Origin of the sequence: Pseudomonas sp. IT-P2, assembly GCF_949767575.1 — a bacterium.
Lineage (GTDB): Bacteria > Pseudomonadota > Gammaproteobacteria > Pseudomonadales > Pseudomonadaceae > Aquipseudomonas > Aquipseudomonas pharyngis.
The window spans coordinates 168,487-224,921 of the sequence record NZ_CATKQA010000002.1 but is presented as its reverse complement, the minus strand read 5'-3'; the positions used below and the strand labels follow the sequence as shown (position 1 = coordinate 224,921).

The following is a 56,435-nucleotide window of genomic DNA, read 5'->3' as shown; positions in this document are numbered from 1 at the left end:
TTTGAATTCAATCACTTGCGCTAGAAGCAACTCAAGTTGCTCGCTAGCGGGAGGCGAATAATACAGGATCAAAACAGGTGGTCAACCCCCGTGTGAAAATTCTTTTCCATACTCAACAGGCCAGGTCGCGTTTGCGAAAACTACCCCCCGTACCGGCTATATAAGGTAGCAATCATCCAATCACCCCCGCATAGATCGCTCGATCAACATTTCCCCCGGATAGAATCACACCGACCGTTTTCCCCTCCCGCCTTTCATGCTCCTGCATCAAGGCCGCCAACGCGGACGCGCCCGCCCCTTCAGCAAGGTTATGGGTATCGGTGTAATACACGCGCATGGCCTCGGCGATTTCATCTTCGCTTACCGAGACGATCCGCGCTGCCCCCTTCCTATAAATGTCGAACGCCTCGGCAACAGGCCTGCGCACGGCAAGGCCGTCGGCAAAAGTGTTGGCCGACGCGGTTTCACAGATCGTTTTCGCTTCGAAAGACAGTTTGGCGGCCATTGCTTCCGTCGACACCACCCCTACTACCTCGGTACTCAGGCCCAACACATCCCGGGCAGCAATCACACCGCAGATTCCCGAACCACAGCCGATGGGTACATAGACGGTGTCCAGCTCTGGCGCTGCACTGAACAGCTCAAGCGCATACGTCGCAACGCCCTTGACCAGTTCGGCATGAAATGGCGGCACCAGGTACAAGTCATGTTCCTGCGCCAGGCGAGCAGCCTCTTCGCGAGCTTCATCGAAGTCACGCCCGTACTCGACCACCTCACCGCCGAACCCGCGCATGGCGTTGTTCTTTTCCTGCGAGTTGCCCTGTGGCACAACGATCAATGCCCTCAGCCCCACGGCACTGGCTGCCAGTGCAAGACTTTGGCCATGATTGCCACGCGTCGCAGAAACGATGCCTTTGACGCTCGGGTGCTCACGGCGCAGCCAGTTCATGAAGGTAATGCCGCCGCGCACCTTGAAGGCACCGGTCGGCGTGTGGTTTTCGTGCTTGACCCAAACGGTGCATCCCAATCGCTCGGCCAGCAGAGGCCAGCGATACTGGGCGGTAGCTGGCATCACCTGGTAAACCTGGCGGGCAGCGTGTTCGAGGTCATCGCGCGTGATTGTATGCATGAGCGTCTCCTTGGCTTTGCCCCAGTCTAGGCACGCAGGCGTCGCGTCGGCTTTCAAAAAACGAACCTGACTTTTATGCCATCCCTTCACTACTATGGCGCTCATGAGTCATCGAAACCGTCAGCACATCACACCCCTTGCGGAACCGGTCCGTCGCATCGAGGCAGGTTCGTGGACGATCGAATTGCTGCCCGGCGCAGCCTACTCGGCACGCTACGTGGCGACCCAGTCAGCGATTGGCTTTGCCTTCGACAGCCAACGCGGCCTGCATGCCATCGGTACTGACCGGGTACGTCCCTTCGACGCGATGCCCAATGGCCTGGCGTTTGTCCCGGTCGGCTGTGATGTGTTGTCCGAGTCCCCCGTGGGCGGTGAATACCTGCGGGTCATCCGCACCAAAGGGGGTGTGTTGGCCGGAGATCGGCCATTCAACAACCGCATCGACCCGCAGGCCATTCTTCTTGCCCAGCGAATGCGCAGCGCGCTGTTGCAGCCCAAATGGGACGATGACTTGGAAACCTGGGCGCTTGCGCTGGCTGAGCGCGCCGCAGTTCAGGACGTGCCAGTGCACCGCGGCTCGATCACCGACAGCCGAATGCGAAGGCTGGATGAGTTCATTGACGCAGGTCTCAATGGCCCGCTCGATGTACTGTCGATGGCACACCTGCTCGAATTGTCCGAAGGCTATTTCACTCGCGCCTTCAAACAAGCCACGGGCAAAAGCCCCCATAGCTATTTGATCGACCGGCGCCTGGCCAGGGCTCGGGCGATGATATGCGACGGGAAAACGGCCTTGTCGCAGGTCGCCCTGGCCTGTGGATTCAATTCCCAGGCGCACCTGGCAAGCGCCTTCAAACAACGACTTGGCGTGAGTCCGGCACAATTACGCAAAAGTACTTGCCACAGCGCCAGCACCGGTAAAAAACATCCGTCGTGATCGCTGTCTTCTGATCCGAAAAATCACGCCCACAACCCTTCGGGTCGTGTTCTGCAATGCCGATTGCACGTCGTTCATGCAGGCTGCACGACCTCCCTCAGCCCTGCTATCGCACAACCCCTGATCCAGACGCCTTTGGCCGAGACGCGCGACTGGCATGGCAAATGCGTTGTTCTTCGGGAATCCACGGCGCCGAGAGACATCGGACTGTGTTCTAACCCTGAATAGCAGAGGCAACCAACATGAACGCGATCGACCTTCTGAAAGCCGACCACGAGAAAGTCAAAGGGATTCTGAGCCAACTCAGCGAATCGACGGACCGGGCCCTGAAAAAACGTGTCGAGCTACTGGGCAAACTGGAAATGGAGATCTCGATCCACACCCGACTCGAAGAGGAAATCCTTTATCCGGCCTTCAAGGAAGCCGGCACCAAGGAACAGGACATCATGTACTTCGAAGCCAAGGAAGAGCACCGCACCGTGGATTCGCTGGTACTGCCAGACCTCAAACTGACTGATCCGGGTACGCCCGAGTTCGCTGGCCGGGTCAAAGTGGTCAAGGAGCTTCTGGAGCATCACATCGAAGAGGAAGAAACCGAGATGTTTCCGCAGGCAAAAAAACTCCTCGGCAAAGCGAAGCTCGATGAACTGGGCGAACAAATGGAAGCAATGAAAGCCAGCTACAAAAAGGAAATGATGGCCGGCAACGTGGCGGCGTGATGCTCCCGAAACCCAGAAAGCCCGGCATCTGCCGGGCTTTTCTTTGGGTTGATATCACGCTCGAGTCCCGCGAATTTTCATCCGCCCGCCGGTGGCATTCAAACGCCGTTGTGTGGTGTGCTGTTCGTCATGAGCCCGCTGTTCCCATTCGGGCTCACAACATTCCGGCCATTAACCGATGAGGTCCGTTTCATGAGCAATACGTCTTACGTGCCACCCAAGGTCTGGAAACACAGCGCGCCTTCCGGCGGCCAATTCGCCAATATCAATCGCCCGATTGCCGGGCCGACGCATGAAAAAACGCTGCCGTTCGGCAAGCACCCGCTGCAGCTCTACTCGCTGGCCACGCCCAATGGTGTGAAGGTGACCATTCTGCTCGAGGAATTACTGGCGCTTGGCTGCACCGACGCTGAATACGATGCCTGGCTGATCCGCATCAACGAAGGAGACCAGTTCTCCAGCGGTTTTGTCGAGATCAACCCCAACTCGAAAATTCCGGCTCTATTGGACCGCAGCGTGGAGCCGGCCATTCGCGTGTTCGAATCTGGCTCGATCCTGTTGTATCTGGCGGAGAAATTCGGCGCCTTCCTGCCCTCCGATCCGGCGGGTCGCACCGAAACCCTGAACTGGCTGTTCTGGCAAATGGGTGCTGCGCCGTATCTGGGCGGTGGCTTCGGGCATTTCTATGCGTATGCGCCGGAAAAACTCGAATACCCGATCAATCGATTCACCATGGAAGCCAAGCGTCAGCTGGATGTACTCGATCGCCGCCTGAGCGAAAGCCCTTACCTTGCCGGCAACGACTACACCATCGCCGACATCGCGGTCTGGCCGTGGTACGGACAACTGGTGCGCAACAATGTGTACTCCGCCGCCGAGTTTCTGAGCGCCCATGAATACACCCACGTGCAGCGCTGGGCGCAAGAGATTGCCGAACGACCTGCGGTTATTCGCGGCCAGCGCGTCAACCGGACGTGGGGCGATGAAGCGAGCCAGGTTCCGGAGCGACATCAGGCGAGCGATCTGGATTGACATTGGCCTTATCCGATACAGCGCCTGTAGCCTCCGGCATCAGGCGTTGTGTCTGATAAATCGCTCCCACCGCCCCACGGACCGCTACGCTTTATTTCCAGGTGTCAGCGGCCCAGCGATGAAAGTGCGACACCCGACCTCGAACAACAACGGAGGGTCGTCCACCCGCATGAACATTCTCTACGACGAACAGGTCGACGGCGCCTTGCCCGACGTCGACAAAGTCGCGCTTCTGCAAGCCCTGCAGCACCAATGGCCAGACCTGGACGTGCTGCATCAGCGCGAGGAACTGAAACCGTACGAGTGCGATGGCCTCTCGGCCTACCGCACCACGCCGCTGCTGGTGGTACTGCCACGGCATATCGATGAAGTTCAGGGCGTGTTGCAGATCTGCCATGAACGACGGGTGCCGGTGGTGGCCAGGGGCGCGGGGACCGGTTTGTCCGGCGGTGCTTTGCCGCTGGAAAAAGGCGTGCTGCTGGTGATGGCGCGCTTCAACAACATCCTGCAGATCGACCCAAAGGCCCGCACTGCACGGGTTCAACCCGGTGTGCGCAACCTGGCGATTTCCCAGGCCGCCGCGCCGTTCGGGCTGTATTACGCACCTGACCCTTCCTCGCAAATCGCCTGCTCAATCGGCGGCAACGTGGCGGAGAACGCCGGTGGTGTGCATTGCCTCAAGTACGGCTTGACCGTGCACAACCTGCTCAAGGTCGAGATCCTCACCGTCGATGGCGAACGCCTGACGCTGGGGGCGGACGCACTGGATTCCCCCGGTTTCGACCTGTTGGCGCTGTTCACCGGTTCCGAAGGCCTGCTCGGGGTCATCACCGAAGTCACGGTCAAACTTTTACCCAAACCGCAGACGGCCAAAGTGCTGCTGGCGGCGTTCGACTCCGTGGAAAAGGCTGGCCGCGCCGTGGCGGATATCATCGCGGCCGGCATCATTCCCGGTGGCCTGGAAATGATGGACAACCTGGCGATCCGCGCTGCCGAAGACTTCATCCACGCCGGTTATCCGGTGGATGCCGAGGCCATTCTGCTTTGTGAACTCGATGGCGTTGAAGCGGATGTCCACGATGATTGCGCGCGGGTCCGGCAAGTGCTCGAACACGCCGGCGCCACCGAACTGCGCCAGGCCCGAGACGAGGCCGAGCGCGTGCGATTCTGGGCCGGGCGCAAGAATGCCTTCCCTGCCGTGGGCCGGTTGTCGCCGGACTATTACTGCATGGACGGCACCATCCCGCGCCGCGAGTTGCCTGGCGTACTGCATGCGATTGCACAGCTTTCAGCCGAATACGGCCTGCGAGTCGCCAACGTATTCCATGCCGGCGACGGCAACATGCATCCACTGATTCTGTTCGACGCCAACCAGCCCGGCGAGCTGGAGCGTGCTGAAACGCTGGGTGGCAAGATCCTCGAACTGTGCGTCAAGGTCGGCGGCAGCATCACCGGAGAACACGGCGTGGGCCGGGAAAAAATCAACCAGATGTGCGCGCAGTTCAACAGCGATGAGCTGAACCTGTTCCACGCCGTCAAAGCCGCGTTCGATCCCGGCGGCCTGCTCAACCCCGGCAAAAACATTCCAACCCTGCACCGCTGCGCCGAATTCGGCGCCCTGCACGTACACCACGGGCAACTGCCCTTCCCCGAACTGGAGCGGTTCTGATGGGCGACGCGATGGATTTCGATGACAGCGCCGCGCTGCTCGAACAGGTCAACCGGGCACTGGAAAACGCTACCCCGCTGCGCATCCAGGGCGCCAATAGCAAGGCGTTTCTCGGGCGCATCGTCGGTGGCGAGATTCTCGACACTCGCGCCCATCGCGGCATCGTCAGCTACGACCCGACCGAACTGGTGATCACCGCACGCTGCGGCACTCCACTAGTGGAACTGCTGGCCGTGCTGGACGCTTCGCAACAGATGCTGGCGTGCGAACCACCCGCCTTCGCCGACGATGCCACGGTCGGCGGCATGGTCGCCACGGGCCTGTCCGGGCCGCGTAGGCCCTGGTCGGGATCGGTGCGCGATTTCGTGCTGGGCACGCGAATCATCACCGGTCATGGCAAACACCTGCGCTTCGGCGGCGAAGTCATGAAGAACGTCGCCGGTTATGACCTGTCGCGCCTGATGGCCGGCAGTTACGGATCGCTTGGGGTGATCACCGAAGTCTCGCTCAAGGTGCTGCCCAAACCGCGAGCGTGCCTGAGCCTCAGTCTGGAAATGCCCAGCGAACAGGCGTTGCTGCGTCTGGCCGAATGGGGCCAGCAACCGTTGCCGATCAGCGCCGCGTGTCACGATGGCCGGCAACTGCATTTGCGTCTTGAGGGTGGCGAAGGTTCGGTGGCGGCCGCCCATGATCGCCTGGGTGGCGAGCTGATCGACAGTTCGTTCTGGGCCGATCTCAACGAACAACACCTGGGCTTCTTCGACGAAGACCAACCGCTCTGGCGCCTGTCCGTGCCGCTGAACACGCCGCCGCTGAACCTGCCCGGCGAGCAGTGGCTTGACTGGGGAGGCGCGCAACGCTGGCTCAAATCGACGGCCGAAGCTGCGATCATTCGCAAAGTCGTCGGTGACGTCGGCGGGCATGCGACCTGCTACAACCACGGCCTGATCGACGAACCGTTCCATCCTCTGGCGCCCCCCCTGCTGCACTATCACCGCCAACTCAAACGACAACTCGACCCCCGGGGCATTTTCAATCCCGGGCGTCTGTACGCGGAGCTTTGAGCCATGCAGACCACCCTCAGCCCGCAAGCCCGGCAACTGCCCCGCGCCGAAGAGGCCGAAAGCATCCTGCGCACGTGCGTTCATTGCGGATTCTGCAACGCGACCTGCCCGACTTATCAATTGCTCGGCGATGAACTGGACGGCCCGCGCGGACGCATTTACTTGATCAAGCAAGTGCTTGAGGGCAACGAAGTCACGGCGAAAACCCAGCAACATCTGGATCGCTGCCTGTCATGCCGCAACTGTGAAACCACCTGCCCTTCCGGCGTGGACTATCACAACCTGCTCGACATCGGCCGGGCGGTGGTGGACGCCGCCGTCCCGCGTCCGCTCGGGCAGCGCCTGTTACGTGAAGGGCTGCGAAATATCGTGCCCAATCCACGGTTGTTCAAAGGGTTGATCAACGGCGGTCAGATGTTGCGCAGATGGTTGCCCGACGCCTTGCAAGACAAGCTGCCACACAACGCGGTAATGCCTGCATCAGTTCCCGGCATCCGCCATGCCCGGCAAGTGCTGATGCTGGAGGGTTGCGTGCAACCGGGCCTGTCACCCAACACCAATGCCGCAGCGGCGCGGGTGCTGGATCGTCTGGGCATCAGCGTGATTCCTGCCCGCGAGGCTGGCTGTTGCGGCGCGGTGGATTATCACCTTGACGCCCAGGCCACCGGCCTTGAGCGCGCCCGCCACAACATTGATGCGTGGTGGCCGGCCATCGAACGGGGTGCCGAGGCGATCGTGCAGACGGCCAGCGGTTGTGGGGCGTTCATCAAGGATTACGGGCATTTGCTTCGCGCCGATCCGGCTTATGCCGAAAAGGCCAAAGCCGTCAGCGCGCTGGCAAAAGATCTGGTTGAGGTGCTGCGCGAAGAGCCGCTCGAATCCTTAGGCATCCACGCCAATCAACGTGTGGCTTTCCATTGCCCCTGCACCTTGCAGCACGCGCAGAAACTTGGCGGTGTGGTGGAGTCGGTGCTGGTCCGACTGGGCTTCGACCTGACTGCGGTCCCCGACGCTCATCTGTGCTGCGGCTCGGCAGGTACTTACTCGATCACCCAACCGGCGCTGGCCAGGTCACTGCGCGACAACAAACTCGCTGCGCTGGAGAGTGGTCATCCCGAGATCATCGCCACCGCCAACATCGGCTGTCAGGCACACCTCGATGGCGCCGGCCGCACGCCCGTCAGGCACTGGATCGAACTGGTGGACGCGCATTGCCGCTGAATGTCCGGAGTGCCTGCTACCCTTCAAGCGGTGGCGCAGACAAGTCTTCGTGACGGATAAAGATGTGGCCTGCATCGCGCACCAACTGCCGCCACTCGGAAGCGTTGATAAGTCCCTGCTCCAGCATCTCGTCGGCCCCCTTGAGCAACTCATCATATTGATCCTGTGGGTCGAGCTGCTCCCGGGACTGTGTTGCCAGATTGCGCCAGGCCGACAGGGACTCTTTTTTGCGTTGATCAAACATATCGAATGCCTCGCGAAGATGACATCGGGTAGAGCCGGTTCGGTTCTGCGTCGTTCGATACATGCGACGAGTGGAAGGCAATGCGGTTGCGGCACTCAATGTTCGTTATGAGCTAATAACCCCTTCATTAAACGGTCGCTCAAACGTTGTACTAGGATAGGATCCAAATTTCCCGATTTGAGGTCGCCGGCCAAGGATATCCGCCGGAGACTCGGGAAAGCGCAATTCCCCCATTGCTACTCATGGATGAAACACATGAACTCACACCTGTTCCCTCACATCGGCAAAGTCATCGCCAGCACCGGCAGCCGGCATTTTCCGCGGATGCTGCACGACCTGATCCTCACCCAACTGGCCGTGGATGCCACACACATCCGGCAGATGCGCGTGGAGCCGGTCGCACGTACGCAACCGCGCACCGAGCCGGAATGCCCCAAAGAGGCAACCCTGACGGCCGAGACGGTGTATTCCGAACTGAGCACCGATCCCGGCAACAGTGACGTGCCCGCCCCCGAACCCTCCACGGTCACCGATGCTTCGCAGTTGCACCTGACCCGGCGCAAGGACGGTTACCGTTATGTGATTTCCGTGTACCGCTGCGGACCGTCGAAGCGCTTCTCCGCGCGCGAGCGCAGTCTGTTGCAGGACATCTCCCCGGTGTTGCTGCCGATGGTGGAAAAGCACATCCACGCGCTGCAACCGGCGAGTGCGGATCCCGAGGCGCAAGCCGCAGCGACCGAAGCATCGCTGCAAGGACTGGAAACCCTGCGCCTGCGTTTTTGCGAACGCGTGCAGCAACTGGGCCTGAGCCTGTCCAACCGTGAACTGGAAGTGTGCGTCGGTCTGCTGGCCGGGCGCACCGCGCCTGAACTGGCCGAGCAATTGCAACTGAAGGTCAATACCGTCGAGAGCTACCTCAAACGTGCTGCCATCAAACTGGGAATCAGCGGCCGCCATTCGCTGATGCGCTGGATGTATTCGCCTGAGGACTGCCCGGCCGCCTGCGACCCGTCCAACGCGGCCTGATCGATCACACGCCGGAAAAAAACCGCCGTCCTGCCAGGGACGGCGGTTTTTTTCATGTCCGGCCCTCAGTCCCGCGCCAACGCCTCGATCGGGTCGAGCCGCGATGCATTGCGCGCCGGCACAAAGCCGAACACGATGCCGATCAGCGTCGAGCAGATCACCGCCGTCAACACCGAGCTCAACGAGAACACCATTTCCCATTCCTTGATGAACAGCGAAAACAGGTGGCCGATGGCGTAACTCAACGAGATTCCAATCGCCCCGCCCAGCAGACAGACCATCACCGCCTCCACCAGAAACTGCTGACGAATGTCCGACTGCCGCGCCCCGACCGCCATTCGGATACCGATCTCGCGGGTCCGTTCGGTGACCGACACCAGCATGATGTTCATCACCCCGATGCCGCCGACCACCAGCGAAATCACTGCAATCAGCGATAGCAATAGCGCCAGTGAGCGGCTGGTTTTCTGCACCGTCTGCATGACACTGTCGAGGTTGTTGGTGAAGAAATCCTTGGTGCCGTGGCGCTGCAGCATCAGCTTGTTGACGTTGTCCTCCACGACCTTGCTCGGTTGGCCGTCCTTGATCCGCACACTGATGCTGTCCAGGTAGCGCTGGCCCAACAGTCGACCGGCTGCGGTTTCGTAAGGCACCCAGACATTGAGCGACTTGCTCGACGAGAAAATGTTCTTCTTTTCTGCTGCCACACCGATCACGGTGCACGGCAGGTTGCCGATCAGGATCACCTGTCCCAGCGGATCGACTCCCTCGCCGAATAACCGTTGGCGGGTGTTGTGATCGATCACCACCACCTGAGCCTGGCGTCGGGCATCGTTTTCGCTGAACGCAATGCCCGACTCCATCTTGATTCCGCGCACCTGGAAGTACAGATCGCTGACCCCGTTGACCTGGGCATCGAGATCGATGTTGCGATAGCGCAGCAACAGATTGCGCCCGACCACCGGCGTGGCGCTGTCGACGTAATACAGCTGGTTGAGCGCCGTCACATCCGTCGGCACCAGGGTTTCGATGGCCGCCGAACGGCTGTCGCCGAAACTGGTGCCGGAATAGATATCGATGGTGTTGCTGCCGATGGCCTGAATGTCCTTGAGCACATAGCGCTTGGCCCCTTCACCGATGGCCGATATCGACACCACCGAGGTGATGCCGATAACGATCCCGAGCATGGTCAGCAAGGTGCGCATCCGATGCGAGATCAGCGCGACCCAGGCCATGTTGAAGGCTTCCTTGAACAACCCGAGGCTGGCCACCAGACGCCGCGCCCCCGTGGATTTGGGGACCGCGTCCTCATTGTTCAATGCCGTGGTGTCATGCTCGTTGCGGCGGTCGCTAAGGATTTCGCCGTCACTGACCTCAATGATGCGCTCGGCATTGGCCGCGACCTTGGGGTCATGGGTCACCAGAATCACCGTGTGCCCGGCCGCGTGCAACTCCAGCAGGATGCGCATCACCTCCTTGCCGCTGGTGGTGTCGAGGGCGCCGGTCGGCTCGTCCGCGAGGATCACTTCGCCGCCGTTCATCAGGGCCCGGGCGATACTGACCCGCTGCTGCTGACCGCCCGAGAGTTGACTCGGACGATGGGTCAGGTGCCCTTCCAGCCCAAGGCGCGCCAACAATTCACGGGCTCGCGCATGACGCTGTGGTTCCGGCGTGCCGGCGTAGATTGCCGGCATCTCGACGTTGTGCATCGCGCTCAAGTGCGGCAGCAAGTGGTAGCGCTGGAAGATGAAGCCGAAATAGTCGCGACGCAGTTCGGCCAGCGCCTGACTGTCCAGATCGCGGGTTTCCCGGCCGTTGATCCTGTAGCTGCCGGCCGTGGCGTAATCGAGGCAGCCGAGGATGTTCATCAGGGTCGATTTGCCGGAGCCCGAGGCGCCGATGATCGCGACCATTTCCCCGGCATGGATCGTCAGGTTGATGTTCTTCAGCGCGAGGAATTCGCGATCGCCAGCCGTGAAGCTGCGGCTGATGCCGGTCAGTTGCAGCAGAGGTTCGCTCATGCTCATGCCCCTGCCACTTTCGTCACCGGATCACCGATCACCACCCGGTCGCCTTCGGCCAGGCCTTCGTTGACCTGCACCTTGACGTTGTTGTTGATCCCGGTCTGCACATTGCGCGACTGCGCCTGGCCCTTGGCGTCCAGCACCCGCACCGGGAAGCTGCCATCGCTGTTGCGTGGGCCCAGCGCGGCGACCGGAATCGTCAGCACCGATTTGGCGGTGTCGAGCACCACCCGCACCTGAGCGGTCATGGAAATACGCAAACGGTGATCGGGATTCGGCACCTCGAACAGCGCGTTATAGAACACCGCAGTGTTCTGCTTCGGCGTGCCGGCGGGCGGGGTTTCGAGGAAGTTCTGCGGCGCAGGCTCAGTGCCGCGCAGTTTGCCGTAATAACGTTTGTCCTCACCAAGAATGGTGAAGTACACCTCCTGCCCCGGTGCAATGTGGATGACATCGGCCTCCGACACCTGAGCCTTTACGGTCATGGTGTCCAGGTCCGCCAGTTTGAGCAGGATCGGTGCCAGCTGATTGGCGATCACGGTCTGGCCTTCCTGGGTCACGATGCCCACCACATCGCCATCGATGGGCGCGACGATCCGCGTGTAGGCCAGATTGACCTTGGCGGTGTCGATCTGGATGTGTGCACTCTTGATCTGTGCATCCAGCGACAACAGATTGGCCTGCTGCACCTCGTAGTTCGATTGCGCGGTTTCGAAATCCTGCCGCGAGATCGAGGCGTCCTCCTGCAGGTTCTGATAGCGCTCGTAGATGGCCTTGGTCTGGCGCAGTTGAGCCTGGGTCGCCCGGCGCTGGGCTTGCAGATTCTCCTCATCGACCTGTGCCTGACGCAGGGTGTTCTGCAGCACCAACGGATCGATTTCCGCCAGCCACTGGCCCTTCTTGACCTTGTCGCCGACCTTGACCTTGAGCGACTTCAACTGCCCCGAAACCTGGGCACCGACGTCCACCTGCTTGATGCCCTCCAGCAAACCGGTGGCCAGCACTGCGTTTTCAATGTCAGCGCGTTCGACCGTGGCGGTCAGGTATTGCGGTGCCTCGGCCGGCGCCTGCACCGTGTAGAACACCAACCCGGCCACCAGCGTCAACGCGATTCCCAGACCGACTTTGCGCACCTTCGACTGTTCCATAAATGACCACAATTCCGTTCAGGGTTGAGCCCGGCCAGCGGCCGGGTTCCAGGATAAAAACTTCAATCAGGACAACACTTGGCCCGCCGCCACCGTCAGCCCGTCATGCCACCACGCCGCAAGACTGAAGACGTTGGGCGCCTTGAGGATCGTGAAGTGGTTGCCTGGGCCGTACCACACCGCCAGATCCCTGGCCTCACGCTGCCAGCCTTCGAGCATCGCCGCCTGTTCGCGCTGGTTGCCCGAGGCGTCCAGCGTCGGGTCGTCCACCAGCGCCAGACGCACCGGACCGGTGTAGGCCAGCGCCGGCCGATAGACCGTGCGCAGTGCGGTGGCGAACGTGCGCACCGGGCCCTGCATCGCATCGAGTGACGCGCGCTCCGACAGCACACCCGCGCGCACCATCCCCTCGTGCAGCAGGCGCATTTGCGTGCTGTCGTCGGCTTCGGCGAACGTCAGCGCATCGATGCCCAGAGACTTGCCGCTGGACAGTTGCAGCGACTCGATCAGCCGCAACAACGCCGCCGTCGTGGTGTAAGGCTTGCCCACCACACTGTTGCCGCCCGGCGATTCACTGTCGATCAGCGTCAGGGATGCCACTTCGCGCCCAGCCGCCTGCAACTGCGCCGCCATGGCGTAGGCCACCCAGCCACCGAATGAATGCCCGATCAAATGCACCGGTCCTTGCGGATACAGCTGTTCAAGCGCCCGCCGGTAGAACGTGGCGGCGCTTTCGACCCGGCTGTGCGGCACCGTCGCGCCGTCCAGGCCTCGGGGTTGCAGCCCATGAATCGGCCACTCCGGCCCCAGCGCCTCAGTCAGGTGGAGGAACCCGGTAACACTGTCGCCGGCACCCGGCACGCAGAAAATCGGTGCATGCCCGGTGTGACCGGTCTGAATGGTTAGGATCGGCTGATACGCCGCTGGCGCGGGCGCAGTTGCCGTTTCCAGCGCCTGAGTCAGGGCCTGCCCCAGAGCCTGAACGTGCGGTGCTTTCATCATGCTCTGGTGATCGCCCGGTACGTCGATGCAGTGCAACTCGGCACCTGGCAATTCTTCAGCCCAACCGCGCGTGGCGCTGAGTCGTGACATTTGCGCCGAACGCTCCGTGGCACGCAGCAGATGCAACGGCAGGCCGATCGGGTTGATCCGGTAATGCGCCAACGCATGCCCGTGGGCCACTTCCCGGTCGAGGTAATGCCAGGCATCCGCCGACGAGACAGCCGCCAGTTCGGGCCTGAGCAACTGTTGTTCGTGACAATGGTTGAACAAATCGGCGAACGCCCACTGCTCAAGTTCGGTCTGCAACATGGCCAGACGCGCCAGTGCCTGCTGCCCCTGCGTCTCGCGTCCGGCCCAATGCGCCGTGCAATGCAGAAGCAATTGGCGCTTGTGCACATGTGCATCGTTCCACAGCGCCTTATCCGGATCGGCCAGACGTGGCACGTAGGAGTCGATCAGCCCGACAAACGCCACTGACTCGTCCATCCCGAGCAGTTGCGCCGCGATTTCATAAGCCAGCACGCCACCGAACGACCAGCCGGCAAGCCGATAGGGGCCGTGGGGTTGTCTGGCGCGGATCACCTCGACCAGCCGGGTTGCCAGGCATTCCATGGTGCGCAGTTGCGCCATACCGGGATCGATACCCGGCAAGCCGTAAATCGGGAACTCGCCGCCGATGTACAGGCCCAGCGCCGGGAAATACAGGTCCCGACCACTGAACTCATGCACCAGGAACAACGGCGTGCCCCGCTCGCTTGCCCGCACCACGACCACGCCGTCATGGTGTTGCACAGCGTCATCGCGCTGGCACAACAGCGTGGCAGCAGACTCGACAGTTGGATGCTGGAACAGCTCGGCCAACGAAATCGGCCTGTTGGCCTTCTGCATCAGATCGACGAGCCGCACCGCCAGCAGCGAATGCCCGCCCAGTTCGAAGAAGTTGTCATGGCGGCCTACCCGCCCGACTTGCAACACTTCAGCCCATAGCCCGGCCAGTGATTCCTCAAGAGGATTGGCCGGCGCCTGATAGTCACGCATGACCAGCGCTTGGTGTGTCGGCGCGGGCAAGGCTTTGCGATCGACCTTGCCGTTGTTGTTCAGCGGCAGGCTCTCCAGCACCACCCAGGCGGTCGGCACCATGTACTCCGGTAACCTGGCTTGCAGCAGCGCGCGAAGGGTAGCGCCCTGCAATGCAGGATCGTGCGCCGTGTAATAGGCCACCAGCCGCGTTGGCTCCTGGCCGTCGCGTCGGGCCACGACCACCGCTTCCTTGACCCCCGGACAGCTCAACAGACGGTTTTCGATTTCTCCGAGTTCGATCCGGAAGCCGCGGATCTTCACCTGGTCATCATTGCGGCCGAGACATTCCAGTCGCCCCGGCGACTGCCAGCGGACCAGGTCGCCCGTGCGATACATCAAGGCTTGCGGGTTATCGCTGAACGGATCCCGGAGGAATTTCTCGGCACTCAGTTGAGGCCGATTCAAATAGCCCAGCGCAACCCCCTGACCACCGATGTACAACTCGCCGGTGACGCCGAACGGCACCGGTTGTTGCCGGTTATCCAGCACATACACGCGGGTATTGCCGATGGGGCCGCCAATCGAGACGCTGTCGGCATCCGGCGCCACCTCACGCACTTCGAAGGTGGTGGCGTACGTCGTGGTTTCGGTCGGGCCATAACAATGCACCAGGCGCAGGTCCGGTGCTTCGGCGAGCAGCTTTCGAAACGCTGCCGGATCGCCACGCTCCCCACCGCACAGCAGGATGCGCAGCCCTTTGAGCACCTCGGGAATCAATTGCACATACTGATTGAACAATGCGGTGGTGACGAAGAGGATCGTGGCCCCGCACCGGCTCAGCTCCCGGCCGAATGCCTGTGGGTCGAGCAAAATCCCATGATCGATCACGGCCACCTGGCCACCGTTGAGCAAAGCGCCCCAGATATCCATGGTGCTCGCATCGAACGCCGGGTTCGAAGCGAATGCCACGCGATCACTCGGGTTGAAATCGGCGTAGCCGCAGTCGATCACAAGGCGGGTAATGCCGCGATGCGGCACCATGACCCCCTTCGGCGTGCCCGTGGAGCCCGAGGTGTACATGATGTACGCCAGCGCCTCCGAGGACTGAGGCAGATCCGGGTTGTGCGAAGGACTCCCGGCAAGCGCCAGGGTATCCAGATCCATTCGTCGCACCGGGTACTCGAAGGCCTGATCGCTGCCGGTCAACAGCGCGACCGCCTGACAATCCTGCACCATGAATGCCTGACGCTCGGCGGGTGCGTTGATGTCCAGCGGCACATAGGCCGCCGCACACTTGATGATCGCCAACTGCGCGATCAACAGTTCCAGCGAGCGTGGCAACAGAATCGCCACATGATCGCCGGGCTGCACACCTTGAGCGATGAGATGATGAGCCAGGCCGTTGGCGCTGCGGTTCAGTTCTGCGTAACTCAACACCTGCGTCCCGTGCACCGCGGCAACGGCTTGCGGATGCTCGGCGGCCTGCATCTCGAAGATCCGGTGCACGGTAAGCACTTGCGGACAATCCCGTGCGGTGGCGTTGAATTCGTCGAGCAACTGCGTGCGTTCCTGATCCTCGATTATCTGCGCGTGTTCCAGCACTGCCTGGTCGTTGTTGACCATGGCCTGCAACAAGCGCTGGAAATAACCGACATAACGCCGTGCCGTCGCCTCATCGAAGAGCGCTGTGGCGTACTCCATCCAGCCATTTATCCCGTTCGGCGATTCACCCAGGGTCAGGGTCAGGTCGAACTTGGCGAAGTGACTCGGCTCCGCCACCGCTTCCAGGGTCAGATCCCCCAGCGCCAATACCGGCCCGTCGCTGTTGCGCCAGTTGAACATGGTCTGGAACAGCGGGCTGTGGGCCAGGCTGCGGGCCGGTCGGGCGATTTCCACCACTTGCTCGAAGGGCAGGTCCTGATGGGCCTGGGCCTGCAGGGTCAGCGCCTTGACCCGCGCCAGCAGCGCTTCGGTGCTCAACTCACCGGAAGTATCAATGCGTAACGCCAGGGTATTGACGAACAACCCGATCAGTCCGTCGATTTCGGCCCGGAAACGGTTGGCCACCGGCGAACCGACCACCACGTCCGATTGCCCGGCCAAACGACTGAGCAGCATCGCCCACGCGCTCAGCATCGTCATGTACAGCGTCACGCCATGGCGCTGGCTCAAGGCTTTGAGGCCGGCGCTCAAGCGCTCGTCCAGGCACACTTCGACGCTGCTGCCGGCGTAATCCTGTTGCGGTGGTCGCGGTCGGTCGGCAGGCAACGTCAGCAAGGCTGGCGCATCGGCCAGCGTGCGTTGCCAATAATCGCTCTGGCGCTGCAAAACCTCCCCGCTCAGCCAGCGTCGCTGCCAGACGGCATAGTCGGTGTATTGCAACGCCAGCAGCGGCAAAGGGTCCGCCAACCCCTGACTGAAAGCCTGATACAACGCCATCAGCTCGCGGGTCAGCACCTCCATCGACCAACCGTCGGAGATGATGTGATGCAAGGTGATCAGCAACACATGGTGATCGTCGGCCATACGCACCAGCCGTCCGCGAATCAACGGATCATCCTGCAAGTCGAACGGGCCGGAAGCTTCCCCCTGAATCAGCGCCTGCAAGGCTTCATCGGCCTGCGGGTGCTGGCGCAGGTCCTCGACCCGCAGCAGCACACCGCTGTCGGGCGGAGTAATCAGCACCTGGGCTTCGCCGTTGTACGGCGTGAAACGGCTGCGCAGGCTTTCGTGGCGGGCGACAATCCGGGCCAGCGCCCGCTGTAGCGCATCGGCGTCGAGCACACCGCGCAGACGCAGACCGATCGGAATGTTGTAAGCCGTGTTGGCACCTTCCATCTGCGCCAGAAACCAGAAGCGCTGCTGGGAAAACGACAGCGGCAATGCGCCTTCCCGTGGCACCGGCAGGATCGGTGGCTGCGTCGAGCGTCCGGCCCGGGCAAGCGACTGCGCCACCGACGCCAGCTCGGCATTGGCGAACAACTCGCCGAGCGCAAGCTCCACGCCCAGTCGCTGACGCACCTGCGCGACCATGCGCATGGCCAGCAACGAATGGCCGCCCAGCTCAAAGAAATGATCCTGTCGGCCTATCCGTTCAACCTGCAGAATTTCGGCCCAGATCTGCGCCAGCGTGCATTCCAATTCGCCTTGCGGCGCCTCGTATTCGCGTGTGAGCAGCGCCGTGCGCTCCGGCAACGGCAAGGCCTTGCGATCCAGTTTGCCATTGGCGGTCAGCGGCAGGCTGTCGAGTCTGACGAACGCGACCGGCACCATGTACTCGGGCAACTGGCCCAGCAGATGCTCGCGCAGTTGCGCCACAGCCAGTGGCTGCACCTGGGCCTGCTCGGTGAAATAAGCCACCAGCCGTGGTTGTCCAGGCTCATCTTCACGGGCCAGCAGCACCGCTTCCTGAATGCCGGGAAGCTGCTGCAGACGGCTTTCGATTTCCCCCAGTTCTATACGCATGCCGCGGATTTTCACCTGGTCATCGTTGCGCCCCAGGTATTCGATTGTCCCGTCCCGGCGCCAGCGGGCAAGGTCGCCGGTGCGATACAGACGCGCATTCGGACGTTGACTGAACGGGTCCGGCAGAAAGCGTTCGGCGGTCAGTTGCGCACGGTTCAAGTAACCACGCGCCACGCCTCGGCCACCGATATACAGCTCGCCGGGCACCCCGATCGGCACCGGACGCTGTTGCTCGTCGAGCAGGTACACCGAGGTATTGCTCACCGGTTTACCGATGTGCAGCGCCTCCCCCGCCTCGATCCGTCCGGACGTGGCGACTACGGTGGCTTCGGTCGGGCCATAGTTGTTGATCACATCGAAATGCTGATTGCGCGAAAACTGACGCAAGCGGTCGCCGCCGATCAGCAGGGTACGCAATGTCGGGTGCTCGAGATGCCGGCTGAAGGCGTATTCGGCGACGGGCGTCGGCAGGAAACTCACGTCCAGCGGTTGCGCGCACCACCAGGCCAGCAGCCCGTCGACGTCTTCGCCGCCATCCTGCGCAGGCGCCAGGTGCAGGGTCGCGCCGACGCACAGAGCTGGCCAGACTTCCCATGCCATCGCGTCGAAGCCGAACCCGGCCAGACTCGACGTATGGCGACCGGTACGCAGGTCAAAGGCGTTGCAGTGCCAGTCGACCAGATTGGCCAGTGTCTGGTGTTCGACCATCACCCCCTTGGGCAAACCGGTGGAGCCCGAGGTGTAGATCACATAAGCCAGGTTCGCCTCGGACAGACCTGCTACCACTGGGTTTGCGTCATTGCCTGAGCGCCAGGTGCGCGGATCAAGATCGAGTACCGGCAGCTCCTGTCCCGGCAGCCGTGCGAGCAGGTCACTCGAGGTCAGAATCGCCACTGGCTCGCAATCGCTCAGCAGATAATTCAAGCGTTCGGCCGGATGCGCGGGGTCGATCGGCACATACCCGGCGCCTGCCTTGAGGACAGCGAGCAATCCGGCCAGGGTATCCAGCCCTCGCCGGGCGACGATGGCTACCCGGTCATCCGGCTGCACACCCAGATCGATCAAGCGATGCGCCAGAAGGTTGGCCTGGCGGTTCAGTTCGTGGAACGTCAGTTGCTTGTCCAGATGCACCGCTGCCAGCGCTTGCGGTCGCGCGACGACCTGCGCCTCGAAGCGTTGATGAATGGTCTGTCCGCGAACGTATTCGACATTGCTGGCGTTGAACCCCGTCAACAACTGTTCGCGCTCCAGGCCGGGCAACACCGACAGTTGACTCAACGGCGTATCCGCCGCGTGCTCCAGCGCCTGCAACAGGTTTTCCATGGCACACAACATGTAGCTGCAGATGCGCTGCGCCTCGACTTCACGGGTGGCCAGCAGCGTCAGGCTGAAGTGATCGCCAAAGTCATCGATGCTCAAGGTCAGCGGGTAATTGGTGCGTTCCTCCGCATGCAGGACGCTGATCCCCTCCCAGGCCGAGAGCGCTTCGGCACTGGCATTGGCACTTGAGGTGCTGTGCCGATAATTGAGCAGCGAACTGAACAGCGGCGATGACCCGACCACCCCGCTGCAGCGCTGGGCCAGCACCAGCGGGGCGTGCTCATGGCGCATCAGGCTGGTCAGACGTGCCTGGGTGGCCTTCACCGCCTCACTCGCTGCCAGCGCGCTGACCTCGACCCGGAGCGGCAAGGTGTTGATGAAAATGCCCAGCGCGCGGTCGGTCGACTCCGCCCCTTGCATCCGCCCCATCAGCACGGTACCGAACACAACGGCGGACTTGCCGGTGAGTGCATTCAGGACCTGCCCCCAGCCGAGATGGAACAGACTCGCGACACTCACCCCGAGCGAGCGGGCACTGGCTCGCAGGCGCTGCCCCAGCAACGGGTCAAGTGGCACACCGCACTCTTCGATGTCGCTGCCGTCGCCATGCACGCCCTGCAGGCCGAACGGCAACGTCGGCTCGTCGATGTCACCGAGCATCTCGCGGAAAAACGCCTCGTGCTCGGACTCGCTGATGCCTAGCCGCGCCTGGGCGACATAATTGCGAAACGGTACGGGCACTCCCAGTCTGGTGCTCTGTCCTGACAGGCACGCCTGCATTTCCTCGCTGACCACCGCGAGCGCCGAGTGATCCATCGCCATGTGGTGAAACAGCAACATCGCGACGATACGCCCGGTCTCTGAATCCCGGGCATGAGCCAGGCGCAATAGCGGCGCACGTGTCACGTCGAGACGGAAATGCCGGGCGTCGAATCGCGCATGCAACTGCTCAAGGACATCGCCCTCAGCCGCATCAAGCTGCACGTTCTCCAAAGGCAACTCGACACTTCGCAGGACGACTTGCACCGGCGTGTCCAGTCCTTCCCAGACGATGGCGGTGCGCAGAATGTCGTGGCGCTCGATGACAGTCTGCAGAGCCCGAACGAATGCCTCGAACCGCTCGGGTCCGCTGAACGCGAATTTCGCCTGCATCACATACGGATCACCCTGTGCAGCGCTCGCGTGGTGGTAGAGGATGCCCTCCTGCAACGGCGTCAGTGGATAGATGTCCTGGACATTGGCGCCGCCGCCAGGGATCTGCGCGACAATTTGATCGAGGGTGTCCTGGCTCAGGTCAACCATTGTCAGCATCGCCGGGGTGACCCGTGTTGTGCCCGGTGAAATGCCATTGACCGGCACTGCAACCTGCCCTTCCCGTGCGGGCGAGTAACTGCCCGCCTCGATCAGCTCGATCAATGCCGGCTTGTGCTCGCGCAATGCGGCCAGCAAAGCCGGTTCACTCAGGGCCTGCTTGTTGCCATTGACCCGTAATTGCCCGTCCGTGATTGCCAACTGGATGTCTTTTGTCTTCAGCGTCGCCAACAGTTCATTCAGGTTCACAGGACGATCTCCATTCTTTCCGTGATGGCTGCGTAACCAGCCAGAGTCGGTTGCTCGAACAACGTCCGGACATCGGCTTCGATACCTGCCTGTTGCAGGCGCCCGATCAGGCTGACCGCCAGCAACGAATGCCCTCCCAGCTCAAAGAAATGGTCTTGCCGCCCGACGCGCTCGACTTTGAGCAATTCGCACCACAGTGCCGCGAGGAGGATTTCCATCTCGCCGACCGGCGCTTCGTATTCGCGAATGCTGACTGCAGCCGAATCCGGTGCAGGCAGCGCCTTGCGATCGACCTTGCCGTTGGGGCTCAGCGGCAGGCTGTCGAGCGCTACAAACGCCGACGGCACCATGTAATCGGGCAAGCGTGCCAGCAAGTGTTCGCGCAACGCCTCGATCCCCGGTTGCCCGACTTCGGCATGCCAGGTGAAGTACGCCACCAGACGCTCATCACGCACCAGCACCACGGCTTCGCGCAGGGCTGGATGGCTGAGCAGTTGCGCTTCGATCTCACCCGGTTCCAGACGCAAGCCACGCAGCTTGACCTGGAAGTCGTTGCGCCCGATGAATTCGAGCTGGCCATCGGTGCGATAGCGCACCCGGTCGCCCGTGGCGTACAGCCGATCGCCGGCCACGAACGGGCTCGGGATAAACCGTTCGGCCATCAATTGCGGCAGGCCCAGATAGCCACGCGCAACCCCGGCACCACCAATGAACAACTGACCGATCACGCCCATCGGCACCGGCCGCTGAGCGGCATCGAGGACATATAGACGGGTGTTGTTGATCGGCCGTCCGATCGGCAACGCGCTGTCCGGCACCGGCATCGACGGTTCCAGCGTCCACACCGTGCTGTCGACCGTGGCTTCGGTCGGGCCGTAAACGTTGTGCAAGCGCACTTGCGGCAAACGCACGCGCACAAGGCGGGCCAGCGCCGGCGTCAGGTCGCCGCCGCCACAGAACACATCGGTGAGGCTGCTGCACTGGCTGACGTCGTCCTGCTCCAGGAACTGTTGCAACAGCACCGGTACGAACTGGATCACGCTGATCCGTTGCTCGCGAATCACCTGCGCCAGATACGCCGGTTCGCGGTGCCCGTCAGGACGTGCCAGCACCAGACGCAGGCCAGCGCTCAGAGGCCAGAACAGCTCCCAGACCGAGGCATCGAAACTGAACGGGGTTTTCTGCAACAGGGCACCGTCCGTCACGGCGGGACATAGCTGCGAACTCCAGTGCAACAGGTTGCCCACACCACGGTGCTCGACCATCACGCCTTTCGGCGCACCGGTCGAACCGGAGGTGTAGATCACGTAAGCCAGGTTCGAAGCGCTCAGGCCCGGTACTTGCGGGTTGTCATCCGGGTTGGATGTCCATTGCGCCTGATCCAGATCGATCACCCGCGCGGTGCTCTCGTCGAGCAAAGCGCGAGTCGCCCCATGCACCAGCACCGCTACCGGCGCGCTGTCCTTGAGCATGTAATCCAGACGTTCCGCCGGGTACGCCGGGTCCAGCGGCACATAGGCACCGCCGGCCTTGAGGATGGCGAGCAGACCGACGATCAGCTCCAGCCCGCGCTCGACACAGATCGCCACCCGCGAATCCGGCCCCACGCCCAGCTCACGCAGGTAATGGGCCAGGCGATTGGCCTGTGCGTTGAGTTCGGCGTAGGTCAGCCGCTGTTCACCGGCCTGCAAAGCAACGGCTTGCGGCGTGCGTTGTACTTGCGCTTCGAACAGCCCGTGAACGGTTTGCTCCAGATCGTCGGCGGTGCCGGTGACATTGAGATCGTAAAGGACACGCTGACGCTCTGCGCCTTCAAGGATCGGCAAGCGGTTCAGCGGCTGATCCGGAGCCTGCTCCAGAGCATCCGCCAGTTGCTCCAGCGCGGTCTGCATGTAGTCGCAGATCCGCTGCGAACCGATGCTCGCCGGGGTCATGGCGGTGAGCATGAACCCGCTGCCCAGATCATCGACGCCCAGACTCAGCGGATAGTTGGTGCGCTCTTCGCTGCTCAGGGTCTCGATGCCTTGCCAGGCCTGACGAAGGTTTTGCTGTTGAGCTTCATCAGCGCTGTGCCGGTAGTTGAGCATCGAACTGAACAGCGGCGACGGCGCGGCCACGCCGCTGCAACGCTGGGCCAGCGCCAGTGACGCGTGTTCATGGCCAAGCAGCGCACTGAGCCGCGCATGCGTCGCCCGAGCCCCATCACGCACCGGGGTTGCTCCCAGATCGACCCGCAGCGGCAAGGTGTTGATGAACATCCCCAACGCCCGGTCGGCACCCTCGCCGCCCTGCATCCGGCCCATCAGCACCGTGCCGAACACCACCCGCTCCTGACCGGACGTCGCCGCCAACACCTGCGCCCACGCGAGGTGGAACAGGCTGGCCACGCTGATGCCCAGTTGCCGCGCGAGACTGCGCAGACGCTGGCCGGTGGCGGCGGTCAGGGCCTGTTGCGTTTCCTCAATGTCGCGACCGTCTCCCTGCACATCCTGCAAGCCGAACGGCAGGGTCGGCTCGTCGATGTCGCCGAGCATGTCGCGGAAGAACGCTTCGTGCTCCTGCTCGCTGACACCCAGCCGCGCCTGCGCTACGTAGTTGCGGTAAGGCACCGCCGCGCCCAGCGAGGCTTCGCGCCCTTGCAGGCAGGCGAGCATTTCGTGCTGCACCACGTCCAGCGCGGTGTGATCGAGCACAAGATGGTGGAACAGCAACATCGCAAGCACCCGGTCGTGTGCCCGATCACGGGCATACACCAGACGCAGCAACGGCGCCTGGCTGATGTCGAGCCGGTAGTGCCGGGCATCGAAACGCTCGTGCAACTGGTCAAGGATGTCGCCATCCGCCGGATCGAGCACTATTTCCTGCGCAGGCAAGTCTGCGTGACGCCAGACCACTTGCATCGGCTCGGCCAGCTTCTGCCAGATCACCGCCGTGCGCAGGATGTCGTGACGGGCAATGACCTGGCGCAGCGCCGCGACAAAGCTGTCGACTCGCTCGAGGCTGTCGAAGGCCAGCCGCGATTGCAGCAGGTACGGGTCGCCCTGCTCCGCGCTCAAATGGTGATAAAGAATGCCCTCCTGCAACGGCGCCAGCGGATAAATGTCCTGCACGTTGGCGGCGCCACCCGGCACGCTGGCGACGATCCGGTCGATGCTCGACTGATCCAGCTCGGTCAGGCTCAGCAACTCCGGAGTGATGCGGGTGCAGTCGGCAGGAATGCGGTTGGCCGGCACTTCGATCTCACGACCGCTGCCCACTGCTGCGGCCAGGGCTGCCAGGGTCGGCTGGCTGAACAGCACACGCACGTCGGTGTTCAGGCCGATCTGGCGCAGGCGTTCGATCAGACTCACGGCCAGCAACGAGTGGCCGCCCAGTTCGAAGAAGTTGTCGTGGCGACCGACTTTTTCCAGCTTCAGGACATCGGCCCAGATCTGCGCCAGCGCGGTTTCCACCGGGCCTTGCGGGGCTTCGTATTCACGGCTGAGCCAGGCACTTTGATCCGGCTCCGGCAAGGCCTTGCGGTCGAGTTTGCCGTTGGCGGTCAGCGGCAAGGTGTCGAGTCGAACGTAAGCCGCCGGGATCAATGCTTGCGGTAGACGCGTTTGCAGATGATTGCGCAGGGCTTCGATGTCGGTCGGCGCACACTCGGTGAACCACACCAGCAACTGGCCGTCGCGCACCAGCGCCACCGCGTCCTGCACTGCCGGATGGCTGCTCAGGGCGGCTTCGATTTCCCCCAGTTCAACCCGCACGCCGCGCAGTTTCACCTGATCGTCATTGCGGCCCAGGTATTCGATGTTGCCGTCCGCCAGCCAGCGTGCGAGGTCGCCGGTGCGGTACATCCGCGCCTGCGGCTGATCGCTGAACGGATCAGTAAGAAAGCGTTCGGCGGTCAGATCGGGACGGTTTAGGTAACCGCGCGCCACGCCAGCGCCGGCGACGTACAACTCACCCGTCACCCCCACGGGCACCGGACGTTGCTGGTCATCGAGCAGATAGATTCGGGCGTTGGCCATCGGCCGGCCGATGTGCAGCGGCTGGCCGACTTCGACCCGGCCGGACGTCGCGACCACCGTGGCTTCGGTCGGGCCGTAGTTGTTGATCACCGCGAAGGTCTGTTCGCGGTTGAACTGCCGCAGCTTGTCGCCGCCGATCAGCAAGGTACGCAGGGTCGGGTGTTGCAGCCCGCGGCTGAAGGCATATTCGGCCACCGGGGTCGGCAGGAAGCTGACCTGCAACGGCTGCGCCCGCCACCAGTCGAGCAGTTCGTCCAGGTGCTCGTTGCTCACCGATTCCGGCGGCAGGTGCAACGTCGCCCCGACGCACAACGCCGGCCAGACTTCCCAAGCCATCGCATCGAAGCCGAACCCGGCCACGCTGGCGGTGTGACTGCCGGCGTGCAGGTCGAAGGCTTCGGCGTGCCAGTGCACAAGGTTTTCCAGGGTCGCGTGTTCGACCATCACGCCTTTCGGCTGGCCGGTGGAGCCTGAGGTGTAGATCACGTAGGCCAGGTTGTCCGGCGTAAAATCGGCGACCTGCGGATCAGCAACCGACAGGTCTTGCCAGGTCTCATGGGCAAGATCAATCACCGGTATGCCAGCCTGATTCGGCAAAGCTACGTCGCGAACCAGTACCACTCTCGGCGCACTGTCGGCCAGCATGTAAGCGATTCGCTCGGGTGGATAAGCCGGGTCGACCGGTACATAGGCGGCGCCGGCCTTGAGGATCGCCAACAGCCCGACCAGCATGTCCGGGCTGCGTTTGAGACAGATCGCCACTCGTGTCTCGGTAGTGCCCCCCAGCCCCTGCAGATGATGGGCCAGGCGATTGGCGCGCTGGTTCAATTGCCTGAACGTCAGGCGCTGCGTGCCCGCCTGAACCGCCACGGCATCCGGCGTGCGCGCAACCTGCGCTTCGAACAGACGATGAACACCTTGCGCTGACGGGTAAACCGCCGTGCTCGCGTTGAAGTCGCCAAGCAGCTGCGCGCGCGCCGCCGCTGACAGGACGTTGAGACGTTCAAAGGCCTGTCCGGGGTTGTCAGCCAACGCTGTCGCCAGCTCCGTCAGAGCGCTGTGCATCAGCTCGCAGACCCGCTGCGCCCCCACATGATCCGGGGTCAGCACCGACAGATTGAAGCCATCGCCCCGGTCGTTGATGCTCAAGGTCAGCGGATAATTGGTGCGCCCGTCCTGGGCCAGGAATTCGATGCCTCGCCAGACCGGGTCAACCGTCTGTCGCGCAGCGTCGTGGCCGCTGTGTCGATAGTTGAGTACCGCGCTGAACAGCGGCAAAGGGGCGGCCACGGCGCTGCAACGCTGAGCCAGTGCCAGCGACGCATGCTCATGTCCCAGTAAAGCCGCCAACCGCTCATGAACCGTTCGAACCGCTTCGCTCACACTTTGCCCGGCAACTTCCACGCGCAACGGCAAGGTGTTGATGAACATCCCCAAAGCCCGATCCGCGCCCTCGCCGCCTTGCATCCGCCCCAGCAGCACGGTGCCGAACACCACGTCCCGGCGTCCGGAAGTCGCCGCCAGCACCCGCGCCCAGGCGAGATGAAACAGGCTTGCGACGCTGACCCCGTATTGCCGCGCCTGTCGGCGCAAGTGCCGATTCAATTGCACCGGCAGCGCCAGCGAATGCTCCTCGATGTTGCGGCCGTCGCCCTGTACGTCCTGCAAGCCGAATGGCAGGGTCGGCTCGTCAATATCACCGAGCATCTCGCGAAAGAAGCTTTCGTGTTCTTCCTCGCTGATGCCTTGGCGAGCCTGATGTACGTAGTTGCGGTAGGGCGCGGCAGGCGGCAAAGACTCAACCTGCCCCGGCAGATACAACTGCATTTCCCGGCGAACCACCTCCAGTGCGGTGTGATCCAGCACGACGTGATGAAACAACAGCACACCTGCCACCCGGTCACGCAGCGGATCTTCGGCATATACCAGACGGATCAGCGGTGCCTGACCGAGGTCGAGGCGATAATCCCGGGCATCGAACCGTGCGCGCAACTGATCGAGGATATCGCCATCCAGCGGACTCAAATCGACCGATTGCACCGCCAGCGCAGCCTCTCGCCATACCACTTGCTGCGGGCTCGGCAATCCTTCCCAAACCAGGCTGGTGCGCAGGATGTCGTGGCGCGCAATCACCTTTTGCAAGGCGTTGGCAAAAGCGTGCAAGCGCTCGACGCTGGCAAAGGCCAGGCATGATTGCAGCAGGTACGGGTCACCCTGCTCCGCGCTCAAGTGGTGATAAAGGATGCCCTCCTGCAACGGCGCCAGCGGATAAATGTCCTGCACGTTGGCGGCGCCGCCCGGCACGCTGGCGACGATCCGGTCGATGCTCGACTGATCCAGCTCGGTCAGACTCAGCAGTTCCGGAGTGATGTGGCTGCAATCAGCGGGAATGCGATTGGCCGGCACTTCGATTTCGCGACCGCTGCCCACCGCAGCCGCCAGGGCTGCCAGGGTCGGCTGGCTGAACAGCACGCGCACATCGGTGTTCAGACCGATCTGGCGCAAGCGTTCGATCAGGCTCACGGCCAGCAGCGAGTGGCCGCCCAGTTCGAAGAAGTTGTCGTGGCGTCCGACCTGCTCCAGCTTCAGCACGTCAGCCCAGATCTGCGCCAGCGCGGTTTCCACCGGGCCTTGCGGGGCTTCGTATTCGCGGCTGAGCCAGGCGCTTTGATCCGGCTCCGGCAAGGCCTTGCGGTCGAGTTTGCCGTTGGCGGTCAGGGGCAAGGCGTCGAGGCGCACGTAAGCCGCCGGGATCAGGGCTTGCGGTAGACGAGTTTGCAGATGATTGCGCAGGGCTTCGATATCGGTCGGCGCACACTCGGTGAACCACACCAGCAATTGCCCGTCGCGCACCAGCGCTACTGCGTCCTGCACTGCCGGATGGCTGGCCAGCGCCGCTTCGATTTCCCCCAGTTCAACCCGCACGCCGCGCAGTTTGACCTGATCGTCGTTGCGGCCCAGGTACTCGACATTGCCGTCCGCCAGCCAGCGCGCAAGGTCGCCGGTGCGGTACATGCGCCCTTCGTTGAACGGATCATTCAGGAAGCGTTCGGCGGTCAGATCGGGACGGTTCAGATAACCCCGTGCGACACCGGCGCCGGCGACGTACAACTCCCCCGTCACACCTACTGGCACTGGCCGTTGCTGATCGTCGAGCAGATAGATACGAGCGTTGGCCATCGGCCGGCCGATGTGCAGCGTTTGACCGACTTCAACCGGACCCGAGGTGGCGACCACCGTAGCCTCGGTCGGGCCGTAGTTGTTGATCACCGCGAAACTCTGTTCTCGATTGAACTGACGCAGCTTGTCACCACCGATCAGCAAAGTGCGCAAGGTCGGGTGTTGCAGCTCGCGGCTGAAGGCGTACTCGGCCACCGGGGTTGGCAGGAAACTCACCTGCAACGGCTGCGCCCGCCACCAGTCGAGCAGTTCGTCCAGATGCTCGTTGCTCACCGATTCCGGAGGCAGGTGCAATGTCGCGCCGACGCACAGCGCCGGCCAGACTTCCCAGGCCATCGCATCAAAACCGAAACCGGCCACGCTGGCGGTGTGACTGCCGGCCTGCAGGTCAAAGGCATCGACGTGCCAGTGCACAAGGTTTTCCAGGGTCGCGTGTTCGACCATCACGCCTTTTGGCTGGCCGGTGGAGCCGGAGGTGTAGATCACGTAGGCCAGATGTGCCGGGGTCAGGTCCGGCAACTGTGGATTGCTGTCTGGCAGATGCTGCCAGGCGTCGCTGTCAAGGTTGATAACCGGCACGGCGCCCAGCAGGTCGCGAGTGGCCGTCTGTGCCAGGACCGCCACCGGATCGCTGTCCTGCAACAGGTAAGCGATCCGTTCTGCCGGATGTGCCGGATCGACCGGGACATAACCGGCGCCAGCCTTGAGGATCGCCAGCAGCCCGACCAGCATCTGCGGACCCCGCTGCACACAGAGCGCGACGCGGTCGTCCGGTTGCACACCGAGGCCGATCAAGTGATGGGCCAGGCGGTTGGCGCGGCGGTTCAAGCCGTCGTAGCTCAGACTTTGCCCGCCCTGCACCACTGCCACAGCGTCGGGTTGGCTCGCCGCTCGCGCTTCAAACAATTGGTGCACCAGATGGCCGTGGGCAAAGTCGCGACCGGTGACATTGAAACCGACCAGCACGCGCTGGCGTTCGGCCGCCGACAGGATCGACACCTGATTCAATGGCGCATGCCGATCCTGTTCCAGCGCGCTCAGCACATTGTGCAGTGCGGTTTGCAGGTAATCGCAGACCCGCGCGCCATCCACTTCGGGCACTGCCTGCACAGAAAGCCGGAAGCCCTGTCCAAGGTCGTCGACGCTGACCACCAGCGGATAGTTGCTGCGCTCACGAGAATCAAGAATCCGGATGCCTTCCCAGCCCGGCGTCGCCGTCTGTTGCGCGCTGTGGCGATAGTTGAGCAAGGTATTGAACAGCGGATCCGAACCCGTCACGCCACTGCAACGTTGAGCCAGTATCAGCGGCGCTTGCTCATGCACCAGCAGTTGCGCCAGACGCTCGTGGGTCGCCCTGACACCCGCCTCCACCGCCGTGGCCCCGACATGGACCCGCAGCGGCAGGGTGTTGATGAACATGCCCAACGAACGATCGGCGCCCTCTCCCCCCTGCATGCGCCCCAGCAACACCGTGCCGAATACCACTTCCTCGCGCCCGCAGACCTGGGCAAGTACCTGGCCCCAGGCCTGATGCACCAGACTCGCAACACTGATGCCCAGCGTGCGGGCCTGTTGGCGCAGGCGCCCGGCAAGATGCTCATCCAGTGCCAGTTCGCTGTCCACGATGTTTGTGCCATCGCCGAGTACGTCCCGCAGGCCGAACGCCAGGGTCGGTTCAGCGATGTCGCCGAGCATCTCGCGAAAGAATGCTTCATGGGCCTCGGCATTCGAACCGAGACGGGCCTGAGCGACATAGTTGCGGTATTGCACGGGCGGCGGCAGCACGCCGACTTGCCCGTCAAGGGCGTCGCTCATCTCGGCCACCAACACCTCAAGCGCGGTGTGATCGAGCACGATGTGGTGCAACAGCAGGATCCCGACCCAGCGGTTTTGCAACGGGTCCTCGGTGTAGGCAAAGCGCATCAACGGCGCACGCTGCAAGTCCAGGCGATAGTGTCGCGGATCGAAGCGCGCCTGCATTTGCTGTAACACATCACCGTCCTGCGGATCGGCATCCACCCGCTCCAGTGCCAGCGGCGCCGCACGCCACACCACTTGCACCGGCTCCTCGAGGTTTTCCCTGACCACACTGGTACGCAGGATGTCGTGCCGGGCGATGACACTGTTCAACGCGCGAACAAACGCCTTGATCTGCGCCAGTCCGTCGAAGGCGAACTGCGCTTGCAACACGTACGGGTCACCGTCGGCAATGGCCAGATGGTGATAGAGGATCCCCGCCTGCAACGGTGCCAGGGCGTAGATGTCCTGCACGTTGTCGATACCGCCGTCGACGGTCTCGACGATACGGTCGATGGCCGCTTGATCCAGCGTGGCCAGCGGCAGCATGTCCGGGGTGATGCGGGTGCAACCGGGTTCGATGCGGTTGGCCGGCACGCTGACCGTGGCGTCCCCTCCCAGCGTCGCGGCGAGTGCAGCCACGCTCGGCTGGCCGAACAGCACGCGGACGTCGCACTGCATGTTTTGCTGACGCATGCGTTCGATCAGCTTCACCGCCAGCAGCGAATGACCGCCCAGCTCGAAGAAATTGTCATGCCTGCCCACCCGCTCCAGCCCGAGCAAGGTCTGCCAGATCACAGCGATGCGGGTTTCGATTTCGCCAAGCGGTGCTTCAAACGCCCGCCGGGCGAAGGCTTCGTTGTCCGGCTGCGGCAACGCCCGGCGATCGAGTTTGCCGTTGGCCGTCAGCGGGAAGGCATCGAGGCGCACGAACGCGCCCGGCACCATATGCTCGGCCAGCGATGCCAGCAGGTGATCGCGCAATTGCGCAACGCTCGGTTCGACACCTTCGGCGGCCAGCCAGTAGGCCACCAGACGCGTGTCGCCAGGGCTGTCCTCGCGGGCGATCACCAGCGCATCGCGCACGCCGTCGCAGGCTGCAAGACGTGCCTGAATCTCGCCAAGTTCGATACGGAAACCACGGATTTTCACCTGATCGTCGTTGCGTCCCAGGTATTCGAGTTCGCCCTCCACCGTCCACCGTGCCAGATCGCCGGTCTTGTACAAACGCGCTTCGGCATGCTCGCTGAACGGATCGGCGATAAAGCGCTCGGCGGTCAACGCCTCACGATTCAGGTAACCACGGGCAACCCCGGCGCCACCCACATACAACTCCCCGGTCACTCCGGCCGGTACGGGTTCCCGCCGGGCATCGAGGACGTACAGCTGCAGGTCGGGAATGCGCACGCCGATCGGGCTGCTGGCGGTCAATTGCGCGTCTGCCGCCACCAACGGTCGATAGGTCACATGCACCGTGGTTTCGGTGATGCCGTACATGTTCACCAGCCGGGTGCCGGCGTTGCCGACCCGCGCATACCAGGGTTTGAGCGATCCTGGCTCCAGCGCTTCACCGCCAAAAATCACTTCGCGCAGCGAATGCTGCAACGGGCTGCGGCCTTGGGCGGCGACCAACTGCCGGAACGCGCTTGGCGTCTGGTTGAGTACGGTGACGCCCGAGCGGCAGAGCAACGCGTAACACTCGTCCGGCGAGCGACTGATGTGTTGCGGCACCACCAGCAACTGTCCGCCGTACGCCAGCGCACCCCAGATTTCCCAGACCGAGAAATCAAAGGCAAACGAATGGAACAACGCCCAGACGTCTTGCGCATTGAACCGGAACCAATCGTGGGTCGCGCCAAACAGGCGTGCCACGTTGCGGTGCTCGACCATCACCCCTTTGGGCAGCCCGGTGGAGCCAGAGGTGTAGATCACGTAGGCCAGATGCGCCGGATTCAAGTCCGGGATCTGTGGATTGAACGCCGGTTCATTTTGCAAACCTTGTTCGTCGAGGTCGATCTGCGGCACGGATAGCCCGGCAATCCGATCCAGAGTCGCGGCCTGCATCAGCACCGCCACCGGCGCACTGTCTTGCAAAGTGAAGGTGATGCGCTCCAGCGGATAAGCCGGATCGATCGGCACATATCCGGCACCCGCTTTGAGCACGCCGAGCAGGCCGGCGATCATTTGCGGGCCGCGCTCGACGCAGATCGCTACCCGGTCATCCGGACGGATGCCAAGGGCGAGCAAACGATGGGCCACCTGGTTGGCCTGTCGGTTGAGTGCTCCATAGCTGTAAGTTCGCCCCTCGAACAGCAACGCGACCGCCTCGGGCCGAGTGTGCGCATGCGCTTCGAATTGCTGATGGATCAACGGCGTGTCGAGAAAACTCGCCCTCGGTGTATTGACGCCATACAGCCAGTGTTCACGCTCCGCGGGCGGCAGGATGTTGAGGCTGTGCAATGCGGCTTGCGGGTTGTTCTGCAGCGCATCGACGAGACTGTCCAGTGCCGTGCGCAGGTAACCGGCGATGCGTGAGGCGCCAAGCGTCGCGTCGGCCAGCACCGTGATGCGCAGGTCCTGACCGAGGTCATCGATGTTGACGGTCAGCGGGTAATTGGTGCGCTCGCGGGCACCCAACACGCGCACCCCCGGCGACAGCTCGATCACTTCGGCGACTTCCTCCACGCTGCTGTGGCGATAGTTGAGCATGGCGCTGAACAGCGGCGTCGGCACCGCCACGGCGCTGCAACGCTGGGCCAGCGCCAGGGACGCCTGCTCATGGGCGAGCAGCGCGGTCAGGCGCCGGTGCGTCGTCAGCACGCCGTCATGAACGCTCGACGCGCCGACATCCACCCGCAAAGGCAAGGTATTGATGAACATCCCCAAGGCCTGTTCGACACCGTCAGCCGCGTTCATCCGTCCCAACAGAACGGTGCCGAACACCACCGCCGAGCGCCCGCACAACTGCCCTAGCACGCATGCCATGGCCAGGTGCATCAGGCTCGCCACGCTCACGCCTGATTGTCGCGCCTGGGTACGCAGGCGCTGGCTCAGATCGCTGTCGAGCATGCACGAGACTTCCTCGATGCCCTGCCCGTCACCTTGTACATCGTGCAAGCCACCGGGCAGTGTCGGCTCGTCGATTTCGCCGAGCATCTCGCGGAAAAAGTCTTGATGCGCTTGCTCATCCGACCCCAGACGTGCCCTCGCCAGGTGGTCGCGAAACGGCACCGCCCTCGCGACTTCGGCATCGCGGCCGGACAGGTAGGCCTGAATTTCCCGGCGCACCACATCGAGCGCGACGTGATCCATGATCATGTGATGGAACAGCAACAATGCGACCACCCGGTCGTTGACCGGATCCTCGGCGAACACCAGCCGCAGCAACGGGGCCTGTTGCAGGTCGAGGCGGAAATATTGTGGGTCGTGGCGTGCCAGCAATTGCGCGAGTACATCCTCACGGTCATTCAGATCGACTTCCTCACAGACCAGCGGGGCTTCACGCCAGACCACCTGCACAGGTTCGTCCAGATGCTCCCAGAGGATGGAGGTGCGCAAAATGTCATGGCGCTCGATCACCCGACGCAACGCTTCGGTGAATGCCTCCAGCCGTTCGCGACTGTCGAACGTGAACCGCGCCTGCGACACATAGGGATCCCCCTCCGGCGCGGAGAGATGGTGATAAAGCAGCCCCTCCTGCAGCGGCGCCAGCGGATAGATGTCCTGCACATTCGCCACGCCGCCCGGCACGGTGGCGACGATGCGGTCGATAGCCGGCTGATCCAGTTGCACCAGCGGCAGCATGTCCGGGGTGATGCGCAACGCCGGGCTCGACCAGTCGCCGCCGTGGCTCGCCACCAGTTCCAGCAACTGCGCCTTGTGTTTGGCGAGGCTGTCCCACAACGCATCGTCCAGTGCGTCGTCATCGCCCAGAATGACCAGGTCTTCATCGTCCTGTTGAAGGCGGATCGCATGGGTGGAAATAACAGCCATCAGCTCGCGAAATTGCATGGGGGTAACCTGCTGTAAATTCGGGAAAAAGGAGCGCGCAGCGGCGAGTCCGTACGGCGGCGCGCAGCCTGGAAAAGCTAAAACATCGGGGCTTGGGTGTCTGACATGGGAAGCGGGGACAAGACCCGTGACCGGCCAGTCATGGCGTCGATCCGCGGGAACCGCGAATCGACGCCGGTGTCGGCTCAGAGCCGGCGTTTGCGGTTGAGCGTCGGTATGGTGGTTGGTGGGACTTCCACCTGTTTTGCCTGGTCCGAGGTTTGCGCCGCCAGCGCGGCCAGAGTCGGCTGGCTGAACAGCGTTCGCGCATCGACGTGTAGCCCGGCCTGACGCATGCGCGCCACCAGGCTGACCGCCAGCAACGAATGCCCGCCGAGTTCAAAGAAGTGATCGTTGCGCCCGACCTGCTCCAGTTGCAGCACTTCGGCCCAGATCTGCGCCAGCCGGATTTCGACTTCGCCCTCGGGCGCCTCGTAGCGGCGACTGAGCACCGCCTCAGCCCCAGGTGCCGGCAAGGCTTTGCGGTCAACCTTGCCGTTCGGGGTCAGGGGCAATGCGTCGAGTTTTACGTAAGCACCCGGTGCCATGTACTCCGGCAAACGCTCGAGCACATGGGCGCGCAAGGTTTCGATGGGGGGCGCGTCGAAGCCTTCGCGCACGGTGAAATACGCCACCAGCCGCTCGTCCCGCACCAGCACTACCGCTTCACGCACGGCGGGATGCTCGATCAGCCGTGCTTCGATTTCCCCCGGTTCCAGACGCAGGCCGCGCAGCTTGATCTGGAAGTCGTTGCGACCGAGGAATTCGAGGTTGCCGTCCGCCCGGTAGCGCACCAGATCGCCGGTGCGGTACAGGCGATCACCGGCCACGAACGGGCTGTCGATGAAGCGTTCGGCCTGCATCTCCGGCAAGCCCAGATACCCCCGCGCGACCCCGACCCCGCCGATGTGCAGGTGACCGCTGACACCGAATGGCACCGGTTGATCGTGGGCGTCCAGCACGTAGAGCCGGGTGTTGCAAATGGCCCTGCCAATCGGTAGCACGGAGTCGGGTACAGGCATGTACGGTTCCAGCGTCCATGCGGAGCTGTCGACCGTGGCTTCGGTTGGACCATAGACATTGTGCAAGCGCACCCATGGCAGTTTTTTGCGCACCGCTTGGGCCAGTGCAGCGGTGAGTTCGCCACCCCCACAAAACACATCAGTGAGAGTGGTGCACTGACTGACATCGTCCAACTCAAGAAACTGTTGTAACAGCGCCGGGACGAATTTGACCACGCTGATCTGCTGCTCGCCGATCGCTTGCGCCAGATAGGCCGGTTCACGATGGCCGCCGGGACGTGCCAGAACCAGTCGCATACCGACTGTCAGCGGCCAGAAAAACTCCCACACTGAGCCATCGAAACTGAACGGTGCTTTCTGCAACAACGCACCATGCGTCCTCGGGGGACTGATCTGCGACCCCCAATGCACCAGATTGCATAACCCCCGATGTTCGATCATCACGCCCTTCGGCGTGCCGGTGGAGCCCGAGGTGTAGATCATGTAGGCCAGGTTTGAAGCGCTCAAACCCGGTACTTGCAGGTTTTCAGTCGATCCGCCCTGCCAGGTGCAGCGGTCGAAATCGATGACCGGCACACCCGGATCGTCCAACAGATTGCGGGTGGCCTCATGCACCAGCACCGCCACCGGCGCGCTGTCCTGCAGCATGTAATGCAGGCGTTCCAGCGGATAGTCGGGATCCAGCGGCACATACGCACCGCCGGCCTTGAGAATGCCGAGCAAGCCGATCACCAGATCCAGGCTGCGTTCGACACAGATCGCCACTCGTGAATCGGGCTGCACGCCTTGCTCGCGCAGATGATGCGCCAGACGGTTGGCCTGTTCGTTCAGTTGTCGATAGGTCAGTTGCTGCTCGCCAGCCTGCAATGCGATGGTGTCGGGTCTGCGCTGTACTTGTTGCTCGAACAACACCTGAAGCGGCTGATCGAGCGGACAATCGACTTCGCTGGCATTGAACTCGACCAGCAGTTGTTCAAGCTCCGCCGCCGGCAGGATCGGCAAGCGATTCAGCGGCTGTTGCGGGGTTTGCTCAAGGGCATCGACCAGTGCCTGCAACGCGCTTTGCACGTAGTCGCCGATGCGCTGCGCACCGATGCTCATCAGGGTTCGCGTGGTGATCTGCAAAGCGCTGCCCAGATCATCGACGCTCAGGGTCATCGGGTAGTTGGTGCGCTCTTCGTTCTCCAGGGTCTGAATGCCTTGCCAGGCTGGCTCCGACGCCGATTCCTGCGCCTCAAGGTCGGTGTGCCGATAGTTGAGCAACGCACTGAACAGCGGCGCCGGTGACGCAACGCCGCTGCAACGCTGGGCCAGCGCCAGAGACGCATGTTCGTGCCCGAGCAAGTCGGTCAGTCGGGCGTGGGTGAGCAGCACCGCATCGCGCGCGCCACGGTCCATGTCCACCCGCAATGGCAAGGTGTTGATGAACACCCCGAGCGCCCGATCCGCGCCCTCGCCGCCTTGCATCCGGCCCATAAAAACGCTGCCAAACACCACGTGTTCCTGCCCCGAGGTCGCCGCCAGCACCTGCGCCCAGGCCAGGTGAATCAGGCTGGCCACGCTGACGCCGGCCTGCCGCGCCTGAAGACGCAAGCGCCGATCCAGTTCAAGCGCAAGCGTTCGCACGGCTTCGTCGATACCGCGACCGTCGCCCTGCACATCCTGCAAGCCGAACGGCAAGGTCGGCTCGTCGATGTCGGCGAGCATCTCGCGGAAGAACGCTTCGTGTTCCTGCTCGCTGACACCGAATCGGGTCTGGGCCACGTAATTGCGATACGGCACCGCTGGCGGCAGCGGTTCGCGCTGCCCAAGCAAATTGGCGCGCATTTCATGACGCAGGACTTCCAGCGCGATGTGATCCAGCGCCAGGTGATGAAACAACAGAATCGCCACGATCCGCCCGTGGGCCGGGTCGCGCGCATACATCAGCCGGATCAGCGGCGCCTGACTGACATCGATGCGATACCGCCGGGCATCGAAGCGCTCATGCAGTTGCGCGAGGACATCGCCCTCGACCGGATCAAGATTGACTTCCTGTACCGGCAACTCGGCTTCGCGCCAGACCACCTGCACCGGAGTGGTCAAACCTTCCCAGACCACCGCAGTGCGCAGAATATCGTGGCGCGCCATGACCTGACGCAGCGCCGCCGCATAGGCCTCGACCCGCTCGACGCTGTCGAACGCCAGCTGCGACTGCAGCAGGTACGGATCACCCTGTGCGGCGGTGATGTGGTGATAAAGGATGCCTTCCTGCAACGGCGCCAGCGGATAAATGTCCTGCACGTTGGCCGCCCCACCCGGCACCGTGGCGATGATCCGGTCGAGGGTTGCCTGATCCAGTTGCACCAACGGCAACAGATCCGGGGTGATCTGCGTGCAACCTGGCGCAATACGGTTGGCCGGCACTTCGATCTCGCGACCAGTGCCCACCGATGCGGCCAGTGCCGCCAGCGTCGGCTGGCCAAACAGCACGCGCACATCGCTGCTCATCCCCAGCTGACGCATGCGTTCGATCAGGTTGACCGCCAGCAGCGAGTGCCCGCCCAGTTCGAAAAAGTGATCGTGACGCCCGACATTTTCGACTTGCAGCACCTCGGCCCAGATCTGCGCCAGGAGGATTTCGACGTCGCCTTGCGGGGCTTCATATTCGCGGCGGATCAACGCCTCCGGCCCCGGCGCCGGCAACGCCTGGCGATCCAGTTTGCCGTTGGCCGTCAGCGGCAACGCCGTCAAGCGCACATAGGCCGATGGCAGCATCGCGCTGGGCAGACGGGTCTTGAGGTGAGCATGCAGCTGCGTGATATCCAGCGGCTGGCGTTCGGTGAACCAGGCCAGCAACTGTCCGTCGCGCACCTGCACCACCGCATCGCGCACCGACTCATGGCTGCTCAACGCCGCTTCGATTTCGCCGGGCTCGATGCGCACGCCACGGATTTTCACCTGATCGTCGTTGCGGCCCAGGTACTCGAGGGTGCCGTCCGGGCGCCAGCGTGCGAGGTCGCCGGTGCGGTACATCCGGGCGTTGGGCTGGCGGCTGAAAGGATCGTCGAGAAAGCGTTCGGCGGTCAGCTCCGGCCGGTTGAAGTAACCCCGCGCCACCCCGGCGCCTCCGACGTACAGTTCACCGGCCACGCCAATCGGCACCGGGCGTTGTCGGTCATCCAGCAGATAGGCCGTGGCATTGCTCACGGGTTTGCCGATGTGCAGCGTCCGACCCGGTTCGATTCGCCCCGAGGTCGCGACCACTGTCGCTTCGGTCGGGCCGTAGTTGTTGATCACCGCGAACGTCTGCTGGCGATTGAACTGGCGCAGGCGATCGCCGCCGATCAGCAGTGTGCGCAGGGTCGGGTGTTCGAGGTGACGGCTGAAGGCGTACTCGGCAATCGGGGTCGGCAGGAAACTCACGTCCAGCGGTTGCGCACGCCACCAGTCGAGCAGCGCGTCGATGTCTTCGCCGCCATCACGGGACGGCGCCAGGTGCAGGGTCGCGCCGGCACACAGCGCCGGCCAGACTTCCCAGGCCATGGCGTCGAAACCGAAGCCGGCGAGGCTTGACGTGTGGCAACCGGCGCTCAGGTCAAAGGCCGTGCAATGCCAGTCGACCAGGTTCGATAACGTGTGATGTTCGACCATCACGCCTTTGGGCTGGCCGGTAGAACCGGAGGTGTAGATCACGTAGGCCAGATGTGCAGTGGTCAGCCCCGAAACGTCAGGGTTGAGATCGTTGATCGGCCAGCCGCGCGAATCGATTTCAATCACCGGCACGTCGAGCATCGGCAAACGCTCGCGCAGATCGTGCTGGGTCAGGACCACGGCCGGAGCACTGTCGCGCAATAAATAGCTCAGCCGTTCCGCAGGATGAGCCGGATCGACCGGCACATAACCGGCGCCGGACTTGAGAATCGCCAGCAGCGCGACCAGCGTGTCCAGCCCTCGGCGCGCGACCAGCGCCACGCGGGCGTCGGGTCGAACGCCAAGCCCGATCAAATGATGGGCCAGGGCGTTGGCCTGTCGGTTCAGCTCGGCATAGGTCAGCCGCTGTCCCTGGAATTCGACCGCTACCGCATCCGGGCGTGTCGCCACTTGCGCTTCGATGCGCTGGTGGATGGTCAGGTTTTGAGGGTATTGCGCGCGTGTGTCATTCCATTGTTGCAGCAACGCCGTTTCGGCCGGCAGGCTCAGGCTGAAATCGCCCACCGCCAGCGCGGGTTCTTCAAGCCCCTGCTCCAGCACCCACAGCAAGCGCCCGCTCAGCGCCGCGATTTCATCGGCGTCAAAGTAGGCCTCGTTGTACACCATGTACAAACTGTCCTCGTAGTCGCCACGGCTGCTCAGCAGGTGCACCGACAACGGCGTGCCCTCTTCGTGGTTCGACACTTTGACCACCCGCCCCTGCGCCTCGCCGTAGCGGTATTCATGCACATCGCGCTCATAGGACACGGTCACTTCGAACAACTGCGAGCGATCCTCGCGCAGCAAGCCGAGGGCACGGTTCATTTCGCTCAAGGGAAAACGCTGGTGGCGAAAGTCTTTTTTCAACTCGTCGTGAATCGCCTTGACCAGCGTCTTGAATGACAATTCGCGGCCAAACCCCATGCGCACCGCGCTGACCTGGGTGAACAGCCCCAGGGTCGATTTGAACCGGGCGCCGGAACGGTTGAGCAGCGGCACGCCCACCACCCATTCGTCACGCTGGGCGCTGCGGCTGAAATACACATGGATCGCTGCCAGCAGCACATGAAACGCCGATGCGCCGTACTCTCGGGCCACCTGCTTCATGCGCTCGTGCAAACGCGCCGGAAAGACTTGCGAGAAAATCCGGGTCGGTGCCGCAGCACTGGCAAAGCGCTCTTGATAACGCGGCAGCAACAGAGGCTCGGGCCGATGTTGGTATTTGTCCAGCCAATACGCCCGGTCACGGGCGTAACGGTCGGACTGAAAATACCGCGCATCGTCACGGATGAAATCGACATAGGACGGCGCCGAATCGGGCGGCAATTGCCCGAGCGCCAGCGCGTTGTAGATCTCGTCGAGGGATTTGAGCATCTCGCCGAAACCCCAGCCATCGACGATCAGGTGGTGGGCCTGGAGTGACAGCCAATGACGGTCGTCATCGAGCCAGAGCAGACGAAACCGGAACAACGGCCCGCCATCCAGCGTAAACAGTTGCTCGATATTTTCCTGCGTCAGTTGGCGCGCTGCGGCGTATGGATCGGGATGGCTGCGTAAATCGTGTACCGGCATCGGCACCGGCATGGACCGGGCAAAACGTTGCAACGGCAGCCCATCCTCGCCGGCCCCCGGCAGCAGGCTGGTGCGCATCGCGTCATGCCGGGCCACGAGACCTTCAAGCGCCGCCTGCATCAGGGCCGGATCCAGCGGCCCGGTCAGTTCGACATAGCCACCGATGTTGTACATCGGCGAATTTCCCTGACGCAATTGATCGAGCCAGATGTCGCGCTGGGCGGCAGTCAGCGGAAAGGCCTCGGAAATCGCGGACAGACCGTCCGCCGCGTCGGCAGCAAATTGGTTCATAAGATCCATCTCACGTGATTTGGCGCGTATTCAAGCATCGGCCCCGAAACCCGCGTGACACGTAAAACCCGGACAACACTCCCCACTTTGTACAGTTGTGCGAACCAACAGGGCCTGAGAAGTCAGCTGATCCCCTAAAAGTTCGGAAAGAAATGACTGAAAATCCTGTAGGACAATCGCCACACTCGACTATCCGCTAGCGCCCCGCAATGGCGCGGCACCGCGGTCCGAACCCCGGAATCCGGGGTTCGTACTAGATCGTACAGTCATAGACTACGAGTCCGTACACATTGATCTGACAGAAACGTGACGCCATTTTTTCGGAAATGGTGGCACTTTGTGTCCCTGTTTTCCCCTACAGACGTAGGACAAATGCATAGGCTTAAATCCCGTTCCAGATCGATTTTCAGGAGAAACAACTGGGTGGGCGTTTCACGGGTGCATGCACGGCAGACGATTCGGCAATGGCTCTAAATCAAGGATGACAAGGATATGAACCTGACCGGCAGTCTTCGCAACATGGAAAATCCGCACTTTTACTGGCAACTGGGAGAACTGATCGCCAGCACCGGCAACGAGCGTTTTGCCACCAACATGTTCCAGCTGGTCGACAACCTCGTTCCGGTCAATCGCGTCGATCTCAGTGAGTGGACCCTGGACGAACGGGAGTCCAGTGTGGTCGAGATCAGGGCATTGGGCAGCGCCGGTTTGCCGGACACCTTCCCGCCCCCAGCCCCGTTGCAGCACCCGGACGACCACCCGCTGCTGCAACAGATGATCGAGATGAACGACTCGCTATTGATTCAATTGAAAGCCTCGCTCCAGCATCGACACCCGCACCACAGCGTTCACCAATGCAATCTGGTATCGCGCACGTCCAACCGCCGTTGCGTCATCTCGTTCTACCGCCCCCACACGCATCGGGTGTTTTCGCTGCCGGAACTGTCGTTCCTCAAGCGCCTGTCCGACACCCTGTTGCCCTTGATCGAGCGCCACGCGCACATCAGTCGACAAGCCATCGCCCGCCAACCCCGCGCGCCACAAGCCGATCAACCCCAGACGCCGTTGCAACAGGTGTTCGACGAACGCCTGGCGTTGGGTGACATCACCTTGTCGGTGCGTGAGAAAGAGGTCTGTCTGGGCCTGCTGACCGGCGGCACCGTGCCGCAGATGGCGGAAAAGTTGCGGGTCAAGAACAGCTCGATAGAGACCTACCTCAAACGTGCGGCCGCCAAGCTCGGGGTCAGCGGGCGACACGGTCTGGCGAAATGGATGGCCGGGGCCTGATCCGGCATTTTTCTCATTCCGGGCGCCCGGCGTCCGCTCTCATTCGTGAACGAGGCTGTTTGATGTTCAGATTGCCGATTTCCCTGCTGTCCGCTGCGCTGCTGGGCGGTTGTTCGTTGATCCCCGATTACCAGCGACCGGCATCGCCGAGTGCCGCGCAGTATCCGCAAGGTCCCGCGTATGCCGCGCAATCCCCGGTCACACCCCGCGCCGAGGACTGGCGCGCACTGTTCAATGACCCGGCGTTGCAGCAATTGATTGACAGCGCGCTGGTCAACAACCGTGATCTGCGGGTGGCCGCGCTGAATGTCGAGGCGTTTCAGGCGCAGTACCGCATCCAGCGCGCCGATCTGCTGCCGGCGGTCTCGGCCAATGCCAACCAACTGCGTCAGCGGGTGCCGTCCAGCGTGACCCGAACCCAAGCGGCGATCACCTCGACCTACTCGGTGAATCTGGGCATCAGCGCCTATGAACTGGACTTCTTCGGCCGGGTGCGCAGCCTCAGCGAGCAGGCGCTGCTGACCTGGCTGTCCACCGAAGAGGCCCGGCGCAGTGCGCAATTGAGTCTGGTGGCCAATGTCGCCAACGCTTACCTGACCTGGCGCGCCGATCAGGAGTTGCTGGTGCTGGCCCGGGAAACGCTGGCCGCCGACGAACGAAGCCTGCACCTGACCACCCGCAACCGCGAGGCCGGCAAATCCTCGGCGCTGGACCAGATTCAGGCGCAGACCAGCGTCGACAGCACCCGCGCAAGCCTCGCTCGTTATCAGCGTCAGGTCGCCCAGGACTTGAACAGCCTGACGCTGCTGGTAGGCGCGCCGGTGCCCGAGCACCTTCCGGCGCGTCCGCTGGACAGTGACCTGGTGGCATCCGTGCCGGCCGGGTTGCCGTCCGATCTGCTGCAACGTCGGCCGGACATTCTCCAGGCCGAATACAAGCTGCGCGCTGCCAATGCCAACATCGGCGCGGCGCGGGCGGCGTTTTTCCCGAGTGTCAGCCTGACCGCCAATGCCGGGACATCCAGCCGCGATCTGTCCGGGCTGTTCAAGGGCGGCTCCGGTGCCTGGACATTCCAGCCGCAGATCAACCTGCCGATCTTCAACGCCGGCAGTCTGCGCGCCAGCCTGGACTACGCGAAGCTGCAAAAAGACATCACCGTCGCCGAGTATGAAAAGACCATTCAGACGGCATTCCAGGAAGTATCCGACGGCCTCGCGGCGCGCCAGACCTACGAACAGCAACTCCAGGCCCAGCGCGATCTGGTGCAGGCGACCCAGGATTATTACGACATGGCGCAGCACCGCTATCGGAGCGGCGTCGACAGCAGCCTGACGTTCCTCGATGCCCAGCGTTCGTTGTTCAGTTCTCAGCAAGGGCTGATTACCGATCGGTTGGCGCAGCTGGTGGCGCAAGTGAATCTGTACACCGCGCTGGGCGGCGGCTGGAGCCCGGTCGAGCCGCTTCCACCATCGCCTTGAGTCATTTTTTCTTACACCTTTTGTCGCCTGTTCCGACATTGACAGGTGATCAAAAACCGACCTGCCGGATCATTTTGGTATCATGCGCCGCTTTTACGGTTAACCCGCCCGCCTGTCCTGCCGACCGGCGGGCTCCAAAGGGCGGTATGAAATGACGGCTTTGTTGACTCGCCGCAAGGTGCTTGCGGGAATGGGCGTACTCGGTCTCGGCCTGCTCGCCGGCTGCGACACCCGCGGCGAACTGTCGTACAAGTACGGCAAGGATCTGAGCGACAAGATCCTCGGACGCACCTTCAAGCTCAAGGACACCGAAGGCAACACCGTGACGCTGTCGAGCTTTCGCGGTCTGATGCCGATGATTTTCTTCGGCTTCACCCAGTGCCCGGCGATCTGCCCGACGACGCTGGCCCGCGCCGCCAAAATCAAGAAGCTGATGGGCAAGGACGGCGACATCCTGCAAGTGGTGTTCATCACCCTCGACCCGGAACGCGACACCCCGGAAATCCTCGACGCCTACGTCAAGACCTTCGATCCAAGCTTCGTCGCCCTGTACGGCACCCTCGAAGAAACCAAGGCCACCGCCAAGGAATTCGACGTGTTCTACGAAAAAGTCCCGGCCGGCGACACCTATACCCTTTCCCACACCGCCACCAGTTATGTCTACGACACCCGGGGCACATTGCGTGTGGGCCTGTCTCAATCGCTTTCTGCACAAGAGTGCACGGAAGATTTGCTTACCGTCATGGAGGTCTGCTGATGAACCCTTTTCTGAACCACATCAAACGTGCCGCACTGGGCCTGTCCCTGCTGGGCCTGGCTTTCCAGGTATCGGCGCAGACCAGGGTCGACGACGCTTGGGTGCGTGCGACCGTGCCGAACCAGTCGGCCAGCGGCGCGTTCATGAGCGTCACCGCCGACAGCGACAGCAAGCTGCTCAGCGTTGCTTCGCCGGCGGCCAAGGACGTGCAGATTCATGAGATGACCATGAAGAACGACGTGATGAGCATGGGCCCGGTGAAATCGGTCGACCTGCCGGCGGGCAAAGCCGTCAACTTCGATCCGAATGGCTACCACGTGATGCTGATGGGCCTGACCGCTCAACTGAAGGAAGGCGACAGCGTGCCGCTGACCCTGACTATCGAAAACGCCAAGGGCGAAAAGGAAACCGTGGAAGTGAAAGCGCCGGTCAAGGCGCTGACCATGGAAGGCCACGATCACAGCAAGATGCATTGATCGCTGACTGACAGATTTACGGCCTCAAAAAACAAAAGGGGCGGCATGATCGATGATCATGCCGCCCCTTTTGCATCCGGATGTCAGACCAGTTTCAATTCGACCTCTATATTGTTGCGCGTGGCCTTGGAGTACGGGCACACCTGATGCGCCGCATCCACCAGCTGCTGCGCCGCGCCGCGCTCCATGCCCGGCAGGCTTACATTGAGTCGCGCCTGCAACAGATAACCTCCCGAGTTGGTACCCAGGTCCACTTCGGCATCCACCGCCAGGTCCGCTGGCAGGCTGATTTTCTGCTGCCCCGCCACCGCTTTCATCGCACCGATGAAACACGCCGACCAGCCTGCCGCGAACAATTGTTCCGGATTGGTCCCGCCGCCACTGGAACCGGGCGACGACAGTTTTACGTCGAGGATCCCGTCGGAACTGCGCGAGGCGCCGTCACGTCCGCCGGTGGTGTGGGTTTTCGCGGTGTAGAGGACTTTTTCGATCTGACTCATGGCGTTCTCCTGAATGAATAACAGCAGATTGTTCACTCGGCGCCTCTCCCCGCAGCCTTGAGGTGCGCCACCGGTTTCACACAGCCCTCTCACTATAGACGTGGGTTTGTCGCTTACCCGGTCGGCGGACGTGCGGGTTGTTCAGAAATGACGGCCGTTCAACTCCCCGCCCCACCATGCGCCTCTTCAAAGAAATAATCCTTCCAGCTGTCCGCCTTGTTTTTCAGCACGCCCAGCTCCTGCAATTTCTCGGCATAGATAAAGGTGCGCTGCGGCACCACGGTGAAATCGATTTCCGGATCGGTGACGATTTTCTCGACCAGCGCCAGCGGCAGCTTTGACTGTTCAACCCGAATGTAGGCCTGAGCCGCCGCAGGCTTGTCGGCCTTGATGATTTTCGCGGCCTCGGCCAGCGCGTCGTAGAACGCCTTGTAGGTTTTCGGGTTTTCGTCGTGGAATTTTTCCGTGGTGTAGAGCACGTTGAACGTGGCCTGGCCGCCGAGCACGTCGTAGGAACTCAGCACTTTATGCACGTTGGGATTCTGCAACGCCTGGTACTGGAACGGCGGGCTGGAGAAATGCGCGTTGATTTCCGAGCCGCCGGCGATCAGTGCAGCCGTCGCATCCGGGTGCGGCAGGCTGACGGAGATGTCGTCGAATTTCTTGTATTGGTCATTGCCGAATTCCTTGGCCGTTTCGATCTGCAGCGTGCGCGACTGGAAGCCCACACCCGCCGCCGGAACGGCGATGCGATCCTTGTCGCTGAAGTCCTTGAGGGTTTTCACGTTCGGGTTATTGGTCAGCAGGTAGTTGGGCATCGAACCCAGCGAAGCGATGGCCTTGACGTTCTGCTTGCCCTTGGTGCGATCCCACACGGTGAGCATCGGCGGTACACCGGCCGAGACCACGTCCAGCGATCCGGTGAGCAGCGCTTCGTTCATGGCGGTGGCGCCGGAAATGCTGTTCCAGTCGACCTTGATGTCCAGGCCCTGGGCCTTGCCATGCTTCTCGATCAAGTGCTGATCGCGCACCACATCCAGAATCAGATAACCGATGCCGAATTGCTGGGCGATGCTGATCTTGCCTTCGGCTTGTGCAGTGTTACCGAGCAATGCGCCGGCCAGCGAGGCCGCCAGCAGCGTCAGTGCAGAACGTTTGAACGGTAGGGCCATGACAACCTCGCAGTGATTTACAGGGAAATCTGTGAGGCCGGACTCTATCGCTATAAAAAACGAAATTTAAATACCGTTATCGAATATTGATATCACTGGAAAAGCAGCTTCGAAAAACTGATGAACAGGCTGATACCAACGTTCAAGGCGTACGCTGGTTGAACCGGGTCCTAAGACCTTCGGCGTTCGACGACAGGCGCTTCGCGGTGTCCACGAACGGGGTGACGATCAGGCTGTACAACGTCAGATAACGTGTGCGGTCCTGCTCGCCCGTGCCGAAGCGCAAGTCTTCGGGCTTTGAAGTGGTGACGTACAACGTGCCGAACAGCCAGTCCCACAGTGACAGATTGATCGCGAAATTCTTGTTGAAATGGCGCGGTGCGTCGCTGTGATGAATCTGGTGCTGGGCCGGGCTGCTGAGCACATGCTCGACTGCCGGCCCGAACGACAGCCAGACATGGCTGTGGCGCAGATTGGAGCCCAGGCTGTTGATGATCAGCACCAGCCAGGTCACGCCGAACAGCGTGTAGCGGCTGACCTCACCGCCACAGGCGTACCAGACCGCCCCGGCAAACGCGCCGAGGCCGGCGGTGATGACGATTCGTTCAACGATCGATTCGACAATGTGAATGCGGCTGGCCGTGGCCGGCACCAGCACCGGCGCCGAATGGTGAACCTTGTGGAACTCCCACAGATAGCGGGAATGAAAGGCACGGTGAATCCAGTAATGCAGAAAGTCCCTGAGCAGGAACACGCCCAGTCCGTAGAGCAACGCGATCAACGGGTGTTCCGGCACCTGCTCACGCGCGCCCCACAGCTGAGTGAAAAACTGTGCGTAGTCGCCAGAACGCAGAATGTGCGGATCGACGAGGCCCACCACGGGCAACACCAGCGTCACCCGAAGAATCGCCTTGATGAAGTAATAACGGTAATCCAGCCAGGCCGAACGATGCCCGTGAACACGACCGCCGCCGACAAATTGCCAGAAGGATCGGGCTTGCGTCAGGTGCCGGGATTTTCGGTGGCGATAAAGGCCGTATGCCACGCCGTAGGACGTGAGCAGAAACACCACACCGAGGCGGCCGTTCAAATCGAACAGGCCAAGGAACCGTTCGGTGACCGGATCGATCACCCAGCGGCTGAGCTGCGCATGAAGTTGCGTGAGTAAATCCACGACGACCGACTCCATCAGGGGTCGCGCATTGTAAATCGCACTGGTTCGCAAATGCAGCACGAACGGATCAAAGGCCGGTTAAACAGCCTGAAACAATAAAACCGGCGCCTCGCTCAGGTCGGAAAACCGCCAGGACGTACGCCGATCAAGGTCCCGCCCCTTGCGGATGGATCACAGCGATCTTCGGGACCGGATCATCCAGCCGTTTAAAAAGGCGATCAGACTGCCGACGCTTGGTATCATCGCCCACACTTTTATGACGGTTTAATGGCTGGAAGGTCTTTTTTTGTGAGCGCTCTTTTTCAACGGCTGCGGTGCCTGGATGCCCGCCTTCTCTCTCTGGTTTTTCTGGTACTGATCGTGCCGGTGTGCCTGCGGGCGGCACTCGGCTGGTCGAGCCTGTTTGGTTACCTGTCGGATCTGGCCATCGGCAGTCTGCTGGTGGTGGTGTTGCACCGCCGCCCCTGGTGGCTGGCGCTGCCGGTGCTGCTGTTCTGGGGATTGCTGGCGGTGGCGACCGCGGAACTGGTCAGCGCGGTCGGCCGCCTGCCGACCGTGGCGGACCTGCATTATCTGATCGACCCGCAGTTCGTGGAAAACTCCACCGGCGGCGGCTTCGCCCATCCCGGCGTGGCGGTTGCGCTGCTTGTGGCCCTGGCCCTGTGGCTGCTCAGTCATTGGACTCGACGTGCGACACCGGTTCGCGCTCTGCCCCAAGCAGCCTGGGCGACCCCGGTGCTGCTGTTCTCCGCGTACTGGGGCGCGCAGCACCTGAACCCGAGCGATGCCGATCCGTGGCGTCTGTACAACCTGCCGCACCAACTGCTGGCCGCGCAGGTTGCCGACGTGCAGATGCAGGCTGAAGAATGGCTGGACGGCAACACTCAAGTCGCGCCTCCACCGATGGCCGGGCTCACCGATGTCGATCTGAACGGTCACCCGTTGCTGGCGGCCAAGGGCCAGGCGCGCAATGTGCTGATCGTCGCCCTCGAAGGCATTCCCGGCGCTTACATCGGCGCCAATCGCCAGGCCATCGGCAGCCATTATCAGGAAGACCTGATGCCCAACCTCAGCCGCTGGGCCGAGCGCGGCATGAACACCCCGGATTACGTGCTGCACACCCACCAGACCATTCGCGGTCTGTACGCCATGCTCTGCGGCGATTACGACAAACTCGACAACGGCACGCCCAAAGGCGTGGAAATGCTGACCCAGCACGAACGCAATCAGGCTTGTCTGCCGGCCCAGTTGCGTCAGCACGGTTTTGCCACGCACTACCTGCAAGGCGCAGGGCTGCGGTTCATGGCCAAAGACAAGATCATGCCGCACATCGGGTTCGATGCGACCCATGGCCTGGAGTGGTTCACCAACGCCAACTACCTGGAATTCCCGTGGGGCAAAGATGACAAGGCGTTTTTCGAAGGCGCACTGAAATACGTCGGCGAACTGAAGAAGCAGAAACAGCCGTGGATGCTGACGCTGCTGACCGTCGGCACCCACCAGCCCTACTCCGCGCCGGAGGAATACCTGCAACGCTACGACACGCCGAAGCAGGCCGCCGTCGGTTACCTGGACGATGCACTGGAACAGTTTCTCAGCGGCCTCGAACGCCAGGGCGTACTGAAAGACACGCTGGTGGTGATTACCTCGGACGAATCCCACGGCATCGACGGCGTACGCCTCGCGTCGTCCTGGGGCTTCAACCTGACCCTCGCGCCGGAACAGGCGCAACTGCCGCGCCTGAACGCCGGGGTCTATGGTCACGTCGATCTGAGCGCGTCGATTCTGGATTACTTCGACTTTCCGGTGCCCTCCGCTCTCAGCGGTCGTTCGCTGTTTCGCGATTACGATTCGGGCCGCGAAATCATGTCGTTCACCAACGGCAAGCTGCGTTACCACGACGGTCGCGGCCTGCTGACCGAATGCGACATGCCGCGCCGCTGCCGCAATTACGCAAGCAATGGATTCATCGCCGAAAGCGCCACATTCAAAGGCAACGCCAGCAGCCAGAATGCCCGGGACATCGCCGCCCGCGCCTCGGCCCTGGATCTGTCGCTGCTGCGCACCCCGCTGAACCAGCGTTATCAGTTCGGCAGCGCCAACGTCATTCCGCTGCAAGCGCAGATCAAGGACGACTGGGCCGACAACCTGATCGGCGCGCAATATCTGGAGATGCCTAAAGGCTCCCACACCCGCGTACGCCTGACCGTACGTTCGGTCGATCCGCAGCAGGCAGCGTACATTCAGCTCAAGGCCAAGGAATTCGAACAGGACGTGCAACTGGGCCTGCCGACCGAGATGGTCGCCACGGCGGATCAGCCGCTGGAGATGGATTTCAGCTTCGACAACCCGCAACCGCGCAAGGCGTTCTCGTTTCACTTGTTGGGGTATGGCCTGGGCGCCGTGGAGGTCAGTGATTTCAGCGTGATCACCGAACTGCCAGGGCAACAGGATCTGCTGGACGAGATCCCGGAAGAAGACACCGCTCAATCGAGTTGAGGTCGACGCCAGCGTCGCAACGACGCTGGCGCCTGTCCGATGTGACCGATCAGAACGTGGTGCGCAGCCCTACCTGAATGCTGCGCCCTTCTGCCGGCGCAATATCGCGCAGGATCGAGCTGGCATAACGCACGGTCTGGTTGGTCAGGTTCTCGGCATTGACGAAGGCCAGCCATTTGCTCTGGCCAACATCAAAGTGATAACCCACATTCGCCCCCAGCGTGGTGTAGCCGTCGGTGCTGCTTTCATTGTCCGGCACCCGGTGCTGGGAACTGGCGTGTTCCACATCGATCCGCGCCTGCCAGCGATCCAGCTCCCACAACAGACCGGTGTTCAACCGCAGCGGTGCGATGCGCGGCAGGTCCTGGCCGTTGTCGAGGTTCTTGGCGCGGGTGTAATCGCCCGACAGTTCCAGAGCAAACTTGCCGTAGGCGTTTTCGCCGAGGGTCCAGCGATCCTGCGCTTCGATACCGCTGAAGCGCGCCCGTACGCCGGAGTAGGTGTATTCGGGGATGCCGTCGGCGTCCTCCTCCCCTTCGTCATTCAGCGTGCGTCCGGTGCTGAGCAGGCCGATGTAGTTGGAGAAATGGCTATAGAACACGCCGACGCTGCCCTTGTGCGTACCGTTGTCGAAACGCAGGGCCAGGTCGCTGGAGACGGCTTTTTCTTTCGACAGCCCCGCATCCCCGACTTCATAAGTGCCGGTGGCGACGTGGGCGCCGTTGGCGTAAAGCTCATAGAACGTCGGCGCGCGTTCGGTGTAGCCCAGGGTGGCAGCGACCGACCAGACCGGCGTCAGCGTGTACACCGCGCCGGATGACAGGCTGCCGGCGGTGAAACTGCTGGAGCGATCGGCATTGGCGAAACGCTCGTTGCCTTTGCCATCCGGGTCGACCGTGGTGTGCTCAAGACGTCCGCCGAGGGTGAACAGCAGACGATCCGTGGCTTGCAGCTCTTCGAGAATGAACAGTGCACCGGCATCGGTATCGGTGTGCGGCACGAACGCTTCTTCGCCCAGCGCCGAGAACTCGTTGCGACTGACTTGCGCGCCAATCACCCCGTTGAACGGCCCGAGCGGCTGATGCCGGGCCTCGACCCGCGCCTCGTAGCCCTTGTTCTTGAACGTGGTGCCGACTTCGCCGCCCTCGATTTCCCGGTGCTGGTAATCGGTGTAACCAGCGTCGAGTTTCACCGAGCTGAACGGGCCGTCGAGGTTGCGGATTTCCGAGGCGAACGCGTAGTGCTCCTGCTCCATGCGGATGCGCACATCGTCTTCGGCCGGCGAGCCGTAGTTGGAGTCGTAATTGCTGTACGACAGCCCCGCGTAACCGTCATCCCAGGTGTAGGAACCGCCCACCGCACCGCCGTCCTGACGACCGTCGCTGTTGGCCAGCCGATGTTTCTTCGAATCGCCATCGTCGTTCGCCCGTTCACGGCCGGTTTTGGCGTAGCCGGGAATCTTCAGGTCATTGAACTCGCGGGCGCTGGCGTCCAGGTGCAAGGCGAACTGGCCGTTACCGGCTTCAAGCTTGCCGGCGCTGCTGCGGGTGGTGTCGGCGCCGCCGTAGCGCAACTCGCCGGCACCGTGGATGCCTTCAATGGCTTCGGTCGGGATGCGGTTGTCGAAGGTGTTGACCACCCCGCCGATGGCGCTGCCGCCGTACAGCAAGGCCGCCGGGCCACGGACGATTTCGATGCGCTCGACATTGACCGGGTCCAGCGGCACCGCGTGATCGTAGGACAGCGACGAGGCATCCAGCGCGCCGACGCCGTTGCGCAGGATGCGAATGCGATCGCCGTCCTGCCCGCGAATGATCGGCCGACTGGCACCCGGGCCGAAGTAGGACGACGACACGCCCGGCTGCTTGTTCAGGGTTTCGCCGAGGCTGCCCTTTTGCTGCAGCGTCAGGCTGTCACCGCTCAACACGGTCGAGGGCGAGGCCAGGGTCTGACTGCCCAGCGGATTGCCGGTGATGACTTGCGGTTGCAGCTCCAGCGGGTCGGCGGCAAATGCGGGCGAAGCGATCAGCAGCGCCGAGGCCATGAGCGTCAGGCGGGGTTGGAAGGTGTGGAAACGGGAAGGCATTTCAGGAATCCGTCAGGCAGAAAAGTGAGGATCGATGCCAGCGCTACACAGGGTGTATTACCGGCGGCAATCAGATGAAATCATTTTTATGTTATACAATAACATTTCCAATGACCATCCCGTTTCGCCCAGACACATGCAAACCAGCGCTCAAGCACGGGCATTTCAGCGCCCTGCCCCTGCAGGTTCCCCGCACTTCGCATAAGAGACTGCGCCTATCAGGCACCAATAGTCGGCCTATTAGCTGACTTGCCAAGTCGGGTCTAGCCTTACTAGTCCGAAGTCGGCACGAGCCGGCCGCAGAAGACCTGATAAGGATCCCGAACATGGCAAATGAATCGAAATGCCCGTTCAATCACGCCGCCGGCGGTGGCACGACGAACCGCGATTGGTGGCCGAATCAACTGAACCTGAAAATCCTGAGTCAGCACTCGCCCGCATCCGATCCGATGGGCAAGGACTTCGACTACGCCAAGGCTTTCAAGAGCCTGGATTTCCAGGCCCTCAAACGCGATCTGACGGCGCTGATGACCGACTCCCAGGAGTGGTGGCCAGCGGACTTCGGCCACTACGGCCCGCTCTTCATCCGCATGGCCTGGCACAGCGCCGGCACCTATCGCACCGCTGACGGCCGTGGTGGCGCCGGCTCCGGCCAGCAACGCTTCGCCCCGCTCAACAGCTGGCCAGACAACGTCAGCCTCGACAAGGCCCGACGGCTGCTGTGGCCGATCAAGCAGAAATATGGCCGCAACATTTCCTGGGCCGACCTGATCGTGCTCACCGGCAACGTCGCGCTGGAATCCATGGGCTTCAAGACCTTCGGTTTCTCCGGTGGCCGCGCGGACGTCTGGGAACCCGATGAAGACGTGTACTGGGGCTCGGAAAACAAGTGGCTGGGCGGCGACAACCGCTACGGCAAGGATCCGGAATCCATGCAGCCGCCGGGCGAAGGCACACTGGTCGCGGAACCCGCCGAACACGGCAATGAGGAAAGCCGCACCAACCAAGGCGAACGCAACCTGGAAAACCCGCTCGCCGCCGTGCAGATGGGCCTGATCTACGTGAACCCGGAGGGCCCCGAAGGCAATCCCGACCCGGTGGCCTCGGCCAAGGACATCCGCGAAACCTTCGGCCGCATGGCCATGAACGACGAGGAAACCGTCGCCCTGATCGCCGGCGGCCACGCCTTCGGCAAGACCCACGGCGCCGGCCCCGCCGACAACGTCGGCCCGGAACCGGAAGCCGCCGGCCTCGAAGAACAAGGCCTGGGCTGGAAAAACAGCTTCGGCACCGGCAAAGGCGCCGACACCATCACCAGCGGCCTGGAAGTGACCTGGACCACCACCCCGACCAAGTGGAGCAACAATTACCTGGAAAACCTGTTCGGCTTCGAGTGGGAACTGACCAAAAGCCCGGCTGGTGCCCATCAGTGGAAACCGAAAAACGGTGCCGGTGCCGGCACCATCCCCCACGCCCACGACCCGAACAAACGCATCGACCCGACCATGCTCACCTCTGACCTGGCCCTGCGCTTCGACCCGGCCTACGAGAAGATTTCGCGGCGCTTCCTGGCCAATCCCGATCAACTGGCCGATGCCTTCGCCCGGGCCTGGTACAAACTGATTCACCGCGACATGGGCCCGCTGTCACGCTATCTCGGCCCGGAACTGCCGCAGGAAGAATTGCTTTGGCAAGACCCGATTCCCGTGGCCACGCATCCACTGGTGGACGACAGCGATATCAGGGCGTTGAAAGGCAAAGTACTGGCTTCGGGGCTGTCAGTTTCGGAACTGGTTTCCACCGCTTGGGCGGCCGCATCGACCTTCCGGGGCTCGGACAAACGCGGCGGCGCCAATGGCGGGCGTCTGCGTCTGGCACCGCAGAAATTCTGGCAGGCCAACCAGCCTGAGCAACTGGACAAGGTGCTGAAAGTTCTTGAAGGCATTCAGAACGAGTTCAACGCCGGGGCGACAGGCAAGCAAGTCTCGCTGGCGGACCTGATCGTGCTGGCCGGTAACGCCGGTGTCGAGCAAGCGGCGCAAAACGCCGGGCATACCGTGACCGTGCCGTTCAATCCGGGGCGCACCGATGCAACTCAGGAGCAAACCGATGTCGAGTCATTCGGCTTCCTCGAGCCGCATACCGACGGCTTCCGCAACTACGCCGCCAACACGTACCGCGTGCCGGCCGAAGCGTTGCTGATCGACAAGGCACAACTGCTGACCCTTTCCGCCCCGGAAATGACCGTACTGATCGGCGGCCTGCGCGTGCTGGACACCAACGTCGGTAAAACGAAACACGGCGTGTTCACCGACAAACCCGGTTCACTGACCAACGACTTCTTCCGCAACCTGCTGGACATGGGCGTGGAATGGAAACCGACGTCGAAAACCGAGTTCGAAGGCCGCGACCGTAAAACCGGCAGCGTGAAATGGACGGCGACCCGGGTCGATCTGGTGTTCGGTTCCAACGCCGTACTGCGGGCGCTGGCCGAGGTGTATGCCAGCTCCGATGCGAAGGAAAAGTTCGTCAACGACTTCGTTGCTGCGTGGGCGAAGGTGATGGATCTGGATCGGTTTGATTTGCGGCAATAAGGGCTTTTTCATCCAGCCACAAAGAACGCCGCTCATCGAGCGGCGTTTTTCTATTCGGCGTGAGTGATGTGGTGCGGCTGAAACCCAACCCCCTCACCCCAGCCCTCCCGAAACGTCGGACCGCCCCGAGGGAGAGGGAGCCGACCGAGGTGTATTGCGCGATACATCGACCTGAAGAATCGAGTCGATTATGGATTCGGCAAAGCACTATCAGGTCGATGCAGCTCGACAGAACGACTCGGTCAGTCCCCTCTCCCTCCGGGAGAGGGTTAGGGTGAGGGCTGGATCTAAAGTTGAAACACCACCTCAAGACCACCCCCAACCAACCAGCCTCAAGCCAAACTCTTGCTCACCACCTCATACACATCGCTGGACAGCTGCCCCGAAGCCAGAATCCGCTCCAACTCAGCCTTCATCAGCGCCTGACGAGCGCCGTCATACTTGCGCCAGCGGGTCAGCGGCGCCAGTTGACGCGAAGCGATCTGCGGGTTGAAGCCGTTCAGCTCGATCACCAGATCCGCCAGGAAGCGATAACCCGAGCCATCCGCCGCGTGGAAGTTGATCAGGTTCTGTCCGGCGAACGCACCGACCAGCGCGCGCACCTTGTTCGGGTTCTTGATGTTGAACGCCGGGTGCTGCATCAGTGCCTTCACACGCTCCAGACCGCCCGGCAAGGTGCTGCCGGCCTGCACGCTGAACCACTGATCCATGACCAGCGGATTGTCCTTGAAGTGCTCGGCGAAACTGGCCAGTGCGGTGGCTTTCTGCTCGTCGAACGGCGAGTTGACCAGCACCGCCAGCGCGGTCAGGCGCTCGGTCATGTTGTCGCAGCTGTCGAACTGTTCCAGCGTTGCCGCCAGCACTTCCGGCTTGCCGCTGAGCATCAGGTACGACAGCGCGATGTTCTGCAACGCGCGACGGGCGAAGTGCTCGGCCTCGGCCACGTACGGGGTTTGCTTCGACAAGTCGCGGTTGGCCTGATAACGCAGCCACAGTGGTTCGAACAGGTTCTCCGCCAGTTGCTGACGGGCGAATTCGCGGGCGGTGTGGATCGCGTCCACATCGGCGATTTCGCTGATTTCGGTCAGGTACGCCTCACTTGGCAGCGAGAGCATTTCCGCGACCATCGCCTGATCCAGCGTTTCGTCCGACAGCACGGTGCGCAAAGCGGAAACCAGACGTGGGTCGAGCACCAGGCTTTCGCCCTTCTGCTGCTGGCCGATCAACTCTTGCAGCACCTGCACCGACAGTTGCTGGCCGGCATCCCAACGATTGAAACCATCGGTGTCGTGCTGCATCAGGAACATCAGCTGATCGCGGTTGTACGGGAAGCTCAGTTTCACCGGCGCCGAGAAGCCACGCAGCAAGGACGGCAGCGGTTGTTCGGCGATGTCGACGAAGGTGAAGGTCTGCTCGGCTTCGGTCACCGAAATCACTCGGGTGGTGCCTTGAGCCGAGTCTTCGCCGGCCAGACGCAGGGCAATCTCGTTGCCTTGGCTGTCGAGCAGGCCCAGTTCGACCGGGATCACGAACGGCAGTTTTTCAACCTTGTCCGGGGTTTCCGGGCAGCTCTGGCGGAAGGTCAGGCTGTAGGTTTTCGCGGCCGCATCGTAAGACTCGCTCACCGCCAGACGCGGTGTGCCGGCCTGGCTGTACCAGCGCTTGAACTGAGTCAGGTCGACGCCGTTGGCATCTTCCATGGCCTTAATGAAGTCATCGCAGGTCACGGCCTGGCCGTCGTGGCGTTCGAAGTACAGATCGCTGCCCTTGCGGAAGCCTTCGGCGCCCAGCAGGGTGTGGATCATGCCGACCACTTCCGAGCCCTTTTCGTACACGGTCAGGGTGTAGAAGTTGGAAATCTCGATGAAGCTGTCCGGGCGGACGGCGTGGGCCATGGGACCTGCATCTTCGGCGAACTGGTGGGTACGCAGGTACGCCACGTCCTGAATGCGCTTGACCGTGGCCGAGTTCATGTCAGAGGAGAAACCGGCATCGCGGAACACCGTGAAGCCTTCCTTGAGAGACAGCTGGAACCAGTCGCGGCAGGTCACGCGGTTGCCCGACCAGTTGTGGAAGTATTCGTGGGCGACGATCGCTTCGACCCGCTGGTGCGCGGCGTCGGTGGCGGTTTCGGCGCGGGCCAGCACGGCGCTGGAGTTGAAGATGTTGAGGCCCTTGTTCTCCATCGCGCCCATGTTGAAGTCGTTCACGGCGACGATCATGAAGATGTCC

Annotated in this window: 25 protein-coding genes (1 of these 25 running past the window's edge); 13 read left to right on the top strand and 12 right to left on the bottom strand. The window is 62.4% G+C overall.

The features are described 5' to 3' along the window. Window positions 1-172: 172 nt before the first annotated feature. Window positions 173-1,129 (bottom strand): threonine dehydratase, encoded by a 957-nt coding sequence (locus tag ACM6JM_RS02020; protein ID WP_103386461.1) that lies wholly within the window; start codon window positions 1,127-1,129, stop codon window positions 173-175. A gap of 94 nt (window positions 1,130-1,223) precedes the next feature. On the opposite strand from ACM6JM_RS02020, the gene ACM6JM_RS02015 reads away from it, so the two are divergent. The 6 genes from ACM6JM_RS02015 to glcF all read left to right on the top strand — a co-directional run bounded on the left by ACM6JM_RS02015 (window position 1,224) and on the right by glcF (window position 7,771). Continuing rightward, entirely contained in the window at window positions 1,224-2,066 is an 843-nt protein-coding gene (locus ACM6JM_RS02015) for a helix-turn-helix transcriptional regulator (RefSeq protein ID WP_414881234.1), read from the top strand. A gap of 242 nt (window positions 2,067-2,308) precedes the next feature. Continuing rightward, window positions 2,309-2,785: a hemerythrin domain-containing protein gene (locus tag ACM6JM_RS02010; RefSeq protein WP_039770748.1), complete on the top strand. Its 477-nt coding sequence runs from the start codon at window positions 2,309-2,311 to the stop codon at window positions 2,783-2,785. A 192-nt stretch (window positions 2,786-2,977) separates the two neighbouring features. Further along, window positions 2,978-3,817: a glutathione-dependent disulfide-bond oxidoreductase gene (gene yghU, locus ACM6JM_RS02005; protein WP_210709481.1), complete on the top strand. Its 840-nt coding sequence runs from the start codon at window positions 2,978-2,980 to the stop codon at window positions 3,815-3,817. Window positions 3,818-3,986: 169 nt separating this feature from the next. Continuing rightward, window positions 3,987-5,486: a glycolate oxidase subunit GlcD gene (glcD, locus tag ACM6JM_RS02000; RefSeq protein WP_414881233.1), complete on the top strand. Its 1,500-nt coding sequence runs from the start codon at window positions 3,987-3,989 to the stop codon at window positions 5,484-5,486. Next, window positions 5,486-6,550: a glycolate oxidase subunit GlcE gene (gene glcE, locus ACM6JM_RS01995; protein WP_414881232.1), complete on the top strand. Its 1,065-nt coding sequence runs from the start codon at window positions 5,486-5,488 to the stop codon at window positions 6,548-6,550. The genes glcD and glcE overlap by 1 nt, the downstream gene beginning before the upstream one ends. Window positions 6,551-6,553: 3 nt before the next feature. Continuing rightward, complete coding sequence (gene glcF, locus ACM6JM_RS01990; protein WP_039770762.1) at window positions 6,554-7,771, top strand: glycolate oxidase subunit GlcF; 1,218 nt, start codon at window positions 6,554-6,556, stop codon at window positions 7,769-7,771. Window positions 7,772-7,787: 16 nt separating this feature from the next. On the opposite strand, the gene ACM6JM_RS01985 is transcribed toward glcF, so the two are convergent. After that, window positions 7,788-8,015, bottom strand: a complete 228-nt coding sequence (locus ACM6JM_RS01985) for a hypothetical protein (protein ID WP_052266591.1) — start codon at window positions 8,013-8,015, stop codon at window positions 7,788-7,790. A 255-nt stretch (window positions 8,016-8,270) separates the two neighbouring features. On the opposite strand from ACM6JM_RS01985, the gene ACM6JM_RS01980 reads away from it, so the two are divergent. After that, window positions 8,271-9,041 carry a helix-turn-helix transcriptional regulator gene (locus ACM6JM_RS01980; protein WP_074687879.1) on the top strand — a complete coding sequence of 257 codons (771 nt, stop codon included), beginning with the start codon at window positions 8,271-8,273 and terminating at the stop codon, window positions 9,039-9,041. A 65-nt stretch (window positions 9,042-9,106) separates the two neighbouring features. Here the strand turns inward: ACM6JM_RS01980 and ACM6JM_RS01975 are convergent, their stop codons facing one another. The 5 genes from ACM6JM_RS01975 to ACM6JM_RS01955 form a co-directional block, all read right to left on the bottom strand. Then, window positions 9,107-11,062, bottom strand: a complete 1,956-nt coding sequence (locus ACM6JM_RS01975) for a MacB family efflux pump subunit (RefSeq protein ID WP_414881231.1) — start codon at window positions 11,060-11,062, stop codon at window positions 9,107-9,109. A gap of 2 nt (window positions 11,063-11,064) precedes the next feature. Beyond that, complete coding sequence (gene macA, locus ACM6JM_RS01970; RefSeq protein WP_074687877.1) at window positions 11,065-12,213, bottom strand: macrolide transporter subunit MacA; 1,149 nt, start codon at window positions 12,211-12,213, stop codon at window positions 11,065-11,067. Between the two features lie 66 nt (window positions 12,214-12,279). Beyond that, window positions 12,280-20,580, bottom strand: a complete 8,301-nt coding sequence (locus ACM6JM_RS01965; protein WP_414881230.1) for an amino acid adenylation domain-containing protein — start codon at window positions 20,578-20,580, stop codon at window positions 12,280-12,282. Then, the gene (locus ACM6JM_RS01960) at window positions 20,577-33,584 is read right to left on the bottom strand and encodes an amino acid adenylation domain-containing protein (protein ID WP_414881229.1); all 13,008 of its coding nucleotides are present in this window, start codon (window positions 33,582-33,584) and stop codon (window positions 20,577-20,579) included. Before ACM6JM_RS01960 ends, ACM6JM_RS01965 begins: the two co-directional genes overlap by 4 nt. Before the next feature lie 185 nt (window positions 33,585-33,769). Next, on the bottom strand, window positions 33,770-40,180 hold the full coding sequence (locus tag ACM6JM_RS01955) for an amino acid adenylation domain-containing protein (RefSeq protein WP_414881228.1): 6,411 nt from the start codon (window positions 40,178-40,180) through the stop codon (window positions 33,770-33,772). Between the two features lie 492 nt (window positions 40,181-40,672). Here ACM6JM_RS01955 and ACM6JM_RS01950 point away from each other — a divergent pair, with 492 nt between their 5' ends. The 4 genes from ACM6JM_RS01950 to ACM6JM_RS01935 all read left to right on the top strand — a co-directional run bounded on the left by ACM6JM_RS01950 (window position 40,673) and on the right by ACM6JM_RS01935 (window position 44,178). Beyond that, a complete protein-coding gene (locus ACM6JM_RS01950; protein WP_039770774.1) occupies window positions 40,673-41,467 on the top strand; it encodes a helix-turn-helix transcriptional regulator in 795 nt (264 codons plus the stop codon). 62 nt (window positions 41,468-41,529) lie between these two features. After that, window positions 41,530-42,945 carry an efflux transporter outer membrane subunit gene (locus tag ACM6JM_RS01945; protein WP_414881227.1) on the top strand — a complete coding sequence of 472 codons (1,416 nt, stop codon included), beginning with the start codon at window positions 41,530-41,532 and terminating at the stop codon, window positions 42,943-42,945. A 151-nt stretch (window positions 42,946-43,096) separates the two neighbouring features. Next, window positions 43,097-43,702 carry an SCO family protein gene (locus ACM6JM_RS01940; protein WP_039770777.1) on the top strand — a complete coding sequence of 202 codons (606 nt, stop codon included), beginning with the start codon at window positions 43,097-43,099 and terminating at the stop codon, window positions 43,700-43,702. Further along, the gene (locus ACM6JM_RS01935) at window positions 43,702-44,178 is read left to right on the top strand and encodes a copper chaperone PCu(A)C (RefSeq protein ID WP_103386472.1); all 477 of its coding nucleotides are present in this window, start codon (window positions 43,702-43,704) and stop codon (window positions 44,176-44,178) included. Before ACM6JM_RS01940 ends, ACM6JM_RS01935 begins: the two co-directional genes overlap by 1 nt. Before the next feature lie 83 nt (window positions 44,179-44,261). Here ACM6JM_RS01935 and ACM6JM_RS01930 read toward each other — a convergent pair whose 3' ends face one another. The 3 genes from ACM6JM_RS01930 to ACM6JM_RS01920 all read right to left on the bottom strand — a co-directional run bounded on the left by ACM6JM_RS01930 (window position 44,262) and on the right by ACM6JM_RS01920 (window position 47,039). Next, complete coding sequence (locus tag ACM6JM_RS01930; protein ID WP_007956881.1) at window positions 44,262-44,678, bottom strand: organic hydroperoxide resistance protein; 417 nt, start codon at window positions 44,676-44,678, stop codon at window positions 44,262-44,264. 158 nt (window positions 44,679-44,836) lie between these two features. Then, window positions 44,837-45,850 (bottom strand): ABC transporter substrate-binding protein, encoded by a 1,014-nt coding sequence (locus ACM6JM_RS01925; protein ID WP_103386473.1) that lies wholly within the window; start codon window positions 45,848-45,850, stop codon window positions 44,837-44,839. 142 nt (window positions 45,851-45,992) lie between these two features. Next, on the bottom strand, window positions 45,993-47,039 hold the full coding sequence (locus ACM6JM_RS01920; protein ID WP_414881226.1) for a sterol desaturase family protein: 1,047 nt from the start codon (window positions 47,037-47,039) through the stop codon (window positions 45,993-45,995). Between the two features lie 273 nt (window positions 47,040-47,312). On the opposite strand from ACM6JM_RS01920, the gene ACM6JM_RS01915 reads away from it, so the two are divergent. Further along, window positions 47,313-49,523, top strand: a complete 2,211-nt coding sequence (locus ACM6JM_RS01915) for an LTA synthase family protein (protein WP_134333564.1) — start codon at window positions 47,313-47,315, stop codon at window positions 49,521-49,523. Window positions 49,524-49,572: 49 nt separating this feature from the next. Here ACM6JM_RS01915 and ACM6JM_RS01910 read toward each other — a convergent pair whose 3' ends face one another. Then, entirely contained in the window at window positions 49,573-51,609 is a 2,037-nt protein-coding gene (locus tag ACM6JM_RS01910; protein WP_414881225.1) for a TonB-dependent receptor, read from the bottom strand. 326 nt (window positions 51,610-51,935) lie between these two features. Between ACM6JM_RS01910 and katG the strand changes: the two genes are divergently transcribed. After that, window positions 51,936-54,203, top strand: coding sequence for a catalase/peroxidase HPI (gene katG, locus ACM6JM_RS01905; RefSeq protein WP_414881224.1), 2,268 nt, complete (start codon window positions 51,936-51,938; stop codon window positions 54,201-54,203). A 332-nt stretch (window positions 54,204-54,535) separates the two neighbouring features. On the opposite strand, the gene pepN is transcribed toward katG, so the two are convergent. Next, window positions 54,536-56,435, bottom strand: partial view of an aminopeptidase N gene (gene pepN / locus ACM6JM_RS01900; RefSeq protein ID WP_103386477.1) — the 3' portion only. 758 nt of this gene lie beyond the right edge of the window; only the last 1,900 of its 2,658 coding nucleotides appear in the window; the start codon falls outside the window, past its right edge — the gene reads right to left on this strand; its stop codon occupies window positions 54,536-54,538.

Bases quoted from the DNA above. Each gene is read 5' to 3' on its own strand.
- ACM6JM_RS02020 (WP_103386461.1), bottom strand. From the start codon at position 1,129: ATGCATACAATCACGCGCGATGACCTCGAACACGCTGCCCGCCAGGTT.
- ACM6JM_RS02015 (WP_414881234.1), top strand. From the start codon at position 1,224: ATGGCGCTCATGAGTCATCGAAACCGTCAGCACATCACACCCCTTGCG.
- ACM6JM_RS02010 (WP_039770748.1), top strand. From the start codon at position 2,309: ATGAACGCGATCGACCTTCTGAAAGCCGACCACGAGAAAGTCAAAGGG.
- yghU (WP_210709481.1), top strand. From the start codon at position 2,978: ATGAGCAATACGTCTTACGTGCCACCCAAGGTCTGGAAACACAGCGCG.
- glcD (WP_414881233.1), top strand. From the start codon at position 3,987: ATGAACATTCTCTACGACGAACAGGTCGACGGCGCCTTGCCCGACGTC.
- glcE (WP_414881232.1), top strand. From the start codon at position 5,486: ATGGGCGACGCGATGGATTTCGATGACAGCGCCGCGCTGCTCGAACAG.
- glcF (WP_039770762.1), top strand. From the start codon at position 6,554: ATGCAGACCACCCTCAGCCCGCAAGCCCGGCAACTGCCCCGCGCCGAA.
- ACM6JM_RS01985 (WP_052266591.1), bottom strand. From the start codon at position 8,015: ATGTTTGATCAACGCAAAAAAGAGTCCCTGTCGGCCTGGCGCAATCTG.
- ACM6JM_RS01980 (WP_074687879.1), top strand. From the start codon at position 8,271: ATGAACTCACACCTGTTCCCTCACATCGGCAAAGTCATCGCCAGCACC.
- ACM6JM_RS01975 (WP_414881231.1), bottom strand. From the start codon at position 11,062: ATGAGCGAACCTCTGCTGCAACTGACCGGCATCAGCCGCAGCTTCACG.
- macA (WP_074687877.1), bottom strand. From the start codon at position 12,213: ATGGAACAGTCGAAGGTGCGCAAAGTCGGTCTGGGAATCGCGTTGACG.
- ACM6JM_RS01960 (WP_414881229.1), bottom strand. From the start codon at position 33,584: ATGCAATTTCGCGAGCTGATGGCTGTTATTTCCACCCATGCGATCCGC.
- ACM6JM_RS01955 (WP_414881228.1), bottom strand. From the start codon at position 40,180: ATGAACCAATTTGCTGCCGACGCGGCGGACGGTCTGTCCGCGATTTCC.
- ACM6JM_RS01950 (WP_039770774.1), top strand. From the start codon at position 40,673: ATGAACCTGACCGGCAGTCTTCGCAACATGGAAAATCCGCACTTTTAC.
- ACM6JM_RS01945 (WP_414881227.1), top strand. From the start codon at position 41,530: ATGTTCAGATTGCCGATTTCCCTGCTGTCCGCTGCGCTGCTGGGCGGT.
- ACM6JM_RS01940 (WP_039770777.1), top strand. From the start codon at position 43,097: ATGACGGCTTTGTTGACTCGCCGCAAGGTGCTTGCGGGAATGGGCGTA.
- ACM6JM_RS01935 (WP_103386472.1), top strand. From the start codon at position 43,702: ATGAACCCTTTTCTGAACCACATCAAACGTGCCGCACTGGGCCTGTCC.
- ACM6JM_RS01930 (WP_007956881.1), bottom strand. From the start codon at position 44,678: ATGAGTCAGATCGAAAAAGTCCTCTACACCGCGAAAACCCACACCACC.
- ACM6JM_RS01925 (WP_103386473.1), bottom strand. From the start codon at position 45,850: ATGGCCCTACCGTTCAAACGTTCTGCACTGACGCTGCTGGCGGCCTCG.
- ACM6JM_RS01920 (WP_414881226.1), bottom strand. From the start codon at position 47,039: ATGGAGTCGGTCGTCGTGGATTTACTCACGCAACTTCATGCGCAGCTC.
- ACM6JM_RS01910 (WP_414881225.1), bottom strand. From the start codon at position 51,609: ATGCCTTCCCGTTTCCACACCTTCCAACCCCGCCTGACGCTCATGGCC.
- katG (WP_414881224.1), top strand. From the start codon at position 51,936: ATGGCAAATGAATCGAAATGCCCGTTCAATCACGCCGCCGGCGGTGGC.